Origin of the sequence: Brevundimonas huaxiensis, assembly GCF_014218725.1 — a bacterium.
Taxonomy (GTDB): Bacteria; Pseudomonadota; Alphaproteobacteria; order Caulobacterales; family Caulobacteraceae; genus Brevundimonas; species Brevundimonas huaxiensis.
The window spans coordinates 946,013-1,001,761 of sequence record NZ_JABBJE010000001.1; the positions used below are offsets into that span (position 1 = coordinate 946,013).

At 65.2% G+C, this 55,749-nt stretch carries 53 protein-coding genes and 3 tRNA genes (1 of these 56 running past the window's edge); 9 read left to right on the forward strand and 47 right to left on the reverse strand.

The annotated features are described in order from the left end of the window. From HF680_RS04790 to dnaE, 12 genes are all read right to left on the reverse strand, one after another. Positions 1-265: the beginning of an OmpH family outer membrane protein gene (locus HF680_RS04790; RefSeq protein WP_185224227.1), read on the reverse strand. Its footprint begins 341 nt before the window's first position; the window shows 265 of its 606 coding nt (coding positions 1-265); its start codon is at positions 263-265; the stop codon falls past the left edge of the window. Between the two features lie 32 nt (positions 266-297). After that, on the reverse strand, positions 298-2,754 hold the full coding sequence (gene bamA / locus HF680_RS04795; RefSeq protein WP_185224228.1) for an outer membrane protein assembly factor BamA: 2,457 nt from the start codon (positions 2,752-2,754) through the stop codon (positions 298-300). 29 nt (positions 2,755-2,783) lie between these two features. Beyond that, positions 2,784-4,001, reverse strand: a complete 1,218-nt coding sequence (locus tag HF680_RS04800; protein WP_185224229.1) for a M50 family metallopeptidase — start codon at positions 3,999-4,001, stop codon at positions 2,784-2,786. A 27-nt stretch (positions 4,002-4,028) separates the two neighbouring features. Then, the gene (dxr, locus tag HF680_RS04805; protein ID WP_185224230.1) at positions 4,029-5,225 is read right to left on the reverse strand and encodes a 1-deoxy-D-xylulose-5-phosphate reductoisomerase; all 1,197 of its coding nucleotides are present in this window, start codon (positions 5,223-5,225) and stop codon (positions 4,029-4,031) included. Beyond that, the gene (locus HF680_RS04810) at positions 5,222-6,040 is read right to left on the reverse strand and encodes a phosphatidate cytidylyltransferase (protein WP_055753509.1); all 819 of its coding nucleotides are present in this window, start codon (positions 6,038-6,040) and stop codon (positions 5,222-5,224) included. The genes dxr and HF680_RS04810 overlap by 4 nt, the downstream gene beginning before the upstream one ends. Beyond that, positions 6,040-6,813 (reverse strand): polyprenyl diphosphate synthase, encoded by a 774-nt coding sequence (gene uppS, locus HF680_RS04815; protein ID WP_165116627.1) that lies wholly within the window; start codon positions 6,811-6,813, stop codon positions 6,040-6,042. Before uppS ends, HF680_RS04810 begins: the two co-directional genes overlap by 1 nt. A 37-nt stretch (positions 6,814-6,850) precedes the next feature. Then, entirely contained in the window at positions 6,851-7,408 is a 558-nt protein-coding gene (gene frr, locus HF680_RS04820; RefSeq protein ID WP_017503964.1) for a ribosome recycling factor, read from the reverse strand. A gap of 38 nt (positions 7,409-7,446) precedes the next feature. Then, positions 7,447-8,181, reverse strand: coding sequence for a UMP kinase (gene pyrH / locus HF680_RS04825; protein ID WP_045811327.1), 735 nt, complete (start codon positions 8,179-8,181; stop codon positions 7,447-7,449). A 127-nt stretch (positions 8,182-8,308) separates the two neighbouring features. Next, a complete protein-coding gene (gene tsf, locus HF680_RS04830; RefSeq protein ID WP_039247421.1) occupies positions 8,309-9,250 on the reverse strand; it encodes a translation elongation factor Ts in 942 nt (313 codons plus the stop codon). A 111-nt stretch (positions 9,251-9,361) separates the two neighbouring features. After that, positions 9,362-10,225 (reverse strand): 30S ribosomal protein S2, encoded by an 864-nt coding sequence (gene rpsB / locus HF680_RS04835; protein ID WP_017503967.1) that lies wholly within the window; start codon positions 10,223-10,225, stop codon positions 9,362-9,364. A gap of 227 nt (positions 10,226-10,452) precedes the next feature. Continuing rightward, positions 10,453-11,055, reverse strand: coding sequence for a DUF4142 domain-containing protein (locus HF680_RS04840; protein ID WP_185224231.1), 603 nt, complete (start codon positions 11,053-11,055; stop codon positions 10,453-10,455). 87 nt (positions 11,056-11,142) lie between these two features. Next, positions 11,143-14,607: a DNA polymerase III subunit alpha gene (gene dnaE, locus HF680_RS04845; RefSeq protein ID WP_185224232.1), complete on the reverse strand. Its 3,465-nt coding sequence runs from the start codon at positions 14,605-14,607 to the stop codon at positions 11,143-11,145. 382 nt (positions 14,608-14,989) lie between these two features. Between dnaE and msrA the strand changes: the two genes are divergently transcribed. After that, positions 14,990-15,613: a peptide-methionine (S)-S-oxide reductase MsrA gene (msrA, locus tag HF680_RS04850; RefSeq protein WP_185224233.1), complete on the forward strand. Its 624-nt coding sequence runs from the start codon at positions 14,990-14,992 to the stop codon at positions 15,611-15,613. A gap of 15 nt (positions 15,614-15,628) precedes the next feature. Here the strand turns inward: msrA and HF680_RS04855 are convergent, their stop codons facing one another. The 26 genes from HF680_RS04855 to HF680_RS04980 form a co-directional block, all read right to left on the reverse strand. Beyond that, positions 15,629-16,333, reverse strand: a complete 705-nt coding sequence (locus HF680_RS04855; RefSeq protein ID WP_185224234.1) for an ABC transporter ATP-binding protein — start codon at positions 16,331-16,333, stop codon at positions 15,629-15,631. Continuing rightward, positions 16,326-17,612: a lipoprotein-releasing ABC transporter permease subunit gene (locus HF680_RS04860; protein ID WP_185224235.1), complete on the reverse strand. Its 1,287-nt coding sequence runs from the start codon at positions 17,610-17,612 to the stop codon at positions 16,326-16,328. The genes HF680_RS04855 and HF680_RS04860 overlap by 8 nt, the downstream gene beginning before the upstream one ends. After that, the gene (gene proS / locus HF680_RS04865; RefSeq protein WP_045811213.1) at positions 17,609-18,925 is read right to left on the reverse strand and encodes a proline--tRNA ligase; all 1,317 of its coding nucleotides are present in this window, start codon (positions 18,923-18,925) and stop codon (positions 17,609-17,611) included. Before proS ends, HF680_RS04860 begins: the two co-directional genes overlap by 4 nt. Positions 18,926-19,002: 77 nt before the next feature. Continuing rightward, positions 19,003-19,269, reverse strand: coding sequence for a DUF1467 family protein (locus HF680_RS04870; protein WP_017503976.1), 267 nt, complete (start codon positions 19,267-19,269; stop codon positions 19,003-19,005). A gap of 9 nt (positions 19,270-19,278) precedes the next feature. Next, a complete protein-coding gene (locus HF680_RS04875; RefSeq protein ID WP_045811214.1) occupies positions 19,279-19,617 on the reverse strand; it encodes a DUF3088 family protein in 339 nt (112 codons plus the stop codon). Between the two features lie 40 nt (positions 19,618-19,657). Next, positions 19,658-20,566 (reverse strand): hypothetical protein, encoded by a 909-nt coding sequence (locus HF680_RS04880; RefSeq protein WP_045811215.1) that lies wholly within the window; start codon positions 20,564-20,566, stop codon positions 19,658-19,660. A gap of 56 nt (positions 20,567-20,622) precedes the next feature. Next, entirely contained in the window at positions 20,623-22,296 is a 1,674-nt protein-coding gene (locus HF680_RS04885) for a ribonuclease J (protein WP_185224236.1), read from the reverse strand. Beyond that, a complete protein-coding gene (locus HF680_RS04890; protein ID WP_185224332.1) occupies positions 22,297-23,076 on the reverse strand; it encodes a type III pantothenate kinase in 780 nt (259 codons plus the stop codon). After that, positions 23,073-23,822: a biotin--[acetyl-CoA-carboxylase] ligase gene (locus tag HF680_RS04895; RefSeq protein ID WP_185224237.1), complete on the reverse strand. Its 750-nt coding sequence runs from the start codon at positions 23,820-23,822 to the stop codon at positions 23,073-23,075. The genes HF680_RS04890 and HF680_RS04895 overlap by 4 nt, the downstream gene beginning before the upstream one ends. A gap of 4 nt (positions 23,823-23,826) precedes the next feature. Then, complete coding sequence (nuoN, locus tag HF680_RS04900) at positions 23,827-25,269, reverse strand: NADH-quinone oxidoreductase subunit NuoN (RefSeq protein WP_161639056.1); 1,443 nt, start codon at positions 25,267-25,269, stop codon at positions 23,827-23,829. Positions 25,270-25,278: 9 nt separating this feature from the next. After that, the gene (locus HF680_RS04905; protein WP_185224238.1) at positions 25,279-26,763 is read right to left on the reverse strand and encodes an NADH-quinone oxidoreductase subunit M; all 1,485 of its coding nucleotides are present in this window, start codon (positions 26,761-26,763) and stop codon (positions 25,279-25,281) included. A gap of 4 nt (positions 26,764-26,767) precedes the next feature. Beyond that, positions 26,768-28,879, reverse strand: coding sequence for an NADH-quinone oxidoreductase subunit L (gene nuoL / locus HF680_RS04910; RefSeq protein WP_045811221.1), 2,112 nt, complete (start codon positions 28,877-28,879; stop codon positions 26,768-26,770). A 2-nt stretch (positions 28,880-28,881) separates the two neighbouring features. After that, positions 28,882-29,187, reverse strand: a complete 306-nt coding sequence (nuoK, locus tag HF680_RS04915; protein ID WP_045811222.1) for an NADH-quinone oxidoreductase subunit NuoK — start codon at positions 29,185-29,187, stop codon at positions 28,882-28,884. Continuing rightward, positions 29,187-29,813 (reverse strand): NADH-quinone oxidoreductase subunit J, encoded by a 627-nt coding sequence (locus tag HF680_RS04920; protein WP_185224239.1) that lies wholly within the window; start codon positions 29,811-29,813, stop codon positions 29,187-29,189. Before HF680_RS04920 ends, nuoK begins: the two co-directional genes overlap by 1 nt. Before the next feature lie 74 nt (positions 29,814-29,887). Next, positions 29,888-30,379, reverse strand: a complete 492-nt coding sequence (nuoI, locus tag HF680_RS04925) for an NADH-quinone oxidoreductase subunit NuoI (protein WP_017503987.1) — start codon at positions 30,377-30,379, stop codon at positions 29,888-29,890. After that, the gene (locus HF680_RS04930) at positions 30,379-30,558 is read right to left on the reverse strand and encodes a hypothetical protein (protein WP_045811223.1); all 180 of its coding nucleotides are present in this window, start codon (positions 30,556-30,558) and stop codon (positions 30,379-30,381) included. Before HF680_RS04930 ends, nuoI begins: the two co-directional genes overlap by 1 nt. Beyond that, positions 30,558-31,631 (reverse strand): NADH-quinone oxidoreductase subunit NuoH, encoded by a 1,074-nt coding sequence (nuoH, locus tag HF680_RS04935; protein WP_039247406.1) that lies wholly within the window; start codon positions 31,629-31,631, stop codon positions 30,558-30,560. The genes HF680_RS04930 and nuoH overlap by 1 nt, the downstream gene beginning before the upstream one ends. 3 nt (positions 31,632-31,634) lie before the next feature. After that, positions 31,635-33,680 carry an NADH-quinone oxidoreductase subunit NuoG gene (nuoG, locus tag HF680_RS04940; RefSeq protein WP_185224240.1) on the reverse strand — a complete coding sequence of 682 codons (2,046 nt, stop codon included), beginning with the start codon at positions 33,678-33,680 and terminating at the stop codon, positions 31,635-31,637. Beyond that, positions 33,680-34,069: a hypothetical protein gene (locus HF680_RS04945; RefSeq protein WP_185224241.1), complete on the reverse strand. Its 390-nt coding sequence runs from the start codon at positions 34,067-34,069 to the stop codon at positions 33,680-33,682. Before HF680_RS04945 ends, nuoG begins: the two co-directional genes overlap by 1 nt. A 2-nt stretch (positions 34,070-34,071) precedes the next feature. Continuing rightward, positions 34,072-35,385 carry an NADH-quinone oxidoreductase subunit NuoF gene (gene nuoF / locus HF680_RS04950; protein WP_185224242.1) on the reverse strand — a complete coding sequence of 438 codons (1,314 nt, stop codon included), beginning with the start codon at positions 35,383-35,385 and terminating at the stop codon, positions 34,072-34,074. A 5-nt stretch (positions 35,386-35,390) separates the two neighbouring features. Continuing rightward, positions 35,391-35,654, reverse strand: a complete 264-nt coding sequence (locus HF680_RS04955; RefSeq protein ID WP_017503994.1) for a hypothetical protein — start codon at positions 35,652-35,654, stop codon at positions 35,391-35,393. Beyond that, positions 35,654-36,331 (reverse strand): NADH-quinone oxidoreductase subunit NuoE, encoded by a 678-nt coding sequence (gene nuoE / locus HF680_RS04960; RefSeq protein ID WP_185224243.1) that lies wholly within the window; start codon positions 36,329-36,331, stop codon positions 35,654-35,656. The genes HF680_RS04955 and nuoE overlap by 1 nt, the downstream gene beginning before the upstream one ends. Continuing rightward, entirely contained in the window at positions 36,328-37,506 is a 1,179-nt protein-coding gene (locus tag HF680_RS04965) for an NADH-quinone oxidoreductase subunit D (protein WP_205196054.1), read from the reverse strand. Before HF680_RS04965 ends, nuoE begins: the two co-directional genes overlap by 4 nt. Before the next feature lie 86 nt (positions 37,507-37,592). Next, positions 37,593-38,222, reverse strand: a complete 630-nt coding sequence (locus HF680_RS04970) for an NADH-quinone oxidoreductase subunit C (RefSeq protein WP_017503997.1) — start codon at positions 38,220-38,222, stop codon at positions 37,593-37,595. Further along, complete coding sequence (locus HF680_RS04975; RefSeq protein ID WP_087119131.1) at positions 38,219-38,848, reverse strand: NuoB/complex I 20 kDa subunit family protein; 630 nt, start codon at positions 38,846-38,848, stop codon at positions 38,219-38,221. Before HF680_RS04975 ends, HF680_RS04970 begins: the two co-directional genes overlap by 4 nt. Then, positions 38,818-39,195 (reverse strand): NADH-quinone oxidoreductase subunit A, encoded by a 378-nt coding sequence (locus tag HF680_RS04980; RefSeq protein ID WP_017503999.1) that lies wholly within the window; start codon positions 39,193-39,195, stop codon positions 38,818-38,820. Before HF680_RS04980 ends, HF680_RS04975 begins: the two co-directional genes overlap by 31 nt. Before the next feature lie 205 nt (positions 39,196-39,400). Between HF680_RS04980 and HF680_RS04985 the strand changes: the two genes are divergently transcribed. From HF680_RS04985 to HF680_RS04995, 3 genes are all read left to right on the forward strand, one after another. After that, a complete protein-coding gene (locus HF680_RS04985) occupies positions 39,401-41,032 on the forward strand; it encodes an AbgT family transporter (RefSeq protein WP_185224245.1) in 1,632 nt (543 codons plus the stop codon). A 96-nt stretch (positions 41,033-41,128) separates the two neighbouring features. After that, positions 41,129-41,205 (forward strand) — tRNA-Asp (locus HF680_RS04990). An 80-nt stretch (positions 41,206-41,285) separates the two neighbouring features. Continuing rightward, positions 41,286-41,362 (forward strand) — tRNA-Asp (locus HF680_RS04995). Positions 41,363-41,449: 87 nt separating this feature from the next. Here the strand turns inward: HF680_RS04995 and HF680_RS05000 are convergent. Continuing rightward, the gene (locus tag HF680_RS05000; protein ID WP_185224246.1) at positions 41,450-42,700 is read right to left on the reverse strand and encodes a glycosyltransferase; all 1,251 of its coding nucleotides are present in this window, start codon (positions 42,698-42,700) and stop codon (positions 41,450-41,452) included. 311 nt (positions 42,701-43,011) lie between these two features. Here HF680_RS05000 and HF680_RS05005 point away from each other — a divergent pair, with 311 nt between their 5' ends. Continuing rightward, positions 43,012-46,305: an autotransporter outer membrane beta-barrel domain-containing protein gene (locus HF680_RS05005; RefSeq protein WP_185224247.1), complete on the forward strand. Its 3,294-nt coding sequence runs from the start codon at positions 43,012-43,014 to the stop codon at positions 46,303-46,305. Positions 46,306-46,363: 58 nt separating this feature from the next. On the opposite strand, the gene HF680_RS05010 is transcribed toward HF680_RS05005, so the two are convergent. From HF680_RS05010 to lon, 3 genes are all read right to left on the reverse strand, one after another. Then, positions 46,364-46,440: transfer RNA gene (locus HF680_RS05010), tRNA-Val, on the reverse strand. Positions 46,441-46,474: 34 nt separating this feature from the next. After that, complete coding sequence (locus tag HF680_RS05015) at positions 46,475-46,750, reverse strand: HU family DNA-binding protein (protein ID WP_017504003.1); 276 nt, start codon at positions 46,748-46,750, stop codon at positions 46,475-46,477. Between the two features lie 104 nt (positions 46,751-46,854). After that, positions 46,855-49,251 (reverse strand): endopeptidase La, encoded by a 2,397-nt coding sequence (gene lon / locus HF680_RS05020; RefSeq protein ID WP_045811232.1) that lies wholly within the window; start codon positions 49,249-49,251, stop codon positions 46,855-46,857. 281 nt (positions 49,252-49,532) lie between these two features. Between lon and HF680_RS16150 the strand changes: the two genes are divergently transcribed. From HF680_RS16150 to HF680_RS05030, 3 genes are read left to right on the forward strand one after another with little or no spacing between them, the layout of a single operon-like run. Beyond that, the gene (locus HF680_RS16150) at positions 49,533-49,661 is read left to right on the forward strand and encodes a hypothetical protein (protein ID WP_255353885.1); all 129 of its coding nucleotides are present in this window, start codon (positions 49,533-49,535) and stop codon (positions 49,659-49,661) included. Continuing rightward, positions 49,658-49,867, forward strand: coding sequence for a hypothetical protein (locus HF680_RS05025; protein WP_185224248.1), 210 nt, complete (start codon positions 49,658-49,660; stop codon positions 49,865-49,867). Before HF680_RS16150 ends, HF680_RS05025 begins: the two co-directional genes overlap by 4 nt. Then, positions 49,864-50,058 (forward strand): hypothetical protein, encoded by a 195-nt coding sequence (locus HF680_RS05030; protein ID WP_091747113.1) that lies wholly within the window; start codon positions 49,864-49,866, stop codon positions 50,056-50,058. Before HF680_RS05025 ends, HF680_RS05030 begins: the two co-directional genes overlap by 4 nt. Before the next feature lie 71 nt (positions 50,059-50,129). On the opposite strand, the gene clpX is transcribed toward HF680_RS05030, so the two are convergent. Then, complete coding sequence (gene clpX / locus HF680_RS05035; protein WP_039243616.1) at positions 50,130-51,398, reverse strand: ATP-dependent Clp protease ATP-binding subunit ClpX; 1,269 nt, start codon at positions 51,396-51,398, stop codon at positions 50,130-50,132. A gap of 203 nt (positions 51,399-51,601) precedes the next feature. Here clpX and HF680_RS05040 point away from each other — a divergent pair, with 203 nt between their 5' ends. Next, entirely contained in the window at positions 51,602-52,240 is a 639-nt protein-coding gene (locus tag HF680_RS05040; RefSeq protein WP_185224249.1) for an HAD-IB family hydrolase, read from the forward strand. Positions 52,241-52,243: 3 nt separating this feature from the next. Here the strand turns inward: HF680_RS05040 and HF680_RS05045 are convergent, their stop codons facing one another. The 4 genes from HF680_RS05045 to tig form a co-directional block, all read right to left on the reverse strand. Further along, positions 52,244-52,564 (reverse strand): hypothetical protein, encoded by a 321-nt coding sequence (locus HF680_RS05045; RefSeq protein WP_185224250.1) that lies wholly within the window; start codon positions 52,562-52,564, stop codon positions 52,244-52,246. Between the two features lie 72 nt (positions 52,565-52,636). Then, positions 52,637-53,284 carry an ATP-dependent Clp protease proteolytic subunit gene (locus tag HF680_RS05050; protein WP_091747119.1) on the reverse strand — a complete coding sequence of 216 codons (648 nt, stop codon included), beginning with the start codon at positions 53,282-53,284 and terminating at the stop codon, positions 52,637-52,639. A 93-nt stretch (positions 53,285-53,377) separates the two neighbouring features. Beyond that, complete coding sequence (locus tag HF680_RS05055) at positions 53,378-54,283, reverse strand: hypothetical protein (protein ID WP_185224251.1); 906 nt, start codon at positions 54,281-54,283, stop codon at positions 53,378-53,380. A gap of 104 nt (positions 54,284-54,387) precedes the next feature. Then, positions 54,388-55,734 (reverse strand): trigger factor, encoded by a 1,347-nt coding sequence (gene tig / locus HF680_RS05060; RefSeq protein WP_185224252.1) that lies wholly within the window; start codon positions 55,732-55,734, stop codon positions 54,388-54,390. Positions 55,735-55,749 lie beyond the last annotated feature (15 nt).

Consider the following 55,749-nt stretch of genomic DNA (forward strand, 5'->3'; position numbering starts at 1 on the left):
CGCCCGAGGTTTGAAGTTGCTGGGCCTCGCTCTGGATCGAGGTGGCGTAGGGCTGCAGTTCGCCCTGAACTTCCTGAGCCAGTTGCTGCATGCGGGCTTCGACGGCCTGACCGGCCGACGACTGGGCCAGCAGGCGTGCGTTGTAATAGACGCAGACGCCGGGAATGACCGGGCCGGGGTTGGCGGGCGCGCCGGCCTGTTGCGCCGAAGCGGCGGTGGCGATGAGCGAAGCAGCGGCGGCCGCCGCGATGATCAGAGCTTTCATGGTGTTTCCTCGTGCGGTCGAAAAAGCCGCGATTAGAACTGAGTGGAGGTCGAGAAGCGGAAGGATTCCGTCTTGTCGTAGTCTTCCTTGGACAGAACCTTGGAGATGTCGAAGCGGATCGGACCCATCGGCGACTTCCAGTGGATGCTGACACCCGCCGACGCGCGCAGCGACAGCTCATCGGCGATGTTGGTGTTCACCGTTCCGGTGGACGTCAGCTTGTAGCGGTCATCCAGCACGCCCAGCGTACCGACATCGGCGAACAGCGAGGTCTTGATGCCGTATTGCTCGGGCAGATAGTTCGGCAGGGTCAACTCGACCGTACCGATGGCGTAGAAGTTGCCGCCTAGGGCGTCGGTCGTATTCAGATCGCGCGGTCCCATACCGGCTGTCTCGAAGCCGCGGAAGCTGTTGCCGCCCTTGAAGAAGCGATCGTTGATGCGGATAGGATCGCCGTTCCAGCCGCTGACGTAGCCGGTGGAACCCTGAACGCTGACGATCCAGTTCGGCGTAAAGCCGTAGTACCAGCTCGCATCGGCCTCGGTCTTCACATAGTTCACGTCGCCGCCCAGACCCGCGAGGTCCTGACGCAACGACCCGGCCCAGCCGCGCGTCGGACGGATCGGATCGTTGGTGTAGTTGACCTGCAGCGTATAGCCGGCCGACGAGTTGATGAAGCTGCCGATCTGGTCGCACAGGGCCGAAGATCCCTGCCCCACGCCCGAGCAGAAGCCCGTCGGCACGATGATCTCGTCGGACTTCAGGAAGTAGCGCGTGCTGAGCAGCATATTGCCGTTCAGCGGATAGGACAGACGCAGGCCCGCGCCGGTCGAGCGATAGTCGTACGACGAATATTGGCTCAGGTCGTAGCGCGAGTGGAACAGGTCGAAGCCGGCGCGCAGATCGCGGCCGAGGAACTTCGGCTCGGTAAAGCGGAAGTCGACCTGCTGGCGCAGCGAGCCCCACTCCAGACGGGCGACCACGTTCTGGCCGCGTCCACGGAAGTTCCGCTCCGAGATGCCCAGGTTGACCGTGAAGGAATCGACGGAGCTGAAGCCCGCGCCGACGGACAGTTCGCCGGTCGGCTGTTCCTGGACGTTGACGTTGATGACCGAGCGGTCCGGCGCGCTGCCGCGCGTTTCCTCGACCGTCACGTCCTTGAAAAAGCCCAGGGCGCGCAGATTGTTGCGCGAGCGCTCCATAAGAGCGCGGTTGAAGGCGTCGCCCTCGGTCAGCAGCAGTTCGCGACGAATGACCGGGTCGATCGTGCGCGTGTTGCCGACCACATTGATGCGATCGATATAGACGCGCTGGCCCTCGGACACGTTGAAGGTCACATCGACCGTGTCGGTTTCGGGATTGGCCTTGTAGGTCGGATTGATCTCGACGAAGGCGTAACCTGCGGAACCCGCTGCGAACGTCAGGGCGTCAACCGCCTGCTCGATCTTGTCGCTTTCGTACAGCTGGCCTTCCCGGATCGGCACCAGAGCTTTCAGGAAGTCGGCGTTCAGCCGGTCGTTCTGGGTGACGACCTTGATCTCACCGAAGTTGTACTTGTCGCCTTCGTTAAGGGTCAGCGTCAGCTGGAACGCCTGATCGTCCGGCTGCAGCTCGGCGACCGAGGACACTACGCGGAAGTCGTAATAGCCGCGGTTGGTGTAGAACTTCCGCAGCTGCTCCTGATCGTATTCCAGGCGGTTGGGATCGTAGTTGTCGTTGTTGGAGAAGAACTTCCACCAGGTCGACTTCTCGGTGACCATCACGCCGCGCACGTCGCGATCCGAAAACGCCTCGTTGCCCAGCACGTTGATGGCGCTGATTCCGGTCTGCGGGCCTTCGTTGATCTCGAAGATCACATCGACGCGGTTCTGTTCCAACTGGACCAGTTTGGGCGTGACGGTCGCAGAGATGCGGCCCTGCAAGCGATACAGTTCGACGATCGCGCCGACGTCCTCCTGAACCTTGGCGCGGGTATAGATGCCGCGCGGCGCCAGGGTCACTTCCTTGGTCAGCTTGTCCTTCGACAGCGCCTTGTTTCCCTCGAACACCACTTGGTTGATGATCGGGTTCTCGACGATCTGGACGATCAGGTCGCCGTTCTGGATGCCCAGTTGCACATCGGCGAACAGGCCCGTGCGCGACAGGGTGCGCACCGCGACGTCCAGCACCGAGGCGTCGACAGCGTCACCGGGGCGGATCGGCAGATAGGAAAGGACCGTCGTCTGGTCGATCCGCTGTGCGCCCTGCACGATGATGCGATTGATCGTGATCGTCTGCGGCGCAGCGATCTCGACACGCGGTTCGGCGGCGCTCGCCGGGGCCTGCGACGTGGCCGTTTGAGCCTGAGCAGCAGGCGTCGTCGTCGGCGCAGTTTGGGCCGGCGCGGTCTGCGCCAGCGCGGGTGCGCCCAGACCGGCGGCGACCGCCAGAGCCAGCAGGCTGGAGCGGGCGCTCAGTCGAACGGCGGCGCGAGAGGTCATGTCATTCATTCGGGAAACCGTCGGGGGCTGGCGTCGGCTCACGAGACGAGCCCGCCGAGGAATTGGAAGATATTGAGCTTCTGTAGGTCGTTCCACGTTGCGAACAACATAAATCCCGCCAAAAGCGCAAGGCCTGCACGATAGCCCATCTCCTGGAACCGCGCCGACACAGGCTGTTTCGCCACAGCCTCATAGCCGTAGAAAAGCAGATGCCCGCCGTCGAGGACCGGAATGGGAAGCAGATTTAGAAAGCCGATTCCGATCGAAAGTATGGCGGCCAAGGTTGTCAGCGTCAGGAGCAGGTTGATCGCCATGGCGCTCGGCGCTGGATTAGCTTCGACCGCAGCCGTGGTCAGGGAGCCTGTCGCCTTGGCCATGCCCAGCGGGCCGCTGAACTGATCGCCCGACTCGCGCCCCGTCGCCAGACGTCCAAGGTAGGTCAGGGTCGAGCCGATCACGTCGCCCGTCTGGCGCGCACCCTCCACCACGGCGTCGATAGGGCCGTAACGCACGTGGCGCACATCGCCGGCCGACGAGCCCAGCCCCAGGCCGATACGGCCGACCTTGACCCGTCCGGCGATGGGATCGTTTTCCTCGCGGCGTTCCGGCGTCGCGACCAGTACGACCGGACGACCGGCGCGCTCGACCGTGAAACGCACGGGATCGCCGGTCGAGAGCATGACGGTGCGGGTGACCGCGCTGCCGTCCTTGATAGCCTTGCCGTTCACCTCGGTGATCAGGTCGCCGACCTGGAATCCGGCGGCGGCGGCGGGCGATCCCGCCTGGACCTGCGCGACGCGCGCGGGGCGCAAGGACACGCCGACGGCCATGAAGACGACGGCGAAGATGGTGATGGCCAGGATGAAGTTGGCCATGGGTCCGGCCGCGACGATCAGGGCGCGTTGCCATACCGGCTTGAAGTGGAAATAATCGCGCTCGGCGCCCGGTCCACGTTCGGCGACCACGCGGCGGCGCAGTTCGTCCAATCCGGCCCGATCAGGCACGCTGGACGCATCCAGATCGCCCGAGAACTTCACATAGCCGCCCAGCGGCAGCCAGCCGAGACGCCACTCGATGCCGTGACGGTCGGTGCGGCTGGCCACGGCCTTGCCGAAGCCGACCGCGAACCGGTCCACCTTCACGCCAAAGGCGCGCGCGACAAGGAAGTGACCCAGTTCGTGGATGGTGACGATGAAGGTCAGCACCAGCAGGAACGAGGCGATGGAGATCAGGACCTGACCCAGGACGCCCAGCATTCGAAATTCGTCTCCCCTGGCCTGCTGTCAGGCCGCATTCGCAAGGCCGGCGATGACGCTTTCGGCCATTCGACGCGTCTCGGCGTCGACCGAGAGGGCCGCGCCGCAGGCGTCTCCAGAACCGAAAGCCATCCCCGCTTTCGTCGCACGCTCAAGGGTTTCGGCGACGACTGCGGCAATATTGAGAAACGCCAGCTTGCGGTCAAGGAAGGCGAAGGCGGCGACCTCGTTGGCGGCGTTGAACACAGCCGGCGTCGCGCCCCCCGCCTTCAGGGCCTGACGCGCCAGATCGAGGGCGGGAAAGCGCGTCAGATCGGGCGCTTCGAACGTCAGCCGACCCAACGCAGCCAGATCCAGCTTTTGCGCCGGCCACGCGATCCGATCCGGCCAGGCCAGAGCGCAGGCGATCGGCGTGCGCATATCCGGCGGTCCCATCTGGGCCAGGGTCGAACCATCCACATACTCCACAAGGCTGTGGATGATCGATTCGGGGTGCACCACGACGTCGATACGATCCTGCGGCATATCGAACAGATAGGCCGCCTCGATCATCTCCAGGCCCTTGTTGGCCATGGTGGCGCTGTCGACCGAAATCTTGGCGCCCATGCTCCAGTTGGGGTGGGCCACGGCCTGTTCGGGCGTGATGGCGACCATCTGCTCGCGCGGAGTCTGGCGGAACGGTCCGCCCGATGCGGTCAGGATCAACTTCGCCACGCGCTCAGGCGCTTCGGCCGGAAACACCTGGAAGATGGCGGAGTGTTCGGAATCGACGGGGATCAAGCGCCCCCCTGCCCGCTTGACCCGTTCGATCAGGGCGGGGCCGCAGCAGACCAGACTTTCCTTGTTGGCCAGCGCCAGGGTCGCGCCCGTTCCCGCCGCCGCCCAGGCGGACTTCAAACCCGCCGCTCCGACGATGGACGCCATGATCCAGTCGACAGGTCGCGTCGCCGCCTCGACGATGGCCGCGTCGCCGGCGGCGACAGCGACGTCCGTGCCGGACAAGGCGTCGCGCAGATCATTCAAACGCGCCGGATCGGCGGTCACGGCCAGCTTGGGCCGCCAGCGCCTGGCCTGCTCTGCCAGTTTGGCGATATTGGCGCCGCCTGTCAGCGCCTCGACCTCGAACGCGCCCGTGCCCGTCGCCTCGGCTTGAGCCATCAAGTCCAGTGTGGAGGCGCCGACCGATCCGGTCGCGCCAAGCACGGTGATGCGACGCCGGATCACGCCCCACGCTCCAGCATCAGGACGATCAATCGGCCAGCCGCGACGACAACGACCGCGAACATCAGGCCATCGACGCGGTCCAGCAGGCCGCCGTGGCCAGGAATGGTGTTCCCCGCATCCTTGACCCCGAACCGCCGCTTGAGCGCCGATTCCCACAGGTCCCCCGCCATGGTCGCCAAGGCCGCGGCAAAGCCCAGCACCGCCCCCCAGACGACGCTCAAGGCGCCCATATTGACCCAGGCCGTCATGACGGCGCCCGCAACCGCGCCGGCCGCAACGCCGCCGATGAACCCGGACCAGGTCTTGTTCGGCGAGAAGCGCGGCCACAGCTTGGGTCCGCCAAAGGTGGATCCCGCCAGATAGGCCACGATGTCGGCCGACCAGGCGACGGCGAAGACCAGCACGGTCCAGTGCAGCCCGATCAAACTGTCGACGTCGCGCAGCCACATCAGCAGGACCGAAGGCCAGCCGAGATAGAGCACGCCATAGGCGGCATCCAGCGCCTCCTGCCCTCGGCTGCGGGCATAGACCCCGGCCGCGACCGCGCCGAACACCAGCATGATGAAGGCCACGGACATGGCCCCGAAATGGGCGCTGATCACCGCCGCCACGACGCCGAAGCTGACCGCGCCGCCCATGACGCGGCGTGCATGCGGCGCACTCATCGCCGCCCATTCGAACGCCAGGACGACGCTGGCGACGATCATCAGCGCCAGGAACCACACGCCTCCGCCCCACGTCGCAGCGACGGCGGCGGGCGCCAGCACGACGGCGGACGCAGCCCTGAGGGCGATATCCCGACCCTTGACCGCCATCAGGCCGTCGCGCGTTCAGGCGCGATCACGCGTCCGCCGAAACGGCGGTCGCGCTGACCAAAGGCCGAAATCGCCTCGGCCAAGGCCTTTGGGCCGTAGTCGGGCCACAGAATGTCCTGGAAGACGAGCTCGGCGTAGGCGGCCTCCCACAACAGGAAGTTCGAAAGCCGCTGCTCCCCCGACGTGCGCACGATCAGGTCCAGCGGCGGCGAGCCCGCCGTGGCCAGCCCGGCCGTCAGGATCGCCTCGTTGAAAGGCTCGACCGTCTCGCCCGCCAGCACCCGCTCCATATGGCGACGCGCCGCGTCCACCAGATCCGCACGACCGCCGTAGTTGAAGGCGACCTGCAACAGGAAGCGATCGTTATGGGCGGTCTGAGCCTCGGCTCGTTCGATGATGGCGGCGATGTCGGCCGGCAATCCCTGGCGTCGCCCCAGGATTTTCAGCCGGACGCCGGCCTTGGTCAGCCGGGCCAGATCGCTGGCGACGTAGGACCGCACCAACCCCATCAGGTCCGACACCTCGTCCTCGGGACGGCTCCAGTTTTCGGTTGAGAAGCCGAACACCGTCAGACAATCGATGCCGAGATCCGGCGCCGCCTGGATAGTGCGCTTCAGCGCCTGAACGCCTTCGCGGTGACCAAGAGCGCGCGGCAGACCGCGCGCCTTCGCCCAGCGTCCATTGCCGTCCATGATGATGGCGACGTGGCGCGGGCCGTCCTGACCCTGCTTGTCTGGGCTTTGGCCTGAAGGCGCGGCGCGGTCTGCCGTCATCTGTCGTGCGATCCCTTCCGGACCCAGCCGTTTCGCCTCAGACCTGCATGATCTCTTGTTCCTTGGTCTTCAAGGTCTCGTCGATGCGCTTGATGGCCGCGTCGGTGTCCTTCTGGACCTCGGTCTCCATCTTCTTTTGTTCGTCCTGGCTGATCTCGCCGGCCTTCTCGGCCTTCTTGAGGTCGTCGTTGGCGTCGCGGCGGACGTTGCGAACCGAGATCTTCTGCTGCTCGGCGTATTTGCCGGCCAGCTTGACCAGGTCCTTGCGGCGTTCCTCGGTCAGGGGCGGCACCGGAATGCGCAGGGTCTGGCCGTCCACGATCGGGTTCAGGCCCAGATTGGCGTTGCGGATCGCCTTTTCGACGGCGACCACCATGCCCTTGTCCCAAACGTTGACGCTCAGCATCCGGGGCTCAGGCACGCTGATGGCGGCGACGGCGGTCAGGGGCGAGGCCGAGCCGTAGGCTTCGACCCGCACGGGCTCCAGCAGGCCGGCGTTGGCCCGGCCAGTGCGCAGACCGCTGAACTCTTCCTTCAGGGCGGCGACGGAGCGATCCATGCGGTCGCGATAGGTCTTGAGGTCAGGCTTTGCCATGGTCTTGGTCTCTCTTGTCTTTCCAGGTCAGGCGAACGTCAGGCGACGTCCTGAATGACCGTGAACGTGCCTTCGCCGGTCAGGGTCCGGCGCAGCGAATTGTCTTCCCGAATGGAGAAGACCACGATCGGTATGCCCGTGTCGCGCATCATGGCGATGGCCGAGGCGTCCATGACCCGCAGATCCTTGGCCAGCACGTCCTGATAGGACAGCGTCTCGTACCGCGTCGCGTCAGGATCCTTCTTCGGGTCGGCGGTGTAGACCCCGTCCACGCTGGTGCCCTTCAGCAGGGCGTCGCAGCCCATTTCCGCCGCACGCAGCGCCGCGCCCGAGTCCGTGGTGAAGAACGGTGCGCCCACGCCGGCGGCGAAGATCACGACCCGCCCTTTTTCCAGATGCCGCAGGGCGCGCCGGCGGATGTAGGGTTCGGCGATGGCCGCCATCGGAATGGCGCTCTGCACGCGGGTCGAGACGCCGATCTTCTCCAGCGCCGATTGCATGGCCAGGGCGTTCATGATCGTCGCCAGCATGCCCATATAGTCGGCCTGGGCGCGCTCCATGCCGGCCGCCGCCTTGGACAGACCGCGGAAGATGTTGCCGCCGCCGATGACCAGGCAGATTTCCACGCCCTCGGCCGCAACGTCCGCGACGGCCTTGGCCACCGCATCGACGGTCTTCATGTCGACGCCGAACGACTGGTCGCCCATCAGCACCTCGCCCGACACCTTCAGCAGGACGCGTTTGTAGCGGAAGGTCGAGGGGGCGTCGGGCATGCGGGAAGGTCCGTTTGACTGCGGCGCCATTGAATCAGGCGGCTTCTTATAGACGAAAGGCGCGCCGGCCATCAAAGCCGAACGCGCCCTTCTGATACAAAACCCTCACGAATGAGGGGAATGTTTTTTAGTTGCCGCCCATCATGGAGGCGACTTCCGACGCGAAGTCGGGGCCTTCGACCTTCTCGACGCCTTCACCCAGCGCCAGGCGGACGAAGCCGGCCAGGTGCAGGTTGGAGGAGCCCAGTTCCTTGGCCGAGTTGGCGACCAGTTGTTCGATGGTCACGTCCGGATCCATGACGAACGGCTGCTTGGACAGCACCACGTCCTTCTGGAACTTGTTGATCTGACCTTCCACGATCTTTTCGATCATGGCTTCAGGGCGGCCTTCTTCCTTGGCTTTTTCGATCAGAACGGCGCGTTCCTTCTCGATGGCGGCGGGGTCCAGGTCGTCGGTGTTCAGCGACAGCGGCGCGGTGGCGGCGACGTGCATGGCGATCTTGCGGCCCAGTTCGCGAAGCGCGGTCTTGTCGCCCTCGCCTTCCAGAGCCACCAGCACGCCGATGCGACCGACGCCCGGCGAAACCGCGTTGTGGACGTAGGTCGAGACGACGCCTTCCGACACCGACAAGCGGGCGGCGCGGCGCAGTTGCATGTTCTCGCCGATGGTGGCGATCATGTTGGTCACTTCGTCCTGGACCGTCTTGCCGGCTTCCAGTTCGGCGCCGTGCAGGGCCTCGACCGAGTGGTGCTCCAGACCCAATTGGGCGAACGACTTGGCGGCGTTCTGGAACAGCTCGTTACGGGCCACGAAGTCGGTTTCGGCGTTGAACTCGATGGCGGCGGCGACTTCGCCCTTGCCGTCTTCCTTCGACGCGACGGCGACCAGACCTTCAGCGGCGACGCGGTCGGCCTTCTTGGCGGCCTTGGACAGGCCCTTGGCGCGCAGCCAGTCGATTGCTGCTTCGATGTTGCCGTCGTTTTCGACCAGCGCCTTCTTGCAGTCCATCATGCCGACGCCCGAACGCTCGCGAAGCTCCTTCACGAGGGCGGCAGTGATCTCGGCCATGTTCTTCTCCTTGGGGGATTTCGTATGTGGGAACGGCCGGACTGATTTAGCCCGGCCGTGTGTCAGTTCGTCAGGCGGCGCTCAAGAACGCGAACGCCGCCCGGCGGGCGATCAGCCCTCGGCCTTCTCGGTTTCGGCAGCCGGCTCAGCAGCGGCTTCCAGTTCGGCGGCGGCGCCTTCCGTGCCGGCCGGCGCGGCTTCGGCTTCAGCCTTGGGGGCCGAGGCTTCACGCAGCATCGGCTCGACCGGAGCTTCCGAAGCGCCCAGGTCGATGCCCGAGGCCGAAGCGCCGGCGGCCAGACCGTCCAGGACGGCGTCGGCGATCAGGTCGCAGTAGGTCTGGATGGCGCGGGCGGCGTCGTCGTTGCCGGGGACCGGATAGGTGATGCCGTCCGGGTCCGAGTTGGTATCCAGGATGGCGATGATCGGGATGTTCAGCTTGCGGGCTTCCTGGATTGCGATCGCTTCCTTGTTGGTGTCGATCACGAACATGATGTCCGGGATCGAACCCATGTCCTTGATGCCGCCCAGCGACAGCTCAAGCTTGTCCTTCTCGCGCTGCAGGTTCAGCAGCTCTTTCTTGACGCGGCCTTCGCCGCCGTTTTCCAGAATGCCTTCCAGCTCACGCAGACGAGCGATCGAGCCCGAAACGGTGCGCCAGTTGGTCAGCGTGCCGCCGAGCCAACGGTTGTTCATGTAATACTGGGCGCAGCGCTTGGCGGCTTCGGCGACCGGCTCTGCGGCCTGGCGCTTGGTGCCGACGAACAGAACGCGACCGCCCTTGGCGGCGACTTCGCGCACGGCCACCAGAGCCTGGTGGAACAGCGGCATCGTCTGCGACAGGTCGATGATGTGGATGTTCGAGCGCGAGCCGAAGATGTAGCGGTCCATCTTCGGGTTCCAGCGGTGCGTCTGGTGGCCGAAGTGAGCGCCGGCTTCAAGCAGGGTGCGCATCGAGAATTCAGGCAGAGCCATGATCGTTCAGTCCTTTTTCCGATCAAACGTGGCGCGGGGGATTAAAGGTCCGAAAGACCCTCGGAATGGTGCGGATCGGGATGTCTCCCCGAAGCGCGCCTCACCCGCGTTGCGAAATGCGGGGGCCATGTAGGCCGGATGCGCCGCAATAGCAAGCGCAGCCCTGCAAATGCGGAAAAGGCGACCCCTTTCGGGACCGCCTTTGGTCAGTAACGCGACGGCTGCTTTTACTTCATCGCGTCAAGCAGGGTCCGGGCGCGGTCGCGGTGAGCGGTGACGGGCGTCACCAGCTCGCGCGCCAGGGTGGCCAGGGCGGGCGCTTCGGTGTTGTCGGCAAAGCCGTTCAGCAGCGTCAGCGTCTCGTTGTGGGCGGCGACCTGCTGGTCCAGATAGACCTTGTCGAAGTCGTCCGGCGTCGCGGCGTTCAGATTGTCGATCAAGCCCTTGCGGCGTTCGTCCAGCGTCGTGGGGATGGCGACGTTCGGCGCGGCGGTCGCTTGGGCGGCGGCCAGCTTTTCGCCGGCTGCGGTGTGATCCTTGGTGATCATGGCGGCCAGGGCCTTCACGTCGGCATTCTTGGACTTGGCGGCGGCGATCTTGGCGGCTTCCAGCTCATACATGTTGCCGGTGCCCAGACCGGTGACGAAACCGTCGACGGTGTTGGCGCCCATGGTCATGGCCGACGTCTGGCCGACGACGCCGGACGTGGCGTCCTGGGTGGCGTTGACCGCTTCGCTGGTGTTCTGGGCGGCGCTGTCGCCACCCTGGTTGCAGGCGGCGAGAAGGGCCAGCGAGGCGACGCTGGCGATGGCGATGGCGAGATATTTCATTGGAACAGTCTCCCTATGGACTGACCAAACCCATCACACGTCCGTGAGGTTCCGAAAAATCAAAAGCTTAACCATATCCAACAGGGCTCAAGCGTCCTCCAGCATGACGACGCCCGGCGCCGATTTCAGCGCGCCGCGCAAGGCGCCGTCCAGGCGATAACGACCGGGAATCTTGACCTCGACCTCGCGCCCCTGATCGAGGCCCGCAATCATCAGCGACACCTCGCCCCCCTTGCCGATCGCGCCTGATCGCGCGCGCTCAAGCCGCGCCTTCAGGGCCTCGGCGTCCGCGCTGCGGGCCGAGACGTGGATGCGAAGGCCGATGTTGGCGTCGTCCAGCAGATTGTCCATCTGGGAGGCGTCGTCGCCGAAAAAGCGCACCTCCCCTTCCGACGACTTGGCGCGCACCCGCACCATGACCGAGGCGCCGGGCTCCAGCACCTCGCGACATTTGCGCAGTTGTTCGGGCGGGAACAGGCATTCGAACTCGCCGGTCGGATCGGAGAAGGTCACGAAGGCGAACTTCTCGCCCGTCCGCGCGCTGGCCCGCTCCTGCTTGCGACGCACGACGCCGGCCATCTGGAACGCTTCGTGGCCGGACTCCGCCAGCGGGATCGCTTCGGCGACGAAGGTGACGCGCTTGCGCTTCAGGGCTGAGGTCATCTCGTCCAGCGGGTGGCCCGACAGATAGAAGCCGACCGCCGACAGTTCGTGATCCAGCCGCTCCGGCCCGACCCAGGGCTCGACGCTTTTCAGGCGCGGGCGCGCGGCATGCGCCTGATCGCCGCCGAACAAAGACACCTGCGACGAGGCGCGTTCGGCCGCCACGCTCTGGCAATAGGCCATCAGAACGTCGGCCTGTTCCAGCAACTGACGCCGGTTGGGGTGGATGCTGTCGAAGGCGCCGGCCTTGGCCAGACCTTCCAGCGCGCGCTTGTTGACGCTGCGCGGATCGACGCGCTCAAGGAAGTCAAAGATGTCGGCGAACCGCCCGCCCGTCTCGCGTACCTCGATGACGTGTTTCATCGCCTCGAGACCCACGTTTCGGATCGCGCCGAGGGCATAGAGCACCGCCCCCTTGTCGTCGTCCCAGGCCACGTCGAAGTCGGCCGAGGAGCGATTGATGTCGGGCGCCAGGACCGGCACGTCGAACCGTTTGGCGTCCTGATAGAAGACCGCCAGCTTGTCGGTGTTCGACAAGTCCAGGCTCATGGACGCCGCGAAGAACTCGACCGGCTGATTGGCCTTCAGCCACCCCGTCTGGAACGAGATCAGGGCGTAGGCGGCGGCGTGAGACTTGTTGAAGCCGTATCCGGCGAATTTGGCGACCAGATCGAAGATGGAGCCGGACTGCGCCTCCGGCACGGCCTTTTCGGCGGCGCCCTTGACGAAGCGAAGGCGCTGGAAATCCATCTCCTCCTTCTTCTTCTTGCCCATGGCCCGGCGCAGCAGGTCGGCCTCGCCCAGGCTGTAGCCCGCCAGGATCTGGGCGATCTTCATCACCTGTTCCTGGTAGATGATGACGCCGTAAGTTTCGGTCAGCACCTCTTTCAGGCTGGGGTGCAGATAATCGACCTCGGCGCGCCCGAACTTGCGGTCGATATAGGTGTCGATCATCTCCATCGGCCCCGGCCGATAAAGCGAAATCAGGGCGGTGATCTCTTCGATGGAGCCGCAGCGCATCTTGCGCAGGGTGTCGCGCATGCCCTGGGATTCCAGCTGGAACACTCCGACCGTCTGGCCAGAGGCCATCAGCTCATAGGTGCGCGCATCGTCCAGCGGCAGTTGGTTCCATTCCGGCGCCGCGCCGCGCCGCTCCAGATAGCCCCGCGCCCGATCCAGCACCGTCAGCGTCTTCAGGCCCAGGAAGTCGAACTTCACCAGGCCTGCCGGCTCGACCCATTTCATGTTGAACTGGGACGCCGGAATGGTGGAGCGCGGATCCTGATACAGCGGCACCAGTTCCGTCAGCGGCCGGTCGCCGATGACAATGCCGGCGGCGTGGGTGGAGGCATTGCGGTATAGCCCTTCCAACTCCAGCGCGGTTTCCAGCAGGGTCTTCACCGCCGGGTCGGCGTCCCTCGCCTCCTTCAGGCGCGGCTCGATATCGATGGCCTGGGCCAAGGTGACGGGCGCAGCCGGGTTGTTCGGCACCATCTTGCAGAGCCGGTCGACCTGACCCAGCGGCATCTGCAGCACCCGGCCCACGTCGCGCAGCACGGCCCGCGCCTGCAAGGTGCCGAAGGTGATGATCTGGGCCACCCGGTCCTTGCCGTAGCGGTCCTGAACATAGTCGATCACCTCCTCGCGCCGCTCCTGGCAGAAGTCGATGTCGAAGTCGGGCATGGAGACGCGTTCGGGGTTCAGGAACCGCTCGAACAGCAGGCCGAAGCGCAAGGGATCCAGATCGGTGATGGTCAGGGACCAGGCGACCAGCGAACCGGCGCCGGAACCACGCCCCGGCCCCACCGGAATACCGTGGGTCTTGGCCCATTTGATGAAGTCCGACACGATGAGGAAGTAGCCGGGGAAGCCCATCTGCTGGATGATCCCGACCTCCCATTCCAGGCGGGTCCAGTATTCCTCTTCGGGCACGGCCGGCGTGACCTCGGTCAGGCGGACCTTCAGCCCCTCGCGCGCCTGGTGGGCCAGTTCATCGGCCTCGGAGCGCCCGGCCCCGGTATCGAAACGCGGCAGGATGGGCGCGTGCGTATTGACCAGAAAGGCGCAGCGCCGCGCGATGTCGATGGTGTTGTCGCAAGCCTCGGGCAGGTCGGCGAACAGCTCGCGCATGACGGCGGCGGGCTTGAACCAGTGTTCGCCGGTGATGCGACGGCGATCCTCCTGGCCGGTGAAGGCGCCGTCGGCGATGCACAGCAGGGCGTCGTGAGACTTCGCCTGCGCCGCCTTGGCGTAATAGACGTCGTTGGTGGCGACCAGCGGCACGTCATTGGCGTAGGCCCATTCGACCAGCCCCGGCTCGGCGCGCTTTTCGTCCTCAAGCCCGTGGCGTTGCAGTTCGACGTAGAAGCGGTCGCCGAACGCCGCCTTCATGGCCGCCAGCGCCGCAGCGGCTTCGGCCTTCTTGCCCTGGGCGAACAGCGGATCGATCGGTCCGTCCGGGCCGCCGGACAGCAGGATCAGGCCTTCGGAGCGGGCGACCACCTGCTCCCAGCCCACGCCCGGCTCGGCCATTTCTCCGGCGTCCAGATAGGCCGATGACGACAGGGCGCACAAGTTCAGCCACCCGGCCGTATCCTGGGCCAGCAAAACCACGGTCGGAACCTTGGCCCAGCGGGCGTTGATCTGGCCGCCGATTCCGAAGACCGGCAGGGCGCAGGCCACGAGCGGCTGAACGCCTGCATCCTTCGCTGTCTGGCTGAACTCCAGCGCGCCGAACAGATTGGCCCGGTCCGCCACCCCGACCGCCGGCATTCCGGCGTCGGCCGCCAGCTTGCCGACCTTGGCCGCCTTGATCGCGCCTTCCAGCAGCGAATAGGCCGAGCGGACCCGAAGATGGACAAAACCCTGACTGTTCACCGGCTCGTTCACGCCTTCTTCGACCCTGGCCCGCTACCGAGTACCCTATCTTGAGTCTCATATCGGGCGTCGCGCGGCCATCGCAAACCGGTCGCCCGACAGATCGGCTGTGGATCGCTGGCTTCAGACGGTTCTCGAAAAAACACCGTCTAAAGTGTCTAATTCGTCTGATCTCAGGCGGAGACGCTGATCGCCACGGTCCAGACCATCCATACGAAACCGCCGCACGACGCCAGCGACAGCATATCCCTCATCAAACGCGGCATGACCTTGGCTCCGAGACATCCGATATGTTCTGCGAATGTTCTATGTTGGCGTTTTGTTCCGGTCAAGACGTTCTTGGTGAAACCGTTTGCGCGTCGCCGTCGTAGTCAATGCAACAGGAGATGAGACCATGTCCCTTCGCACGACCGCCCTCGCCGCCGTTGCATCCTTGACCGTCGTTGCCCTGTCGATCGGCGCGCCCCTGGCCCGTCAAGCCGAGGCGCAGACGGCGCTTCAGACCGCAATCTTCGCCGGCGGCTGCTTCTGGTCGGAGGAGAAGGCCTTCGACGACGTGCCGGGGGTGCGCTCGGCCGTGTCCGGCTTCGTCGGGGGCCATACCGCCAACCCGACTTATGAGCAGGTGGTGCGCGGCGGCACGGGCCATATGGAGGCGGTGCAGGTGATCTTCGATCCGCGCGTGGTCAGCTATCGTACTCTGGTCGATCGCTATTGGCGCACCATCGACCCGACCGATCCGAACGGTCAGTTCTGTGACCAGGGGCCGTCCTATCGATCGGCCGTCTTCGCGACAGCAGCCCAGCGCGCGGACGCCGTCGCCTCACGCGATGCGGCGATGCGTGTGTTGAGAAAAAGCTTCACCACGCCGGTCGTCGGCGCTCAGCGGTTCTGGCCAGCGGGCGAGGAACACCAGAACTACGCCAAGCGCCACGCCGCCAGCTACCAGGCCTACCGGATCGGATGCCGCCGCCCCGAACGCCTGAGAGCGATCTGGGGCGACGCCGCCGTCAGTTGATCGACAGGCATTGGCTCAGTAGGCTTGGCTCTGGGCCTCGCGATGTTCCAGATGACCGTCCTTCAGGGCGAAGACGCGGTCCATATGGCCGGCCAACTCCATATTGTGGGTGGCGATCAGGGCGGCCACCCCCGTGGTCTTGGCCAGGTTTCGCAGGGACTCGAACACCGACTGGCTGGTGGTCGGATCCAGATTGCCGGTCGGCTCGTCGGCCAGCAGCAGCCGCGGGCCATTGGCGAGGGCCCGTGCGATCGCGACGCGCTGCTGTTCGCCGCCGGACAGCTGGGCCGGCTGGTGCGTCAGGCGTTCGCCTAGCCCCAGGGCCGTCAGCGTGACCTCGGCGCGTTTGCGCGCCTCGTCCTGGGACACCCCGGCGATCCGCATCGGCAGGGCGACATTGTCGCGCGCGTCGAACTCAGGCAGCAGGTGGTGGAACTGATAGACGAAGCCGATCCCGCCCAGTCGCAGTCGCGTGCGGGCGCGCTCGTCCAGATCGCCGACCTGTTCGCCGTCGATGGCGACCGTGCCGCTGGTGGGCTTCTCCAACAGGCCGGCGGCGTGCAGCAGCGACGACTTGCCCGAGCCCGACGGTCCGATCAGCCCGACCAGTTCGCCGGGATAAACGTCCAGATCCACGCCCTTCAACACGGTCAGGCCGCCCTGGGCGGTGTCATAGGTGCGGGTCAGGCCGCGCACCGAAAGGATGGGAGCCTTACTCATAGCGCAGCGCCTCCACGGGATCGATGCGAGACGCGTTCCAGGACGGCGGCAGGCTGGCGATACAGCTCATCAACAGGGACCAGAAGGCCACCCAGGTCACGTCCACCGGATCGACCAGGGCCGGGATGGCGTCCAGCATATAGACGTCGGAATCGAACAGCTTGGTCTGCAGCACGAACTCCAGGAAATGCTGGATCGAGCCGATGTTCCAGCAGAACAGCAGACCCAGAATCAGGCCCGCGATGGTGCCCGCGACCCCGATCATGGCGCCGGCCATGAAGAAGACGCGCAGGATCGCCGAGGGGCTGGCGCCGATGGTGCGCAGGATGGCGATGTCGCGGCCCTTGTTCTTCACCAGCATGACGATGCCGGAGATGATGTTCATGGCGGCGATGGCGACGACGAGGCCCAGGATGATGCTCATGGCCACGCGTTCGACCTTCAGCGCGCCGTAGAAGGCGGCGAGGCGCTCGCGCCAGTCGCTGACGACCGAGCCGGGACCGGCGGCGTCGCGGATGGCTGCGGTCAGGGCGCCGACCTGATCGGGATCGTCCACTTTGATCTCGATCGCGTCCCAGACGCCTTCCTTGCCGAAGAAGAGCTGCTGCTGCTCGAGAGGCATGAAGATGAAGGCGCGATCGTAATCGGCGGCGCCCGAGCGGAACAAGCCGCCGACGAAATAGGTCTTCTCAAGTCCGCCGAGGTTGCCGAAGGCGCTGTCGGCTCCGGTCGGCGAAAACAGGGTCACAGGATCGCCGACGCGCAGCCCCATGGAGTTAGCCAGGGCCGCGCCGACCAGAATGCGGTCGCCGCCATAGGGGCCCTTGCCGAAGCTGGCGCGCTCCTGCGGGCTCAGACTGTCGAAGACGTACTGGGTCTTGGCCAGATCCTCAGGGCGGATGCCCTTGGCGATGGCGCCGGTCGTATAGCTGCCGACGCGGATCAGGCTCTGCGCCTCGTTCAGCGGGCTGGCGCTGGCGACGCCCGGCACGGCCTGGATGCGCTTCAGCGCGGCGTCTCGATCAGGCGACGTCAAAACCGGGCCCTGCACATACATATGGCCGTTGAAGGCCAGCATGCGGCCCAGCAATTCGCTGCGGAAGCCGGACATGATGCTCATCACGCTGATCAGCACGGCGACGGCCAGCATGATGCCGATGAAGCTGATGACGGCGATGGTGGCGACGCCGCCTTCCTTGCGCTTGGCGCGCAGGTAGCGCAGGGCCAGGCCGATCTCCCACGAGGAGAAGGCGCCGGACGGACGAGACGGCAGGCTCAAGCGGTCAGCCTTTCGATAGCTTCGGCCAGCGGCACGGAGACCTTCTCGCCGGTGGCGCGACGTTTCAGTTCCACCACGCCGTCCGCCAGACCCTTGGGACCGATGGTCAGCTGCCACGGCACGCCGATCAGATCGGCGGTGGCGAACTTGCCGCCGGGACGTTCGTCGGTATCGTCGTAAAGGACATCCTTGCCGCGTTTTTCAAGCTGGGCCACCGCGTCCTCGCAGGCGGCCGAGACGGCCTCGTCATTGGCGCGCAGATTGATCACGACCACGTCGAACGGCGCGACCGCGTCGGGCCAGATGATGCCGCCGGCGTCGTGGCTCGCTTCGATGATGGCGCCCAGCAGGCGCGACACGCCGACGCCATAGCTGCCCATGTGCACCTCGGCGTCCTGACCGTCGGGCCCGGCGACCTTGGCCTTCATCGGGGCGGAGTATTTGGTGCCGAAGTAGAAGATGTGGCCGACCTCGATGCCGCGCGCCGACAGGCGGTCGCCCTCGGCGGTCTTGGCCTCGAACTGCGCCGGATCGTGCATCTCTTCGGTGGCGGCGTAGAGGGCGGTGCGCTCGTCGAAGACGGCCTGGACGGCTTCGGGGCTGAAGTCGTCGCCGGGCGCGGGCATCTCGACCAGTTTGCGATCGCAGAAGACCTCGCTCTCTCCGGTTTCGGCCAGGACGATGAACTCGTGGCTCAGATCGCCGCCGATGGGGCCGGTGTCGGCACGCATCGGCACCGCCTTCAGGCCCATGCGGGCGAAGGTGTTCAGATAGGCGACGAACATGCGGTTGTAGGCGACCCGGGCTGCGGCCTCGTCCACGTCGAAGGAATAGGCGTCCTTCATCAGAAACTCGCGCCCGCGCATCACGCCAAAGCGCGGACGGCGCTCGTCACGGAACTTCCACTGGATGTGAAACAGGTTCAGCGGCAGCGACTTGTAGGACTTCACATAGGCCCGGAAGATGTCGGTGATCATCTCCTCGTTGGTTGGTCCGTACAGCAGTTCGCGCTCATGGCGGTCGGTGATGCGCAGCATCTCGGGGCCGTAGGCGTCATAGCGGCCGCTCTCGCGCCACAGATCGGCCAGTTGCAGCGTCGGCATCAGCAGTTCGACGGCCCCGGCCCGCATCTGCTCCTCGCGCACGATCTGCTCGATCTTGCGCAGCACCTTCAGACCCAGCGGCAGCCAGGCGTAGATGCCGGCGGCCTCCTGCTTGATCATTCCGGCGCGCAGCATCAGCTGGTGCGAGACGATCTGGGCGTCCGAAGGAGCTTCCTTCAACGTGGGCAGGAAAAAGCGCGACAGGCGCATGGTCGGGAATCCTAGGCGTAGAGACGGAACAAGGCTTTAGCCGCTCGGACGGGGCGAAAGCTAGGCCGATGCGTCGTTTAGACGGCCGGGCCGCTGGCGAAGTTCGGCAGGGGCAGCCAGCCCGTGAAGATCAGCACCATGACAAACGCCCAGACCAGGGCCGAGACCCAGGTGGTCGTCAGGAACTTCTTCTTCAGATTGGGCGTCTTGGGCGCGCCCCATTGTGAGCCGTCGGTCGGCGGCTCGTGCGTCTCGCTCGCCGTGCCCAGCGGCAACACGGCGAACAGCACCGTCCACCAGGCGATGATGTAGATGCCGACCATGGTGAAGACGCCGATGGGCATGACGAACCTCTAGGGATGCGGCCGGCCGACGCCGTAGCGGGCCGCCAGATAGGGAGCGATGGCATGATCCTGAAGAAACCGCCGGCCGGTCGTTTCACTGACCTCGGCCTCGGGCCAATCCAGCGCGCCGTCCAGGATCAGGATGGGGCAGCTCTGATGCGCCTCGCCGACCTGGTCGATGACCGGCTGGCGCGGGCGCGGATGATCCAGATAGACGACGTCGAGCGCATCGCGAAGCTGGGGATAGAGCGCCAGCACGCCCTCGATATAGGCGCCGGGCGGGCAGAACCACGGACCGCCCTGATCGTCGTGCCAGTCGGAGTTCAGCAGGAAGAGTCGCTCGGTCATCGGCGTGGATATATCCGAGTTGAGGCCGTCGGCGCGACCGCTATTCGCACGATGCGCCAAACCCCGGCGCTCTTAGCGCCAGAAGGATCGAAGAGCGCGCCTGCTGCGTGATCGCCCCGGCGCCTTGCAGCACACAGCCAACGGCGGTGTTGGAGTTGGGCGCCAGAAGGCCGTAGGTCAGACCTTCCTGCGCGAGCCGCGCCTGGGCCCCCTTCAACGTCTCAACCGCCGTCGCGACGCGCGCCGGGTCGTTGGTGATGCGGGTCATCTCGTGCAGCGCCTCGCCCGAACTGGGAAAGTCATAGGCGTTCGGATCGAACGGCGCGATCTCGGCCGACAGCCGCTCGGGATGAATGTCGATGCCGAACTTGGCGTTCTGGCTGGCGGAGAAGGCGATGGCCGGCCCGCTTTCGGGAACGACCAGAATATATGCGTGGCGCGGAAACAGCAGATATTGCGCCATGAACTTGGTCACTGGCACCAGCGGCATCCCGTCCGGTCCCAGGGCATGGGCGCCGACATAGACGCCCGACGGCACGCTGCGCGCATCGATCCGGCCGTTCAGCTTCAGGATGCGATCGACCATGACGTGGTCGAGCAGAAAGACACCGTCCTCCGCCTCGCGCTCCAGATAGGCGTGGATGGCGACGGTGTCGGGCGCCGGCCCCAGGTCGCGACCATAGACGGTCGGAAAGGCGGTCGGCGACATCGGCTGGCCGTCAGGCGGGCTGAACCACAGCACGCGCAGTTCGTGAACCGTCCGCGCCAGGGGATCTTCGCCCCGGAACGTCGACAGGCTGAGCACCAGATTGACGACGGCGAACAGGGCGACGAAGCCGACCAGCCCCTGCCCCGCAATCACCGCCCATTGTCGCCAACCGCGCAGCGGATGGCGGGCGTGCCGGATCCGCTCCAGCAGGCGGCGCGCTCGGGCGGGCTTTTTCGACATGCGTTTCCCCGAGCGTTCAGGCGCACGACCAATGCGCCCGAACGGTCAAGGTTGCATCAGACGCGCAGGACGACCGTCTCGACGATGGGACGACGATCCCAGATCTGTTGGCTGGCCTTTTTCAGCACGCGGGCGACAGCCTGTTCGATAACCATTTCGTCGTCCAGCGCATCGCCTTTCAGGCCTTTGACCACCTGCTCGACGCGCTCGGCCAGCTTGTCCAGCGCATCGCCGAGCGGCGTGGCGGTGTCGCCGGGCAGGCCGACGCTGCGGATGTCGATGTCGCTGGCGATGCGGCCGCGCTTGTCCAGGGCGAAGCTGACGATCAGCACGCCGTTGGTCGAGGCGTGACGACGTTCCTTCAGGGCCTCGCCCTGCTCGGTCACCAGCATGCCGCCGTCGACGTACAGGCGACCGTTCGGCACCTCGTCGATGATCTTGGCCGGCCCAGGGGCCAGGCGGACCATGTCGCCGTTGCGTGGCGTCACCGTTTCAGGAACGCCCATGTCCTTGGCCAGGTTGGCGTGTTCCAACAGGAACCGACGCACGCCGTGGGTCGGCACCGCGATCTGCGGCCGGGCCCATTCGTACATCTGCTTCAGCTCGTCACGGCACGGGTGGCCCGAGACGTGGATGCCGGGGTGATCCTTCTCGGTGTAGAGGCGCACGCCGCGGTCCGCGAGCCGGTCCTGCAGAGTGCCGATCGCCAATTCGTTGCCGGGGATCTGGCGCGACGAGAAGATGCAGTGATCGCCCACACCCAGTTTCACGACCGGGTGGGTGCCATCGGCGACGCGCGACAGGGCCGCCCTCGCCTCACCCTGGCTGCCGGTGCAGAGATAAAGGATCTGATCGGCGGGCCAGACGCGGGCCTCCTCGTCCGACAGGAAGGGCTTCACGTCCTTCAGCATGCCGACGTGTTTCGCCGCCGCCGTGATCCGGTGCATCGAACGGCCGGCCAGAGCCACGCGACGCCCGCAGGCCTCGGCCGCGCGGATCACGCTGTCCATCCGGGCGACGTTGGAGGCGAAACAGCCGACCGCAACACGCCCCTTCAGGCTGGCGATCAGCTTAGAGATGGCGACGGCCACATCGCCTTCGGACCCAGCGACGCCCGGCACGAAGACATTGGTCGAATCGCAGACCATGGCCAGCACGCCTTCGTCGCCCAGGGCGCGGATGACGGGGGCGTCGGTCTTGGTCCCGATCACCTGCTGGTCGTCGATCTTCCAGTCGCCGGTGTGGAACACCATGCCCAGCGGCGTATCGATGGCCAGGCCGCTGGGCTCGGCGATCGAGTGGGTCATGTTGACGAAGGTCACGCCGAACGTGCCGATGTCGACGGTCCCGCCAAGCGGCACCTCGATGAGTTCGACCTCGTCCAGAATGCCGCGCTCACGCAGCTTGTCGCGGATCAGATAGGCGGTGAAGGGCGTGGCGTAGATCGGCGCCTTGATGCGCGGCCACAGCCAGCCCAGGGCGCCGATGTGATCTTCGTGCGCGTGGGTCAGCACGATGCCCTTGATGTTTTCACCCTCCAGGAAGGTGGGATCGGGCACAATCACGTCCACGCCGGGCGTGGACAGGTCGCCGAAGGTGACGCCGACATCGACGATCAGCCATTCACGGTTCGCCTCAGGGCCGAAGCCATAGGCGTTCAGGTTCATACCGACCTCGTCCGAGCCGCCCAGCGGCAGGAAAACGAGTTCGTTTTGGGTTTGCTTTTTCATTCAATCAGTCAAATGGGCGTTACGACGCCAGATTTCGAGGAGGCCGCGAATAGTCAGGTCGGGATCGAAGTGATCGATGCTGTCGGTCGCGCCTTCGAACAGGCTGGCGACCCCGCCGGTGCCGACGACGGTCATGGGCTTGCCCCACTCCGCCTTGATGCGTCCAATCAGGCCTTCGATCAACGAGATATAGCCCCAGAAGACGCCGGACTGCATGGCCTCGACCGTGCCCTTGCCGATGACGTTCTCGGGTTTCTGGATGGCGATCCGCGGCAGTTTGGCCGCCGCCTCGTGCAAGGCCTGAAGCGACAGATTGATGCCGGGCGCGATCAGACCGCCCTCGAAAGCACCGTCACCCGAGACGATGTCAAAAGTCGTCGCCGTGCCGCTGTCGATCAACAGAAGGTCGCCGGGATACATCAGCGAGGCGCCCACGGCGTTCACGAGACGATCGGCGCCCGCCTCGCTGGGTTTGGCGATCCGCACCTCGATGCCCAGTTCGGCGTTCTCGCCGATGACCAGGGGTTCGATGTTCAGATAGCGCCGCGCCAGATTGCGCAGGTTGAAGATCGACTGCGGCACGACGCTGGAGATAATGCAGCCGCTCAGCGCCCCGAAGGCCAACCCCTTCATCACCATCAATTGGTTCAGCCAGACGGCGTATTCGTCGGCCGTGCGACTGGCCTCGGTCGCGGCGCGCCATTGGGCGATCCAGTCCGTGCCGTCGTGGACCGCGAACAGCGTATTGGTGTTCCCCTGCTCGATGGCGAGAAGCATCAGGCGGCTTTCCCGAAGAAGACATCGCCGGCGGAGATCAACCGCACCGAGCCGTCGGCCAGACGCAGGCGTAAGGCGCCGTCCGCCTCCACGCCCTCGGCCAAACCTTCCAGCGTCTCATTGTCCAGACGCGCGACGCATGGTCCGTTTAGGCCCGTCAAACGACTGGTCCAGGCGTCGAGCACGGGCTCGAAGCCCATCGTCTGCCAGCGCCCCCACCAGACGGCGAAAGTCTCGGCCAGGATTTCGGCGGCGGCCTCGATCGGCGGGACATAGGCCAGGTCGGCGCGCAGACGTTCGGCGACCGAGGTCGCCCCCCGCTCGGTGCCCTCGGGCGCATGGGCCAGATTCACGCCGATGCCGACCGCAAGCCAGAGGTCGCCGTTCGCATGCCGGCCGGATTCGACCAGGATGCCGGACACCTTGACCCCGTCCAGCAGGACGTCGTTGGGCCATTTGATCGACACGAGCGCGGGCGAGACGAAGACGTCCAGCAGGTCCGCGACCGCCAGGGCGGCGATGAAGGTGGCCTGGGCCGCCTCCGCCGCCGACTTGGGCGTGGTGATCAGAAGGGTCGCGGCCAGATTGCCCTGATCGGTGTCCCACTTGCGACCCCGCCGACCGCGACCGGCGGTCTGGCGGCGCGCCACGATCCAGCACGGTCCCGCCTCTCCGGCCTCGGCGAGGCGGCGCGCCTCGGCGTTGGTCGAGTCGATCTCGTCGAGGATGACCAGTGGGACGGGCGCCAACGCCCTACCCGTTCCCGAAGCCGGCGCTCGCAGCCTTGGTCAGCGGCTCCAGCCAGGTCAGACCAACGATCACCAAGGGGAAGGCGAAGGCGGCGCACGCCCAGCCGATCCACTTCGCCTCGACCGGCGCGGCGTCGGTCGCAATGTCGTCCACCGGCGCATCGAACCACATCAGCTTGAGGATGCGCAGATAGTAGAAGGCGGCGACGACCGAGGCGACCAGACCGGCGGCCGCGACGGGCCACAGTCCTGCATCGGCAGCAGCGCCGAACACATAGTATTTGCCCCAGAAACCCGAGAACGGCGGCATGCCCAGGACCGACAGCGACAGGATGGTCAGGGCCACGGCCGTCAGCGGCCGATCCTTCTTCAAGCCAGCCAGATCGGCGATGCGGCGGATCGGACGGCCCGACTTGGACAGGCTGAGCAGGATAGCGAAGAAGCCCAGCTGGTCGATGACATACAGCGTCATGAACATCAGCATGGCCTGCAGGCCTTCGGCCGTGCCCGCCGCAATGCCCAGCAGGGCGTAACCGATGTTGGCGATCGAAGAATAGGCCAAGAGGCGCTGGATGTCCTTCTGCGCCAGGCCGCCAAAGGCGCCGACGACGAAGCTGATCAGCGAGATGGCGATCAGGACCTGCGACCACTGGGCGTGGGCGTCACCGAAACCGTTTTCCAGCGCGCGGGCGATCAGCACCATGGCCGCGACCTTGGGCGCCGTGGCGAACAGGGCCACGACCGGCGTCGGCGCGCCCTCATAGACGTCGGGCGTCCACATGTGGAACGGCGCGGCCGAAACCTTGAACGCCAGGCCGCAGATCAGGAAGACCAGGCCGAAGACCAGGCCCGGGCCGGGATTGTCGGCGGCGACGGCGGCGATGTCCTCGAACCGCATCGAACCGGCGAAGCCGTAGATCAGGCTGGCGCCATACAGCAGCAGACCCGACGACAGGGCGCCCAGGACGAAATACTTCAGACCCGCTTCCGACGCCTTGACGTCGTTGCGGTGGAAGGCGGCCAGCACATACAGGGCCAGCGAGTGCAGCTCGATCCCGACATACATGGAGATCAGGTCGCCCGAGGACGCCATCATCCCCATGCCGGCCGAGGCCAGCACGATCAGGACTGGATATTCGAACTTGGCGATGCGCGTGCGCTTCATCCAGCCGTCGCCCAGCACGACCGCCACGGCGGCAGACAGATAGATCAGGCTCTTGGCGTAGATGGCCAGCGGATCGGCGACATAGGCGCCGTTGAAGGCGACTCCCCACGGTCCGACGATCGAGATGACCGATGCGGCGATCAGCAGCAGCACCGACAGGATCGAGACCAGACGGGCGCTCTTGTCGCCGATGAAGGCGCCGACCATCAGCAGGACCAGAGCGCCGACCGCGAGGGTGACTTCCGAGGCGGCGAGATGCAGGGCGGAGGATAGATCAGGCATCTGTAAGTCTCACCCGCCGATCGCGGCGCGATACGCGCTGGTCAGGGCCTCGACGGCAGGCCCGGTGTAATCGAGGACGGAGGCCGGATGGACCCCCAGCCAGATGGTGCCGACGATCAGGGGCACGAACAGCAGCAGTTCGCGCTTGTCGATGTCGGTGATGGTCTCGAGCTTCGGATTGGTGATCTCGCCGAACATGACCGCGCGGTACAGGGTCAGGGCATAGACCGCCGAGAAGATGACGCCCGAGGCCGCGACCAGCGCCGCCCAGGTCGAGGCGTTGTAGGCGCCCGTCATGGTCAGAACTTCGCCGATGAAGCCCGAGGTGCCCGGCAGACCGACGTTGGCCATGGTGAACATCAGGAAGATGGCGGCGTACCACGGCATCTTGGAGGTCAGGCCGCCGTAGAAGGCGATCTCGCGGGTGTGCATCCGGTCGTAAACGACGCCGACGCACAGGAACAGCGCGCCCGAGATCAGGCCGTGGCTGATCATCTGGAAGATGGCGCCCTGCATGCCGATGTCGTTGCCGGCGAAGATGCCCAGGGTCACAAAGCCCATGTGGGCCACCGACGAATAGGCGATCAGCTTCTTGATGTCCGTCTGACGCCAGGCGACCAGCGACGTGTAGACGATGGCGATCACCGACAGGGTGAAGACCAGCGGCCGGAACATCTCCGACGCCACCGGGAACATCGGCACGTTGAACAGGATGAAGCCGTATCCGCCCAGCTTCAGCAGAATACCCGCCAGGATCACCGAACCAGCCGTCGGCGCCTGAACGTGGGCGTCGGGCAGCCAGGTGTGGACCGGCCACATCGGCATCTTGACCGCGAACGAGGCGAAGAAGGCCAGCCACAGGATCGGCTGGACGGCCGGATCGAAGGCGAAACGCTTCAGCTCGGGAATGCTGGTGGTACCCGCCTCATGCGCCATCCACAGCATGGCCAGCAGCATCAGAACGGACCCCAGCAGGGTGTAGAGGAAGAACTTGTAGGCCGCGTAAATGCGGTTCTGACCGCCCCAGATGCCGATGATCAGGAACATCGGGACCAGGGTGCCTTCGAAGAAGATGTAGAAGAGGAACAGGTCCAGCGAGGTGAACACCCCGATGACCAGCGTCTCCAGCACCAGGAAGGCGATCATATATTCAACGACGCGCGTCTCGACAGACTTCCAGCTGGCCAGAATGCAGATCGGCATCAGGAAGGCCGTCAGCAGCACGAACAGGATCGAGATCCCGTCGACGCCCAGGTGATAGCTGGCGCCCGCGAACCACGGGACCATCTCCACGAACTGATAGCCGGTGTTAGCCGGATCGAAGCCGGCGACCAGCACGACCGACACCGCCAGGGTCACCAGGGTGGTGATCAAGGCGATCCAGCGCGCGGCCGGCGCGGTCGCATCGGCCGACTTTGACGTCATCCGGGCGACGAAGATCGCCAAGGCCCCGACCAGGGGCAGGAATGTAACGAGGCTCAGGATGTAGGGCACGAGATCAGGCTCCCCACGCGAGGATGGCGAAGGTGAGCAGACCAGCCACCCCGAGCAACATCACGAAGGCGTAGTGATAGACATAGCCGGACTGGATCTTGCCCAGTCGAGCGGCGGATTTCAGCGACACCCAGGCGGCGCCGTTCGGGCCCAGGCCGTCGATGATCTTCACGTCGCAGATCTTCCAGAAGAAGTTCCCGATGGCGCGGAAGCCGCGCACGAACACGAAGTCGTACAGCTCATCGAAATACCACTTGTTGTAGAGGAAGCGGTAGATGACGCCGTTCCGCTCGGCCATGCGACGGCCCATGCCCTCGCGAGCGACGTAGATCCAATAGGCGAAGGCGGTGCCGATCAGCGTCAGGATCAGCGGCGACCATTTCACCCAGGTCGGAACGTCGTGGCTTTCGTGCAGGACGTGGTTGTTCGCGCCGGTGAAGATCGCGCCGCGCCAGAACTCGCCCTCGTGGTGGCCGATGAAGTGCGGCGCGAAGACGAAGCCGGCCGCGACGGCGCCGACCGACAGCAGGATCAGCGGAACCAGCATGACCAGCGGGCTCTCGTGCGGCTTCAGCGGGCCATGATGACCGTGGTCGTCGTGAGCGTGGTCGTCATGCGCGGCGTGCGCAACGGCGTGGCCGTGATCGTCCGGTAGCGGCTCGGAGTGCGTCTCCAGTTGAGCGGCCGAGGCGTGATCGTCCCCATGATGCGCGCCCTCTTCCTTCCACACCGGCTTGTTGTGGAAGGTCATGAAGACCAGGCGCCACGAATAGTAGGCCGTCAGACCGGCGGCGATGATGCCGACGAAGAAGGCGAACAGGCCGATGGCCGAGTGACCCGAGGCCGCCGAGGCATAGGCGCTCTCGATGATCGAGTCCTTGGAGTAGAAGCCGGCGAAGCCGCCGACGCCAGGGATGCCCAGGCCGGTGATGGCGATGGTGCCGATGGTCATCACCGCATAGGTGACCGGCAGCAGCTTCCACAGGCCGCCCATCTTCCGCATGTCCTGCTCGTGGTGCATGCCGTGGATCACCGAGCCAGCGCCCAGGAACAGCAGCGCCTTGAAGAAGGCGTGCGTGAACAGGTGGAACATGGCCGCCTGATAGGCGCCGACGCCCGCCGCGAAGAACATATAGCCCAGCTGCGAACAGGTCGAATAGGCGATGACCCGCTTGATGTCGTTCTGGGTCAGGCCGACCGTGGCGGCGAACAGGGCCGTGATCGCGCCGATGATGGCGATGATCTGCGACGCGCCCGGCGCATACTCATAGATCGGGCTCAGCAGGCAGACCATATAGACGCCGGCGGTGACCATGGTCGCGGCGTGGATCAGCGCCGACACCGGGGTCGGGCCTTCCATCGCGTCCGGCAACCAGGTGTGCAGGAAGAACTGGGCCGACTTGCCCATGGCGCCGATGAACAGCAGGAAGCCGGCCAGATCCAGCGCGGACCACTGGACGCCCAGGAACTCCCACGTCGTGCCGGCCTTTGTGGCGATCAGCGGGAACAGCTCGGCGAAGTTGATGGTGCCGTACATCCAGAAGACCGTCATGATCCCCAGCACGAAACCGAAGTCGCCGACGCGGTTGACGACGAAGGCCTTGATGGCGGCGGCGCTGGCCGTCGGCTTCTTGAACCAGAAGCCGATCAGCAGATAGGACGCCAGGCCGACGCCTTCCCAGCCGAAGAAGATCTGCATGAAGTCCGCCGCCGTCACCAGCGCCAGCATCATAAAGGTGAACAGCGACAGATAGGCGAAGAAGCGCGGCCGGCTGTCGTCCTCGGCCATATAGCCCCAGGAATACAGGTGAACCAGCGACGACACGCTGGTGACCACGATCAGCATGGTCGCCGACAGGGCGTCGATGCGGATCGACCAGGCCGACTGGAAGTCGCCGACGTTGATGAAGGGCGCCAGGCGGATGGTGAAGGGCTCCATATGGCCCCAGGTCCATTGGCCGAACACCGTCCAGGCGACGGCGCACGAGAAGAACAGCAGGCCGGTCGTAACGGCCTGCGACGGGATGTTGCCGATCCGGCGTCCGAAGAAGCCGGCGATGGCCGCGCCCAGCAGCGGGGCAAAGATCCCGAGAATGACGAGGGTATGGAAGGTCACGCTCAGCCCTTCATCACGGAGGCGTCGTCCACGGCGATGTTGCCGCGGTTACGGAAGAAGGTCACCAGGATCGCCAGGCCGACGGCGGCCTCGGCTGCGGCGACGGTCAGGACGAACATAGCCATGATCTGCCCGCTGATCTCGTTCAGATAGGCCGAGAAGGCGACGAAGTTGATGTTCACCGCCAGCAGGATCAGCTCGATCGACATCAAGATGATGATGACGTTCTTGCGGTTCACGAAGATGCCGAACACCCCGATGGTGAACAGGATTGCAGCGACCGTCAGATAGTGGGTCAGACCGATCATCAGAGAAGCTCCTCGGCGCTGACGCCTTCGCCCGTGGCGGCGGACTTGATCTCGACCGACTTGCGACGGTCGCGGTTCACCTGGTCGCCGGGGTTCTGGCGTTTGATGTGCGGCTTGTGGCGCAGGGTCAGGGTGATGGCGCCGATCATCGCGATCAGCAGCACGATCCCGGCCGCCTGGAAGAAATAGACATAGTCCGTGTAGAGCACGCGGCCGATGGCCTCGACATTCGTCACGCTGGCGTCCGGCGCGCCCGGCGCCGGCAGGCCCGCAGCGGCGCCGCCCTGAACCACGGCGACCGAGACGATGATCATCTCGACCAGCAGCACGGCGGCGACGATGGCGCCCAGCGGCAGATAGCGTGCGTAGCCTTCGCGCAGCTTCAGGAAGTCCACGTCCAGCATCATGACGACGAACAGGAACAGCACCGCGACCGCGCCCACATAGACGACGACCAGCAGCATCGCCAGGAACTCGGCGCCCAGCAGGACGAACAGACCCGCCGACGAGAAGAAGGCCAGGATCAACCACAGCACGCTGTGCACCGGGTTGCGCGCGGTCACGACCAGAAGGCCGGAAACCGTGGCGACCGCCGCCAGCAGATAGAAGGCTATGCCTTGCAGCATGTCGGGACGAAGCCCCTTTCGTATCGGCCGCGACCCCCATTCAGGAATCGCCGACCCGTTTAGCGAGATGCGCCTTAGCGGTAAGGCGCGTCGAGTTCCAGATTCTTGGCGATCTGCCGTTCCCAGCGGTCGCCGTTATCGAGCAGGCGTTGCTTGTCGTAGAGCAGCTCTTCGCGCGTCTCGACGGCGAACTCCGAGTTCGGCCCTTCCACGATGGCGTCCACCGGGCAGGCCTCCTGGCACAGGCCACAATAGATGCACTTGACCATGTCGATGTCGTAGCGGGTCGTGCGGCGGCTGCCATCGGCACGCGGCTCGGCCTCGATGGTGATGGCCTGGGCGGGGCAGATGGCTTCGCACAGCTTGCAGGCGATGCAGCGTTCCTCGCCGTTCGCATAGCGACGCAACGCGTGCTCGCCACGGAAGCGCGGCGACTGCGGATTGCGCTCGAAGGGATAGTTCACCGTCATCTTGGGACGGGCCATATATTTCAGCGACAGACCGATGGCGCCGATGACGTCCAGCATCATCGCGCCCTTGGTCGCTTGGACGATACGGGTGAACATCAGGGCTTATCCTTGGGGGCGGGCGTCGTCTTGGGGGCGGTCTGGCTGGCGCGCCAGTCCTGTTCAATGCGATCCTGGCGCTGCTGCCATTGATAGCTCGACTCGGGCATGCGCGACGGGTCGGGCGCGCAGGCGGCGGTCATCGCCACAAGACCGAGGCCGATGATAGGGCCGCGCATCACGACCCCACCACGAAGACGCGCCAAGCGGAAACGATCACGACCGCGACCAGCGACGTCGGCAGGAAAATCTTCCAGCCCAGACGCATCAGTTGGTCATAGCGATAGCGCGGCACGAAGGCCTTCACCATCGAGATCATGATGAACCAGAAGACCGTCTTGGCCATGAATGTCAGCAGATAGATCGTATAGGCGATCCAGGCCGGCAGCCCATCCATCCACGCCTGCGGCACGCCGGGGTTCCAGCCGCCGAAGAACAGCAGGCTGATCATCGCGGACATGAAGACGATGTTGACGTACTCGCCCATCATGAACAGCAGATACGGCGTCGAGCTGTATTCGACCTGATAACCGGCGACCAGTTCGGACTCGGCCTCGGGCAGGTCGAACGGCGGGCGGTTGGTTTCGGCCAGGGCCGAGATGAAGAAGATGATCGACATCGGGAACAGGATCACCACCAGCGGCCAGGTGTCGGCGCCGCCGCCGAAGCCGTACCAGTTCCAGAACATGCCCTTCTGGCTGTCGACGATCGCCGACAGGTTCATGGTGCCGGCCAGCAGGATCACATTGATGATGATCAGGCCGAGCGAGACTTCATACGACACCATCTGCGCCGCGGAACGCAGCGAACCTAGGAACGGATACTTCGAGTTCGAAGCCCAGCCGCCCATGATGATGCCGTAAACGCCCAGCGACGACACGGCGAAGATGTACAGGATGCCGACATTCAGGTCCGACACGACCCAACCGGGCGCGAACGGAATGACCGCCCAGGCCATGAAGGCCAGGATCACGGTGATGATCGGGGCGATGATGAAGACCGCCTTGTCCGCGCCGGCCGGGATCACGACCTCCTTCAGCACGAACTTGATCATGTCGGCGAAGGATTGAAGCAGGCCGAAGGGACCGACGACGTTCGGACCCTTGCGCATCTGCACCCCGGCCCAGACCTTGCGGTCGGCCAGCAGCAGGAAAGCGACGGCGATCAGCACGCCGACCGTGATCAGCAGGACCTGGCCGACCGTGATCAGCGTCCAGCCCAGAGGCGTGGCCCAGAAGGAAACGGGGTCCATGGCTTACTCCGCCGCCATTGCGACCGGCTGGGTCCGCAGGGCGGACAGCTCGGCCATCGTCGCGCTGGCGCGCGCTATCGGATTGGAAAGATACGGGTCGGTCACGACCGAGACGAAGGCGCGGTCGCCCAGATCACCCTTGGCGCCCAGGGCCGCCACGTCGAACGTCGCCGGCGCGGGCAGATAATCGATCCGGCCGAAGGTCGGATGATCGCCCATCAGCTTGGCGCGCAGTTGCTCCAGCGTGTCGTAAGGCAGGGTCTGATCGACGCGCGCCGACAGGGCGCGGATGATGGCCCAGTCTTCCTTGGCCTCGCCCTTGGGGAAGACGACGCGTTCGGCCATCTGCACCCGGCCCTCGGTGTTGACGTACAGGCCGGACTTCTCGGTATAGGCCGCGCCCGGCAGGATGACGTCGGCGCCGTGCGCGCCGCGGTCGCCGTGGCTGCCGAGATAGACGCGGAAGGCGTTCGAACCGGTCGGATCGACCTCGTCGGCGCCCAGCAGGAACAGCACGTCAAGCGCATCCGGCTTCAGCATTTCGGCGACGGTCAGGCCGCCCTCAGCCGGCACGAAGCCCATGTCCAGACCGGCGACGCGCGAGGCGGCGTGGTGCAGGACGTTGAAGCCGTTCCAGCCTTCGGCGACGACGCCGACCTTCTTGGCTAGGGCGCCGAGCGCGTTCAGGACTGCCGGGCCGCCCTCCCCGCCCAGCGCGCCCGAGCCGACGATGATCGCCGGACGCTCGGCCTTGGTCAGGAAGTCCAGCGCCGACTTCGGCAGCTTGGCCAGGGTCTGCGTGCCTGCGCCCAGATAGGCGTAGTCGAACGTCAGGTCAGTCTGTTCGCCGATCAGACCGATCTCCATGTCGCCCTTCAGCCAGGCCTTGCGCAGGCGGGCGTTCAGCAGCGGCGCCTCGGTGCGCGGATTGGCGCCGACGATCAGAACAGCGTCAGCCTTTTCAATGCCTTCCAGGCCGGAGTTGAACAGCCATCCCTCACGTGGGCCATACCCAACGGCGGCGCCGTCCTGGCGGCAGTCGGTGTTGTTAGAGCCCAAGGCGCGGAACAGATCCAGCGTCGCCTTCATCGACTCGGCATCCTGCAGATCGCCGGCGATCACGCCTATGCGGTCGGCCGGCGCGGCCTTCAGCTTGGCGGCCACGGCGTCTAGCGCCTCGTTCCACGAGGCGGCGCGCAGCTTGCCGTTCTCACGGATCCACGGACGGTCCAAACGGCGCGCGGTCAGGCCGTCAACGACGTAGCGGCTCTTGTCCGACAGCCACTCCTCGTTGATGCCCTCATTGACGCGCGGCAGCACACGCATGACCTCGGACCCGCGGTAGTCGGCGCGGATGTTAGAGCCCAGGGCGTCCATGACGTCGATGGTCTCAGTCTTCTTCAGTTCCCACGGACGATAGTGGTACTGCCACGGGCGGTGCGTCAGGGCGCCGACCGGGCACAGGTCGTTGACATTGCCCGACAGTTCCGAGGCGACCGACTTCTCCAGATAGGTCGTGATCTCGGCGTCCTCGCCGCGCGAGATCATGCCGATGTCCGGCACGCCGGCGACTTCGGTGATGAAGCGGACGCAGCGCGTGCATTGGATGCAGCGCGTCATGAAGGTCTTGATGGTCGGACCCATCGCCTTTTCTTCGACCGCGCGCTTGTTCTCCGAATAGCGCGAACCGTCGCGGCCGTAGCCGACCGACTGGTCCTGCAGGTCGCACTCGCCGCCCTGGTCGCAGATCGGGCAATCCAGCGGGTGGTTGATGAGCAGGAACTCCATCACCCCTTCGCGGGCCTTCTTGACCATCGGAGTGTCGGTGAAGATCTCCTGCCCTTCGGCGGCCGGAAGCGCGCACGAAGCCTGCGGCTTCGGCGGTCCAGGCTTCACCTCGACCAGGCACATGCGGCAGTTGCCGGCGATGGACAGGCGCTCGTGATAGCAGAAGCGCGGAATCTCTTGTCCGGCGCGTTCGGCGACCTGGAGCACGGTCATGCCGGGCTCGAACTCGGTTTCGACGCCGTTGACCTTGGCGATAGGCATCAGCGGGCCTCTTGCTTGGCGGCGGGAGCCGCCATTTGTACATCCACGGACATCGGCTGACCGTCGCGGAACAGGCCCGCGCCGTCGGCTTGCGCCCGGCATTCGAATTCCAGCCTGCCGCCATCGACTGGCGCGCGCCACGACACCTGGGCCGTGCGTTCGCCAGTGGCGGTGAAGGCGACCGCGTCGCCTTCCTGGCCATACATGCGGTTCACCACGTCGCGGCACGCCGCTTCGAGGTTCGCCGGAGCCGCCGCCGTCGCGACAGGCGCTACTTCAGCAGGAGCCGCCGTCGCGGGCGCGGTCGACGCTTCAGGCGCAGCCTTTTGCCGCTCGCCGCAAGCGGCGAGGATCGGAAGCGTCAGCAACAGGGCGACGGCGAGGCGCATCTCTACTCCGCCGCGATCGCGTGGCCGGCGAAGTTCGCGCGGCGGCTGCGATAGTTGGCGATCCGCTCTTCGATCTCGTGACGGAAGTGACGGATCAGGCCCTGAACCGGCCAGGCGGCGGCGTCGCCCAGGGCGCAGATAGTGTGGCCCTCGACCTGTCCGGCGACGTCCAGCAGCAGGTCGATTTCCGACGGATCGGCCTCGCCCACGGCCATCCGCTCCAGCACGCGCCACATCCAGCCGGTGCCTTCGCGGCACGGCGTGCACTGGCCGCAGCTCTCATGCTTGAAGAAGTAGCTGATGCGGGCGATCGCCTTCACGATGTCGGTGGATTCGTCCATCACCGTCACGCCGGCGGTGCCCAGCGACGAGCGAACCTCGCGCATGGAATCGAAGTCCATCAGGACCGTCTCGGCCTGTTCGCGCGTGATCACCGGGCAGGAGGCGCCGCCGGGGATGATGGCCTTCAGATTGCTCCAGCCGCCGCGCACGCCGCCGCCGTGATCCTCGATCAGCTGACGCAGCGGGATCGACATGGCTTCTTCGACCACGCAGGGGGCGTTCACGTGGCCGGACAGGGACATCAGCTTGGTGCCGGTGTTGTTCGGACGGCCGAAGCTGGCGAACCAGTCGGCGCCGCGACGCAGGATCGTGCCGACGACGGCGATCGACTCGACGTTGTTCACCGTGGTCGGGCAGCCGTACAGGCCCGCGCCGGCCGGGAACGGCGGCTTCAGGCGGGGCTGACCCTTTTTGCCCTCCAGCGATTCCAGCAGGGCCGTCTCTTCGCCGCAGATGTAGGCGCCGGCGCCGTGGTGGATATAGACGTGGAAGTCCCAGCCGTGGACGTTGCCGTCGCCGATCAGCTTGGCCTCATAGGCCTGCTTGACGGCGGCTTCCATCCGCTCGCGCTCCAGCACGTATTCGCCGCGCAGATAGATGTAGCAGGCATGGGCCTGCATCGCGAAGCTGGCGATCAGCGCGCCTTCGATCAGCAGGTGCGGATCATGACGCATGATCTCGCGGTCCTTGCAGGTCGCGGGCTCGGATTCGTCGGCGTTGATGACCAGGTAGTGAGGACGATCCTTCACCTCCTTGGGCATGAACGACCATTTCAGGCCGGTCGAGAAGCCCGCGCCGCCCCGGCCGCGCAGACCCGAGGCCTTGACATTGTTGATGATCCAGTCGCGGCCAAGGTCCAGCATGTCCTTGGTGGCGTTCCAGGCGCCGCGGTTCTTCGCCCCGTCCAGCGTCCAGTCGTGGAAGCCGTACAGGTTGGTGAAGATGCGATCCTTGTCTTCGAGAATGCCGACCATGGCCCTCAGAGTCCTTCCGCCAGACGGCGCTTGTGGTGGCGCGTGCGCATCCAGATGGCCGCGATGACCATCACCCAGCCCGCCGCCAGCATGAAGTAGGAGAGATTGACCGCCCACGGCCCAACTGCGCCCTGACGCGAGATCAGGATCAGAACGGCCGCGCCGACGACCATGGCCAGGCCGCCCGCGCGCAGCGGACGCCCGACGTTGCGCAGTTCCTTGCGGTAGGCTGCGCGGCCCTCCTCGGTGTTCAGATCCGGCGGCGACATCAGGCCGGCGCCTTCTCGACCGGCGCGGGGTCGCTGTTCGGCAGCTTCTTGATCGGCTTGGCGGCCCGGCCGTCATATAGCGTCGCATCGAGCAGGGTCTTGGGCCCGCCCTCCGGCGCCGCATTGGTGCGACCGATGTATGAGCCCGGCTCGGGCGTCTTGCCGGCGGCGAAGTCGTCGATGATCCGGCCGATCGTATCGGGCGTCAGATCCTCGAAGTAGTAGTCGTTGATCTGGGCCATCGGCGCGTTGGAGCAGGCGCCCAGGCATTCGACTTCCTGCCATGTAAAGCGGCCGTCGGCGGACAGATGATCCTTGGGACCGATCTTCTCCTTGCAGACGCGCATCAGCTCATTGGCGCCGCGCAGCATGCACGGCGTGGTGCCGCACACCTGGATCAGCGCCGTCTTGCCGACCGGCTCCAGCATGAACATGGTGTAGAAGGTCGCGACCTCCAGCACCCGGATATAGGCCATGTCCAGCAGCTCGGCGATGGCGCGGATGGCGGGTTCGGACACCCAGCCTTCCTGCTTCTGCACCAGCCACAGAATCGGGATCACCGCCGACTGACGACGGCCTTCCGGATACTTCTTGATCCACCATTCGGCCTTGGCCGTCGTATCGGCCGAGAAGGCGAACGAGGCCGGCTGTTCCTTGGCGAGACGACGAACGCTCATCGGTCCACTTCTCCGAAAACGATGTCGAGCGAGCCCAGGATGGCGGACACGTCGGCCAGTTGGTGGCCGCGGTTCATCCAGTCCATCGCCTGCAGCGAGCGATAGCCCGGCGCCGAGATCTTCACGCGGTAGGGTTTGTTGGTGCCGTCCGACACCAGATAGATGCCGAACTCGCCCTTGGGCGCCTCGACCGCGGCATAGACCTCGCCCTCGGGCGTCTTGAAGCCTTCGGTGTAGAGCTTGAAGTGGTGGATCAGCGACTCCATCGAGCGCTTCATCTCGCCACGGCGCGGCGGAACGATCTTGTTGTCCTCGACCATCACCGGCTCGCCGGGGCAGTTGCGCAGCTTGTGGATGCACTGCTCCATGATCCGCACCGACTGCTTCATCTCCTCGATGCGCACCAGATAGCGGTCCCAGCAGTCGCCGTTCTTGCCGACGACCACGTCGAAGTCGAGCTCGGCATAGCACTCATAGGGCTGCGACTTACGCAGGTCCCAGGCGATGTTCGAGCCGCGCAGCATAACGCCGGTGAAGCCCCATTCCAGGGCCTGCTGCTTGGACACCACGCCGATGTCGACGTTGCGCTGCTTGAAGATGCGGTTCTCGGTGACCAGGCTTTCGATGTCTTTCAGCGCCGGCGGGAACTCGTGGCACCAGCGGCCGATGTCGTCGATCAGGTCCATCGGAAGGTCCTGGTGGACGCCGCCGGGACGGAAATAGTTGGCGTGCAGACGGGCGCCGCAGGCGCGCTCGTAGAACACCATCAGCTTTTCGCGTTCCTCGAAGCCCCAGAGCGGCGGCGTCAGGGCGCCGACGTCCATGGCCTGGGTCGTCACGTTCAGCATGTGCGACAGGATGCGGCCGATCTCGGAGTACAGGACGCGGATCAGCTGCGCCCGATACGGAACCTCGATCCCCAGCAGCTTCTCGATGGCCAGGCAGAAGGCGTGCTCCTGGTTCATCGGCGAGACGTAGTCCAACCGGTCCAGATACGGCACGTTCTGAAGGTAGGTGCGGGCCTCCATCAGCTTTTCGGTGCCGCGGTGCAGCAGGCCGATGTGCGGATCGACGCGCTCGACGATCTCGCCGTCCAGCTCCAGCACCAAGCGCAGCACGCCGTGCGCGGCCGGGTGTTGCGGACCGAAGTTGATGGTGAACTTGCGGTCTTCCATCTCGCGCGCATGGGCGGTGCGGGTGTCGAGGTCGTCCTCGAACACATCGACGCCCAGCGGCGGCAGGGTGGGGTTTCCGTCAGCCATTACGCCTGGCCTCCCGCCTTCTCGTCGCCGGGCAGGACCGGCGCGGGGTATTCGGCGCCCTCCCAGGGCGACAGGAAATCGAAGGTGCGGAACTCTTGGGTCAGCTTGACCGGCTCGTAGACCACGCGGCGCTGTTCCTCGTCGTAGCGGACCTCGACATAGCCCGTCATCGGGAAGTCCTTGCGCAGCGGATGGCCTTCGAAACCATAGTCCGTCAGCAGGCGACGCATGTCCGGGTGGCCCGAGAACAGCATGCCGTACATGTCGTAGGCTTCACGCTCGAACCAGTTGGCGGCCGGATAGGCCGAAATGACCGACGGCACCGGCTGGGTCTCGTCGGTCGAGACCTTGACGCGCAGGCGTGCGTTCCGCGTCATCGACAGCAGGTGATAGACGACCTCGAACCGCTCCTTGCGATCCGGATAGTCCACGCCGCACAGGTCGAGCAGCTGCTGGAAGCCGAATTGATCGCGCAGCGTCGTCAGCACCTCGACGATCCGCTCGCGCGGCGCGACCAGCGTCAGTTCGCCGAACGCCACCTGGGCCTCGACGCCCAGGGCCCCGACCATCTCTGCGCCCAGCGGAGTCAGGGCGGCTTCGTGTTGCGCTTGAACAGCCAGAGAGGTCATCGGTCGATGGTCCCCGTGCGACGGATCTTCTTCTGCAGTTGCAGCAGGCCGTAGAGCAGCGCCTCGGCCGTCGGCGGGCAGCCGGGCACATAGACGTCGACCGGCACCACGCGGTCGCAACCGCGCACGACGCTGTAACTATAGTGGTAGTAGCCGCCGCCGTTGGCGCAGCTGCCCATCGACACGACATAGCGCGGATCGGGCATCTGGTCGTAGACCTTGCGGATGGCCGGGGCCATCTTGTTGGTCAGGGTGCCCGCGACGATCATCAGGTCCGACTGGCGCGGGCTGGCGCGCGGCGCCATGCCGAAGCGTTCGACGTCGAAGCGCGGCATCGACATCTGGATCATCTCGACCGCGCAGCAGGCTAGGCCGAACGTCATCCACATCAGTGAGCCGGTGCGGGCCCAGTTGATGACGTCGTCGGCGGCGGCGACCAGATAGCCGCGCTCGCCGAGCTCCATATTCACGGCCTCGAAGAACTTGTCGTGGACCTTGGGGTCATAACCCTCGACGGTCGAACGCGCGCCAGCGCCGGCCGGAACCAGCGGCGCGCCCGATGCGGACACCAGGCCCGCGGGCTTGGAAGCGGCGACTACTCCCATTCCAGGGCTCCCTTCTTCCATTCGTAGATGAAGCCGATGGTCAGCACGCCCAGGAAGACCATCATCGACCAGAAGGCGAAGACCATGCCGGCGTGCGACAGATCGAACATCGACACCGCCCACGGGAACAGGAAGGCGACTTCCAAGTCGAAGATGATGAACAGGATCGACACCAGATAGAAGCGGATGTCGAACTTCATCCGGGCATCGTCGAAGGCGTTGAAGCCGCACTCATAGGCCGACAGCTTCTCGCTATCGGGGCTTTTCGGCGCCAGCAGCAGCGGCAGGACGATGAAAAGAATGCCGATGAAGGCGGCTACGCCGGCGAAGACCAGGACCGGAAGATATTCGAGAAGGAATGCGTTCATTCGAAGAACCTCGTCCGCCGGGGAGAGGCGGGATTCGGCGCTTCTTAGACCCAAGACCGCCGCCGTTCAAACCCCTGCGACCATTGGATTTTCATTGAGAATGGCTCGCAACTTTGCGCGCCATATGTCGCAGGGCCGACGCTTGCGCGGCGCAGGGCTGCAAAGGCCTATTGGCGGCCCGATCGCGTAACCGAAAGTCATCCGAATGAGCCTAGCCAGCCGCGCCCTGAACGCTGTCGAACGGATCGGCAATCGGCTGCCCGATCCCGTCTTCCTGTTCCTGTGGCTGATCGGCGGTCTGATCGTCCTCAGCATGGTCGGCGCCGGCCTGGGCTGGTCCGCCGTCAATCCAGTCACCGGCGATCAACTGGTCGCCAAGAGCCTGCTGTCGGCCGAGAATCTGGAACAGTTGATCATCGGCATGCCGCGCACCCTGGCGGACTTCCCGCCTCTCGGCATCGTCATCACCATCATCTATGGTGCTTCGGTCGCCGAACGCACGGGGATGTTCGCGACCGCCATTCGCGGCGCCCTGCTGAACGCCCCGCGTTCCATACTGACGCCCGTCGTCGTGATCACCGGCATGGTGTCCCATCACGCGTCGGACGCCTCCTATGTCGTGGTCATCCCGCTAGCGGCCGTCATTTTCGCCGCAGCGGGCCGACATCCGCTGGCGGGTCTGGCCGCAGGCTTCGCCGCCGTGTCGGGCGGATACGCCGGCAACCTGTTTCCCGGCGCCAGCGACGCCCTGATCCTTGGCATCACCGAGCCGGCCGCCCGCCTGATCGATCCGTCCTATTCCGTGAACATCGCGGGCAACTGGTTCTTCATCGTCGGCGTCGTCTTCGTCTTCACCCCCATCGTCTGGTTCCTGACCGACCGGGTGATCGAGCCGCGCCTCGGCGTCTGGAAGCCGTCAGAAGGGGTCGCCGCCCCGAACGCTTCGGAAAAACAGCCCCTGACCGCCGCCGAAAAGCGCGGCCTGAAGTTCGCCGGCCTGGCGCTTCTAGGCATGATCGCGCTCTGGGCCCTGCTGACCTTCATACCGGGCTCGCCCTTCGTCGATCCCGAGGTGGACCCGGAGCAGAAGTTCAATCCGCTCTACAAGTCCCTGGTCGCCTTCTTCGCCATCACCTTCTTCGTCACCGGCGGGGCCTATGGGGCCGGAGCCGGCACGATTCAGTCGCACCGCGACATGGTCACGATGATGCGCGACGGCATCGCCCAGTTGGCGCCCTATATCGTGCTGGCCTTTTTCGCCGCGCACTTCGTGGCCATGTTCAACTGGTCGGGGCTGGGGCCGATCCTGGCGGTCAATGCGGCGGCGGGTCTGAAGACCCTGGCCCTACCCGCCCCTCTGCTGTTGATCTGCGTCGTCTTCGTCTCGTGCTTCTTCGATCTGTTCATCGGTTCGGCCTCGGCCAAGTGGTCGGCCCTGGCGCCCATCGTGGTGCCGATGTTCATGCTGCTGGGCATTTCGCCCGAGATGACGACCGCCGCCTATCGCATGGGTGATTCCGTCACCAACATCGCCACGCCGTTGATGAGCTACTTCCCCCTGATCCTGACCTTCGCCCAGCGCTGGGATCCGCGATTCGGCCTCGGTTCCTTGATGGCGACCATGCTGCCGTATGCCGGAGCCTTCCTGGTCGCCGGTCTGGCCATGGTGGCGGCCTGGGTGGCCTTCGACCTGCCGCTGGGGCCGGGCGTCGGCGTCCACTATGAGCCGCCGCCTCCCGCCGTGGCGGCCCATGAGCCTGCCGACGGCGGCGTAGCGGGCCCGCACAGCCCGCCCCAGGCGGCGATCGTGACACCGTCCACAGCCCCGTCGCGTTGAGGGGCGCGTTTCTCCGAAAAGGTCGCTTGACGCGATGTGTCAGCCCGCCTAAACGACGCCCCTCGCCGGGGCGCACAGCCGCTTCGGCCGGGAAACGCGGGTGTAGCTCAGTTGGTTAGAGTGCCGGCCTGTCACGCCGGAGGTCGCGGGTTCGAGCCCCGTCACTCGCGCCACTCTCTCTAGAAATAGAAGAGTGGCGCACACCGCCTTCCCAAAAAGCTTTCGAAACAGCTCAAAAGTTTCGACCTGATACGCGGGTGTAGCTCAGTTGGTTAGAGTGCCGGCCTGTCACGCCGGAGGTCGCGGGTTCGAGCCCCGTCACTCGCGCCACTTCTTTTCAAGACATCGATATAAAAGAAGTGGCGCACTCCCGTTTTCGGAAACGCGCCATTCTAACGCGTCGTGGCCTTGGCCGCCTCAGTGCAGCGGCAGTGCCATATCCGGGTTCACGAACGCCGCTTCGCCCGTCAGCTCGCCATAGACCATGCAGAGGTCTTCGAAGACGCGGTTCCAGGCGAACTGGCTGACCGCCTTCTCGCGCGCCGCCCGGCCGATCGCTTCGATATCGCGCGCGAACAGGGCCTCGACCGCCTGGGCATAGTCGTCGGCATCCGCGCTGGCGGCCAGTTGCCCCACGCTCTCGTCGACCGTCTCGGCGACGCCGCCCGCATTGACCCCGACCACGGGCCGACCGCAGGCCATGGCCTCCAAAACGATCAGCCCGAACGGCTCTTTATCATTGGCGTGAACGAAGGCGTCGCAGCTGGCGATGATCTTTGCGACCGCCTTGGGATCGCTTTCATAGGGCATGGAGATGACGCGATCTTCCTCGGGCATCCCCGCGCCTGCGCCGACCAGCACCAAGTGATACGGGGCGCCCAGCTTCTGGACCGCCTCGATCAGCACGTCGACGTTCTTTTCCTTGGCCGGACGACCGGCGAAGCACAGCAGGCGCGCGTCCTCGCCCAGACCCAGCTGTTTCAGCAGCCACTGCCGGTCACGACGGTCCGGACGGAAGGTGTCGATCTCCACGCCCAGAGGCCGGATGACGATGTTGTTCACACCGGCCTCTTCCAGGCGCCGCGCGATAAAGCGACTGGGCGAAACGACCCGATCAAACTGCGAGAAAAGCTTCGCCCAACGTTTCTCAACCGGCTTCTTGGCCCATTCGCCGAAATGCAGCGCCGCCAGCCCGGCCGGATCGGAGTGGCAGAAACCGACGACCGGGCATCCGACCCGCTGCCCGGCCTCCAAAGCCCCCTGCCCGGGCGTGTAAGGATCTCCGGCCTCGATGATCGACGGCTTCATGGCCGCCACCCAGGCGCTCCAGCGCTTCACCGAACTGGGCCAGCGATAGCCGTCGCCGAACGGCAGCTTGGTGGCCCGAAGTTGCACGATGCCGTCGGCGCGCGCCTTGTGCCGCGCACCCGGCACGATCAGCGAGTGACTGATCCCCGGCCGATTGGCCTCGATCCACGCCTTCTTGGACAGGATATATCGCTTCACCCCGCCCGAGCGCGGCGCATAGAGCATTGTGGTGTCCACTAGGCGGGGCCGCTCGTCCATCGCCGCCGCCTTTAAGGCCCGCAGCGTATCGGCGACTTCCACGTCCAGCCCCGGAATCAGTCGGAGTTCGCTTTCTTGGACGTCGAGGTCTGTCATGCTCATGGAGTGTTCTCGCCTGGTCTGGGCTGTCGAACGCCGGAGGTGTTCGATGGATGCGTCCACGGGACGCGGCCTTTGGACCGTTCGACGCCCGTAAACCTGGGCGCGGCAAAGCTCAAGTGCGCGCCGTAGCGATTCCCTCCGCATTCGTCCTATCAGGCATCGACGAACGAACGCGGGTCGCCTTACAGCATCGCCTCACGACCATCACGGCCTTGCATTCGCCTCAAATTCGATAAACTTGGAACGCTGGCGCGGACCCTGCTAAGGGGTCTCCCGTAACGTGACGCGTGACCACCAGGGGTTTCTACCGAATGCGTATTTTGCTCGCGACCGCCGTGGCGATCGCCCCCTTGATGGTCGCCACAGGATCCCAGGCCGAGATCGTGATCTCGAACGCCCGGACCACGCCGATCCAGACGTCCAATGCGACGGGCACGGCCGCCGACAATATCCGCATCGCCAGCGGCGGCAGCGTCGCCGTCGCTTCCGGTGCGGCCGTGACCCTGAACAGCAACAACATGGTCGATCTGGATAGCGGCAGCTCGATCACGATGGACAAGTCGGCCGATGGCTCGACGGGTCTTCTGGTCAACGGCGGCAACACCGGTTCGGTGATCGTCGGCGGCTCGATCACCGTCAACGACACGCTGGAAGCTGCCGACATCAAGGACACCGACGGCGACGGCGATCTTGACGGCCCGTTCGCCACCGGAACCGGCCGCTACGGCGTGCGGGTCACCGGCGCCTCGCCCTTCACCGGCAACATCCTGGTCGAGGGCACGGGCGCAATCGCTGTGGAGGGCAACAATTCCTACGGCCTGTCCGTCGAATCCGCCCTAAACGGCAAGCTTCAGAGCCTGGGCACCGTCCGTGTGACCGGCAACGACAGCGCCGCCATACGCACCACGGGGCCGATTTCGGGCAATGTCGATCTTGCCGGCTCCATTTCGGCGCTGGGCGCCAATGCGACGGGCGTTTCCATCGAAGGCGATGTCGGCGGGGCGCTCAAGATCCATTCCTCCGTAGTGGCCACCGGCTATCGCTACACCACCCCGCCGCCCGCCCGTCCGACGACCGGCACCTTCGACAACGCGACGACCCTGTTCCTGGACGAACTCGACGCCGACGATCTGCTGCAAGGCGGACCGGCCGTGCGCGTCGGCGCCAATGTCGCCGGCGGCGTGCTGCTGGACAAGGCGCTCGCCTATTCCGAGGCTGGCATCGAGGGCGACGACGACAAGGACGGCGTCAAGAACGGCGACGAGGACGATGACGGCGACGGCATCAAGAACCGCGACGATCCGGACCGTGACGGCGACGGCATCCCGGACGCCAGCGAGACAGCCGCCTCCATCACGTCGCTGGGCGGCGCGCCTGCGCTGCTGATCGGCTCGACGACGAACACCGTGACCCTCGGCGCTGTCGGAACAGGCGATGCGGCCTATGGTCTGATCAACCGCGGCACCATTGTCGGCTCCGGCCTTTACTCCGGCGTGGAGTCGCGCGCCGTGCAACTCGGCGTGACCGGCGGCCAGGCCGTCAACGTTGTCGGCGGCGTGCGCAACGAGGGCGGCATCTCGTCGACCGCCGTCGATGCGAACGCCACCGGTCTGTGGATCGGCTCGGGCGTGACCGCTCCGACGATCAACAATTCGGGCGCCATTCAGGCCGTCGCTTCGGGCAAGCAGACCCAGAGCGCGACCGGCATTCTGATTGGTGCAGGCGCAAACGTCGGCTCCCTGACCAACACCGGCAACCTCGTCGCCTCTTTCGGCGGCAATCAGGGTTCGGCCACCGTTATTCGTGACCAGTCCGGCAGCCTGACCCAGCTGAACAACGCCGGTTCGATCATCGGCTCGCTCACCCCTAACACCGACGATACAAATCCTGTCACCGGCAAGGTGACCGCCATCGACGTCTCGGCCAATACGACCGGCGTCACCCTGCGGCAATACGGCATTGCCGCCGCTGCAGGCAGCACGGCGACGGACACGGACAAGGACGGCGTGCCGGACGCGGCCGAACCGGCCATCGTCGGCGCGATCAAGCTGGGCTCTGGCGCCGACACGCTCAATATCGAGAACGGCGTCGTGAACGGCGACATCGATTTCGGCGCCGGCGCGGACCGGCTGAACATCAGCGGCGGCGCGGTTGTGACCGGCGCCATCGCCAACAGCGACGGCCTGCTGGACATCAATGTGTCCAAGGGCACACTGGCCGCGACCCAGACCGGCGCCACGGCGATCTCCAACCTGAATATCGGCGCCGAAGGGACATTGCTGGTCAATCTTGACCCCGCCAACGACCGTGCCGGCGGCTTCAACGTCAGCGGCAATGCGACCCTGGCGACAGGCTCCACCCTGGGCGTCCGCTTCTCGTCGCTGATCGATCAGCCCGAGCGGTTCAACGTCATCACGGCCGGCACGCTGAATGTGGGTCAGATCAACCAGACCCTGCTGTCGGACAACTCGCCCTATCTTTACGTCGTGCAGGGCGGCGTCGCCGGCAACACCGTCTATGTCGACGCGCGTCGCCGCACGGCTTCGGAGGCCGGTCTGATCCCGGTCGAGGCGTCCGCCTACGACGCCGTCTATGGCGCGCTGGGATCCAATGAGGCCCTGCGCAACCTGTTCCTGTCGCAGACGTCGCGCGACGGCTTCATCGACGCCTACGAGCAGATGCTGCCCGACCACTCCGGCGGACCGCTGATGTCGCTGTCGGCCGGCGTCGATGCGGTCACCCGCGCGCTGACCGGCCGCAACGCCGCCGCCGCGCCGGGTGAAACCAGCGCCTGGGTGCAGGAGATCAACTTCTACGCCGACAAGGACAAGACCGACTCCTACGGTTTCCGCTCGGAAGGCTTCGGCGTCGCCGGCGGCGTCGAAAAGGGCACCAGCCTGGGCGCCGTCGGCATCTCGGCCGCCTTCACCTCGTCCGACATCAAGGATCCCGAGGCCGAGGCCGAAGAGGTTCTGTCCGCCAACCTGCTTGAGCTGGGCCTGTACTGGCGCGCTCAGGGTCAGTATTGGACGACCTGGGCCCGTGCGGCGGGGGGCTACGCCTCCTTCAGCGCCGATCGCTCGCTGGTCGCGACCGGCGTCTATCTGAACAACAAGTCCGACTGGCATGGCTGGACGGCGGCGGTCGCCGGCGGCGCCTCGTATGAGCGCAACTTCGGCCGTCTGAACATCCGCCCCGAAATCTACGGCGAGTATTTCAGCCTGTCGGAAGGCTCGCGCAGCGAGAAGGGCGGCGGCGACGGCTTCGATCTCGACATCGATTCGCGCGACAGCCACATCTTCTCGGCGGTGGCGGCGATGAACGTCGGCTACGGCTTCGGCCGCAACGGCTGGATCCGTCCGGAACTGCGCGTCGGCTATCGTCAGAACATCTCGGTCGACGCCGGCGAAACCATCGCCCGCTTCGCCAGCGGCGGCCCGGACTTCATCCTGTCGCCGGACGCCATCGAAGGCGGCGGGCCGATCCTGGGCTTCCGCCTGAACTTCGGCAACGAACTGGGCATGCTGTCGCTGACCGGCGACGCCGAGCTGCTGGAAGACTACGTCCGCTACTCGCTGCTGCTGCGGGCCAGCTTCCGCTTCTGATCGCAGCCCGATCCAGACAAACGAAAGGCCGCCGGAGCGATCCGGCGGCCTTTTTGTTTGGTAGGCGGCGACGGGTTCGAACCGCCGACCCTCTCGGTGTAAACGAGATGCTCTGACCAGCTGAGCTAGCCGCCCCCAAGGGCAGAGACGGGCTTATGCCCGTCGCGCCTCAACCGTTCAAGGCGCTTTTCAAACCTTCGCCCGGGCGAAAGCGCGCGGTGCGCGAGGCCGGGCGCGCGACCGCCGCACCGGTCTGCGGATTGCGCGCGACGCCGGCCTTGCGATCCACGGCGACGAAACTGCCGAAACCGATCAGCTTCACATCCGCGCCCCGCGTCAGCGACTCGGTCACGCCGTCCGTAAACGCCTCCAGCGCCGTCTTCGCCTGGTCGCGGCTGATGTTCGCCGCGCTGGCCATCCGGCCGATCAGTTCCGCCTTGGTCATTCGTCCCCTCCAGAACGAATCACTAAAGGACAGATCGGCGGTTGCGTCAAAAACGAAAACGCCGCCGGTGGGATCACCGGCGGCGCTCGCTGTTCAACTCGGCGTTAGTGGCTGACTGCCGCCGCCGGTCCTTCCGGAGCCGCGACCGGGGCCGGCAGCGGTTCGGCCGCCTCGTCCCACTCCACCGGCGTCAGGGTGCCGACAAGCGCCCACTTCAGCGCCTCGTCCGCCGTGGAGATCGGCACGATCTCCAGCGCCGACTTCACATTGTCCGGCACGTCGGCGAGATCCTTCTCGTTCTCCTGCGGGATCAGCACCGTCTTGACGCCGGAGCGCAGGGCCGCGAGCAGCTTCTCCTTCAGACCGCCGATAGCAGTGACCCGGCCGCGCAGGGTGATCTCGCCGGTCATGGCGATATCCTTGCGGATCGGAATGCCGGTGAGAACCGAGACCATCGCCACGGTCATGGCCACGCCGGCGGACGGGCCATCCTTGGGCGTCGCGCCGTCCGGCACGTGGACGTGGATGTCGGTCTTCTCGAACACCGGGGGCTTGACGCCGAAGGCCAGGGCGCGCGACCGCACATAGGACGCCGCAGCCGAGATCGACTCCTTCATCACGTCCTTCAGATTGCCGGTCACGGTCATGCGCCCGCGACCCGGCATCTTGATCGCCTCGATGGTCAGGATGTCGCCGCCGAACTCGGTCCAGGCCAGACCGGTGACGATGCCGACCTGATCCTCCTCATCCGTCTCGCCGTAGCGGAACTTCTTCACCCCCGCATAGTCGGACAGCTTAGCCTCATCGACCGTGATCGACTTGGCGCCCGTCTTGGCCATCTCGCGCACGGCCTTGCGCGCCAGACCGCCCAACGCCCGCTCCAGTGAGCGCACGCCAGCCTCGCGGGTGTAATAGCGGATCAGGTCGCGGATCGTGTCTTCCGGCACGATCAGTTCGCCGTCCTTCAGGCCGTGGTCCGCCAACTGCTTGGGCAGGACGTGGCGCTTGGCGATCTCGACCTTCTCATCCTCGGTATAGCCCGAGACCCGGATGATCTCCATCCGGTCCATCAGCGGCTGCGGCATGTTCAGGCTGTTCGCGGTCGTCACGAACATCACCTGGGACAGGTCGTAGTCCACCTCCAGATAGTGGTCGCCAAAGGTCGAGTTCTGGGCCGGATCCAGCACCTCCAGCAGGGCCGACGACGGATCGCCGCGCCAGTCCGATCCCAGCTTGTCGATCTCGTCCAGCAGGACGAAGGCGTTGGTCGTCTTGGCCTTCTTCATCGACTGAATGATCTTGCCGGGCATGGAGCCGATATAGGTCCGGCGGTGGCCGCGGATCTCGCTCTCGTCGCGCACGCCGCCCAGCGACATGCGGACGTATTCACGCCCCGTCGCCTTGGCGATGGATTTGGCCAGCGAGGTCTTGCCGACGCCAGGAGGGCCGACCAGGCACAGGATCGGGCCTTTCAGGCTGCCGGTGCGGGCCTGGACCGCCAGATACTCGATGATCCGCTCCTTGACCTTCTCCAGACCGAAGTGATCCTCTTCCAGGATGTCCTCGGCCTTGACCAGGTCGATCGGCTTCTGCTTGGCCTTGCCCCACGGCACGGACAGCAGCCAGTCGAGATAGTTGCGCACGACGGTCGATTCCGCCGACATGGGGCTCATGTTGCGCAGCTTTTTGACCTCGGCCTCGGCCTTGGTCCGCGCTTCCTTGGACAGGCGCGTCTTACGAATGCGCTTCTCCAGGTCCATGATCTCGTCGCGCGCGTCGTCGGTCTCGCCCAGCTCGCGCTGGATCGCCTTCATCTGCTCGTTCAGATAATACTCGCGCTGGGTCTTCTCCATCTGGCGCTTCACGCGCGAGCGGATCTTCTTCTCGACCTGAAGGACCGAAATCTCGCCTTCCATCAGCCCATAGACCTTCTCCAGCCGCTTGGGCACATCGAAGGTTTCCAGCAGGCCCTGCTTGTCGGCGATCTTGACCGACAGATGAGCGGCGACCGAGTCCGCCAGCTTGGAGGCGTCGGTGATTTGGGGGATGGAGCTAAGGGCCTCGGGCGGGACCTTCTTGTTCAGCTTCACATAGTTTTCGAACTGCTCGACCACGGCGCGCAGCATGGCCTCGGCTTGCGAGGCATCGCCGGCTTCGTCCTCGATCTCGACGGCCTCGGCCTCGAAATACTCCTCACGGTCGGTGAAGCGGGTCAGGCGCGCGCGGCCCTTGCCCTCGACCAGCACCTTGACCGTGCCGTCGGGCAGTTTCAGCAGTTGCAGCACCGAGGCCAGCACGCCGACGGGATAGATGGCGTCCGGCGACGGATCGTCGTCGACGCTGTTCTTCTGGGTCGCCAGCAGGATCTGCTTTTCGCCCTTCATGATCTCGTCCAGCGCCTTCACCGACTTCTCGCGTCCGACGAAGAGCGGCACGACCATGTGCGGGAAGACGACGATGTCTCTCAGCGGCAGGACGGGCAGGATTTTTGGTTCAGTCATGATGCGTACTCCTGGGCCATTGATCATCTCCGGCCCGCCGCCAGGGTCCGCCGGGCAAGAGGCCCGACCGGCGCATGACGGCCCGTCGATTCCGACGGCGTTCGGATGAGTATGTGGTTTGAAAGACCCGCGGTTCAAGCGTGACCGCGGAACGGCCCACATCTGCGTGGCCACAAGCCCTTCCGATCGCGTCGCTTTAGGTCCGCATTACGCCCGGCGAGGCTTTCGACATGGCGACTTTACGGGGATCGGGCGTCTTCTGCCGCTCCAAGGAGATGACCATGAGCCGTTCCCACCTGCTGGCCGAGACCCTGAAACGTCCCGCCCCGGCGCCGACAACCCTTCAGATGGCGATGACCTTCATCGGCGCCCTGTTCGGAGCCCCGATCCGCAAGGGCCGCGCGCGATGATGCAAGGCCATGTCGAGGGCGGCGTGACCCGCGCCGCCCCTCTGCGACGATACAGGGTCGTGCCTCGCGCCAGCGGTTGGGCGGTGGCGCTCAACAACGCCTGCATCCGCCCCCTGCCCGATCGCATCTCGGCCGAACGTCTCGCCGCCCGACTTCAGGCCGAGGCCGACCGCCTGAACCGCGACCAACATCGCCTGACACAATGATAACGCCCCTAGCCTCGCCACCCGCCGTCGAAATCCTGACGATCCAGCCTGTCGGCGATCGCTGGCGCATCACCTCAAGCGACGGCCTGTTCGAAGGCGTCTTCACCGACGCCAAAAGCGCCGTCCGATGCGCCAGAGCGGAGGCCGAGGCGCACCCAGGCCATGTCCTGATGTTGGCCGAACCCGCCTGATCGCCTCAGATCAAGAAAAAGGCCGGAGCGATCTCGCTCCGGCCTTCGTCATTTCAGGACTTTTCGCCAATTCAGGCGGCGCCGTCGGCCTTCTTCTTGGAGGCTTCCGAATAGATCAGCAGGGGCTGGGCCTTGCCGTCGATGACCTCGGCGTTGACCACCACCTCTTCGACGCCTTCGAAGGTCGGCAGTTCGAACATGGTCTCCAGCAGAATGCCTTCCAGGATCGAGCGCAGGCCGCGTGCCCCGGTCTTGCGGGTGATGGCCTTCTTGGCGACGGCGATCAGCGCGTCGTCGGTGAAGGTCAGTTCGACATTCTCCATCTCGAACAGACGCTTGTACTGTTTGACCAGGGCGTTCTTCGGCTCGGTCAGAATGGTGACGAGCGCCGTCTCGTCCAAGTCTTCCAGCGTCGCCAGAACAGGCAGGCGGCCGATGAACTCGGGGATCAGACCGAACCGCATCAGGTCGTCAGGCTCGACACCTTTCAGGATATCGCCCGTGCGGCGTTCGTCGATCTCCTTGACCTTGGCGCCGAAGCCGATCGATGCGCCGGATCCACGCGCCGAAATCACCTTTTCCAGGCCCGCGAAGGCGCCGCCGACGATGAACAGGATGTTGGCGGTGTCCACCTGCAGGAACTCCTGCTGCGGATGCTTGCGACCGCCTTGCGGCGGCACGGAGGCGACGGTGCCTTCCATGATCTTCAGCAGGGCCTGCTGCACGCCTTCGCCCGACACGTCGCGGGTGATCGACGGGTTGTCCGACTTGCGCGAAATCTTATCGATCTCGTCGATGTAGACGATGCCGCGCTGGGCCCGCTCGACGTTGTAGTCCGACGCCTGCAGCAGCTTCAGGATGATGTTCTCGACATCCTCACCCACATAGCCGGCTTCGGTCAGGGTCGTGGCGTCGGCCATGGTGAAGGGCACGTCGATTATGCGCGCCAGCGTCTGGGCCAGCAGCGTCTTGCCCGAGCCGGTCGGCCCGATCAACATGATGTTCGACTTGGCCAGTTCGACGTCGTTGTTCTTCGTCGCGTGATTCAGGCGCTTGTAGTGGTTGTGGACGGCGACCGAGAGCACCTTCTTGGCGTGCGCCTGGCCGATGACATAGTCGTCCAGCACGTCGCGGATTTCCTTGGGCGTAGGCACGCCGTCGGTCGTCTTCTTGAAGCCGATCTTGTGCTCTTCGCGGATGATGTCCATGCACAGTTCGACGCATTCATCGCAGATGAAGACGGTCGGGCCCGCGATGAGCTTGCGGACCTCGTGCTGGCTCTTTCCGCAGAACGAGCAGTAGAGGGTGCTTTTGGCGTCGGTGCCGGCTGCTTTGGTCATAGACCCTTATCTCACTCCCGCGGGGCGGACCGAAATGGCCCGAAACGCGCTTCCCTCACATTGATTCCAGCACTCTGGATGCGAAGGTCTTCAAAAAATGACAATCACCCATCACACGTTCCGGAACAACCCCGAAGGCGGCAGGGGATTGTTGCAGTGCGTGGATGGATCAGTGTCGACGGGGATCAAGGCGAATGTCTGACATGGGTATTGTGCACGATTTACGCCAGTCCACGGCAAATGGACGTGTCATCGTCGCTTTCGATTTCGACGGCACGCTGACGATTCGCGACAGTTTCACCGAGTTCCTGCGCTGGCGCGCCGGGCCGGGGGCCTGGGCGCTGGGGCTGGTCAAGCTGGCCCCCGCGCTGGCCGCCTACGCCAAGGATCGCGACCGGGGCCGGATTAAGGCGGCCTCCGTAAAGGAGTTTTTGCTTGGCGTGAGCCGCCAGACGCTGGAAGCGGAAGCCGCAGCCTTCGCCGAAGAGATCTGGCCCCGCTTCATGCGCCCCGATGCGCTTGAGGTGTGGAACGACTGGGGCCGACGCGGCGCGCATCGCGTCATCGTGACCGCGTCGCCGACGACGACCGTCGCGCCATTCGCCCGAAAGCTGGGGGCCGAGGCCCTGCTGGGCACCGAGTTCGTCTTCGACGCCGATGACCGGATAACCGGCGACTTCGCCGGTCCGAATTGTCGGGATCAGGAAAAGGTGCGGCGGCTGAAGGCGGCCTATGGCGAAGACATGAACCTGACGGCCGCCTATGGCGACACCTCGGGCGATACTGAAATGCTGGCGATGGCCCAGCAGCCGGGTTTCCGGGTTTTCCGTCAGAAGCCCTGAAGCTCAGTTCCCGTCGGCGTCCACGTCGAACACCATCGCCTTGCCGCGTGACGTCGGGTCCCACCCCGCCTCAATCGCCGACGAGACGGCGGTGCGGACGGCGTCGACATTGACGCGCTGCTTTTCCACGTCCGGCCGGCCGTTGGGCCGAAGCGGCGGCGGAAACTGGACGATGGCTTCGCGCTTGAAGTCCGCGTGGCGAAGGGAAACGGCCATGCCCTCCCAGACGTTGCCGCCCTTGGGCTGAGGTTGGCGACGAAGCTCCCAGACGTAGCTTTCACCATCGACATCGACCGTGCCGCTTTGATCTCGTTTGAACTGCATGACGGCTCCGATAGCACAAAATGAAAAGGGCGCGCCGCAGTGGGCGCGCCCTCACGTCTTTCGACAGCCGTCTTAGTTGCCGGGCGTCTTCACGCCGTCGGCGTCGGCCTGTTCGCGGCGATCGTAGACGTGATCCACGATGCCCCAGGCCTTGGCTTCCTCGGCCGACATGAAGTGGTCGCGGTCCAGCGTCTTTTCGACCTCCTCATACGTGCGGCCGGTGTGGTGGACGTAGATCTCGTTCAGACGACGCTTGGTGTAGCGGATGTCGGCGGCGTGCAGCTCGATGTCCGACGCCTGGCCGCGGAAACCACCCGACGGCTGGTGCACCATGACCCGCGCATTCGGCAGGGCGATGCGCTGGCCTGCCTCACCGGCCGTCAGGATCAGCGATCCGGCCGAGGCCGCCATGCCCATCACCACGGTCGAAACCGGGCTCTTGATGTATTGCATGGTGTCGTAGATCGCGAGCGCCGAGGTCACCTGACCCCCGGGGCTGTTGATATACATGCTGATTTCCTTCTTCGGATTCTCCGATTCAAGGAACAGCAGCTGGGCGCAGATCAGCGACGCCATACCGTCCTCAAACGGCCCCGTCAGGAAGATGATCCGCTCGCGCAGCAGACGCGAGAAGATGTCGAAGGAGCGCTCGCCGCGGCTGGATTGCTCCACCACCATCGGCACAAGGTTCATGTTCATCAGTTCGATCGGATCGCGCATTTAGCCTTCTCGGATGCAGTGGCGACGATTCAGCGTCGTCAGCCGGTTATGCTGCATATCGCGTTCGATGACACCCTTCGCAAGACGCCCGGCTCATTCGAACTGCGCGTCTTGCTGGTTCGCCGCTGCACGCCGGCCTTTCTGCAGCCGTTCCGCGACCGCCGCCTCCTGCGCAGCGGCGGATGCGCGATCGGGCTCCGCCTCATACAAGGCTTGCAGATAGGCGCGGTCCCAGTCCGTGAGGCCGGTCACGTTCTGAGGATCACCAAATAGATTCAGCACTGTGGGCTGATCGGAGTAGTCGGCGCGGGGATCGACCTGGGCCAGGACGACCATCGCGGCGTAGTCCATCAAAGCCGGCAAAAGCACGCCAGTGGCCTTGGTCATATCAATAACGACGGTCGCAGAGCTCAGGTCATACCGCAGCGGCGACCTCATACGGCTGATGTTGCGCGATGCAATCGAAGGCGGCTCTCCACCGGCGACACGAGCCGCCAGTTGGCCTGTGTCTGCTGAGACCGGCAGGGAAATGTGCCACCATCGCACTGGCGCATCACTGGTTTTGAACCGCTCCAGCGCCGCCAAACCCATGTTGGTGTTGTCGATTGGAGGACGGAAGCGACGACGCCAACCTTCCACCAGTGCTGATGCGACGCTGGGACCATCCTCTGTGGCGATTATCAGCACATTGGCGGTGCAGCCAGGCTCTCCCACTCGAATTTCAAGGTCATGAGCGATTTCGCCGATGCGATCGGCAAGCATCTGACCGTAGGGTGCCTTCAATCCGGCGACGCTGACGCACAGCGGCGTATTCCACCGTCCAAGCCGCGCACCGGCGGGCGCGGTTGCAACACGCTGGACAAACTGGCGCGCAGCCTGTCGCGGCGACTGACCCTCGACCGTGATCTCCTCCAGATCTGCCGGAGGCGGCTGTCCCGGATCCTGCGCCTGCGCGCCTGCGGTGATGAGGGCGGCCAGAGCGACGGCGGAAAAGGACATTGAAGACATACCTGAAAAGCAAAATGGGCCCGCACTGCGGACCCATTCGACTTACAATTCAGACACCACAACCGCCAGTTACGGTCGTGTAATCGAGCGAAAAATCAGCCCTCGTCTTCGTCTTCCTTAAGCAGCTCTTCCTTGGTGATCGGCTTGTCGGTCACGTCGGCGACGCCCACGATCAGGTCGACGACCTTCTCTTCGTAGATGGGCGCGCGCATCTGGGCGGCGGCATTGGGGTTCTGGCGGTAGAAGTTCAGGACGGCCTGTTCTTGGCCCGGATAGTTGCGCGCTTCCTGCAGGATGGCGGCGTTCAATTCCTGATCCGTGACCTGGACGTTGTTGGCGCGACCGATTTCGGCCAGCACCAGGCCCAGACGAACGCGGCGTTCAGCGATCTTGCGGTATTCGGCCTTCAGGTCTTCGTCCGACTTGGCGGCGTCTTCTTCCGGCAGACGACCAGCGGTCTTGTCAGCTTCGACCTGCTGCCAGATGCCGTCGAACTCGGCGTCAACCATCTTCGGCGGCAGCGGGAAGTCGTGAGCCTCGTCCAGTTGGTCCAGCAGGGCGCGCTTCAGCTTGAAACGGGCCGCGCCGGCGTACTGCTGGTCCAGGTTGGACTTCAGCAGTTCCTTCAGCTTGTCCAGCGACTCCAGACCGATGCGGGTGGCGAAATCGTCGTCGATCTTGGATTCGGCTTCCGCCTTGATGGCCTTCACCTTGATGTCGAAGGTGGCCTTCTTGCCGGCCAGATGGGCGGCTTGATAGTTCTCGGGGAAGGTGACCTCGATAGTCTTCTCTTCGCCGACCTTGGCGCCCGTCAGTTGCTCTTCGAAACCGGGGATGAAGCGGCCCGAGCCGATCACCAGGTCCGCGTCCTCGGCGGCGCCGCCTTCGAAGGGCTCGCCGTCCAGCTTGCCCAGGAAATCGATCGTCAGCTGGTCGCCCTCGGCGGCCTTGATGGTCTTGCCCTTCTTGTCTTCGTAGGTCTTGGCCTGACCAGCCAGTTCCGTCAGGGCCTCGTCCAGATCGGCGTCCGACGCTTCATAGGTCGGGCGTTCCAGCTTCAGGGTCTTGGGATCGACCGGCTCGAAGTCCGGCATGATTTCCAGCGACATTTCGTAGGCCAGGTCTTCCTGACCGGCGATGACCTTGTCCATGTCAGACGTCAGCTTCATCTCGGCCGGCGCGGCCGGGCGGATCTTGGCCTCGTCGAGCGCCTTCTGGCTGGTTTCGTTCAGCTCGGCGTTGATGATCTCGCCCATGAACTCACGGCCGAAGGTCTTCTTGACGTGGGCGACCGGCACCTTGCCCGGACGGAAGCCCTTCAGCTTCACCTGCGGGGCGACTTCCTTGACGCGGGCTTCGAGCTTTTCGTTCAGCTCCGCGACGGGAATGGTGACCGCGATCACGCGGCTGAGGCCTTCGTTCGACTTTTCGACGACTTGCATGGTCGGGATTCTGAC

What these genes read in the sequence shown, in the direction of transcription:
- HF680_RS05050 (WP_091747119.1), bottom strand. Translation starts at nt 53,284, where the DNA reads ATGCGCGATCCGATCGAACTGATGAACATGAACCTTGTGCCGATGGTG.
- tsf (WP_039247421.1), bottom strand. Translation starts at nt 9,250, where the DNA reads ATGGCCGAGATCACTGCCGCCCTCGTGAAGGAGCTTCGCGAGCGTTCG.
- HF680_RS04980 (WP_017503999.1), bottom strand. Translation starts at nt 39,195, where the DNA reads ATGAACGCATTCCTTCTCGAATATCTTCCGGTCCTGGTCTTCGCCGGC.
- HF680_RS04975 (WP_087119131.1), bottom strand. Translation starts at nt 38,848, where the DNA reads ATGGAAGAAGGGAGCCCTGGAATGGGAGTAGTCGCCGCTTCCAAGCCC.
- nuoK (WP_045811222.1), bottom strand. Translation starts at nt 29,187, where the DNA reads ATGATCGGTCTGACCCACTATCTGACGGTCGCTGCAATCCTGTTCACC.
- HF680_RS05025 (WP_185224248.1), top strand. Translation starts at nt 49,658, where the DNA reads ATGATGCAAGGCCATGTCGAGGGCGGCGTGACCCGCGCCGCCCCTCTG.
- HF680_RS05040 (WP_185224249.1), top strand. Translation starts at nt 51,602, where the DNA reads ATGGGTATTGTGCACGATTTACGCCAGTCCACGGCAAATGGACGTGTC.
- nuoF (WP_185224242.1), bottom strand. Translation starts at nt 35,385, where the DNA reads ATGGTCGGCATTCTCGAAGACAAGGATCGCATCTTCACCAACCTGTAC.
- HF680_RS04800 (WP_185224229.1), bottom strand. Translation starts at nt 4,001, where the DNA reads ATGCTGGGCGTCCTGGGTCAGGTCCTGATCTCCATCGCCTCGTTCCTG.
- pyrH (WP_045811327.1), bottom strand. Translation starts at nt 8,181, where the DNA reads ATGCCCGACGCCCCCTCGACCTTCCGCTACAAACGCGTCCTGCTGAAG.
- HF680_RS04880 (WP_045811215.1), bottom strand. Translation starts at nt 20,566, where the DNA reads ATGTCGAAAAAGCCCGCCCGAGCGCGCCGCCTGCTGGAGCGGATCCGG.
- tig (WP_185224252.1), bottom strand. Translation starts at nt 55,734, where the DNA reads ATGCAAGTCGTCGAAAAGTCGAACGAAGGCCTCAGCCGCGTGATCGCG.
- uppS (WP_165116627.1), bottom strand. Translation starts at nt 6,813, where the DNA reads ATGACGGCAGACCGCGCCGCGCCTTCAGGCCAAAGCCCAGACAAGCAG.
- proS (WP_045811213.1), bottom strand. Translation starts at nt 18,925, where the DNA reads ATGCGCCTGTCGCGCTTTTTCCTGCCCACGTTGAAGGAAGCTCCTTCG.
- nuoI (WP_017503987.1), bottom strand. Translation starts at nt 30,379, where the DNA reads ATGTTCACCCGTATCGTCCAAGCGACCAAGGGCGCGATGATGCTGGAC.
- HF680_RS04920 (WP_185224239.1), bottom strand. Translation starts at nt 29,813, where the DNA reads ATGCTGCAAGGCATAGCCTTCTATCTGCTGGCGGCGGTCGCCACGGTT.
- frr (WP_017503964.1), bottom strand. Translation starts at nt 7,408, where the DNA reads ATGGCAAAGCCTGACCTCAAGACCTATCGCGACCGCATGGATCGCTCC.
- clpX (WP_039243616.1), bottom strand. Translation starts at nt 51,398, where the DNA reads ATGACCAAAGCAGCCGGCACCGACGCCAAAAGCACCCTCTACTGCTCG.
- rpsB (WP_017503967.1), bottom strand. Translation starts at nt 10,225, where the DNA reads ATGGCTCTGCCTGAATTCTCGATGCGCACCCTGCTTGAAGCCGGCGCT.
- HF680_RS04855 (WP_185224234.1), bottom strand. Translation starts at nt 16,333, where the DNA reads ATGAGTAAGGCTCCCATCCTTTCGGTGCGCGGCCTGACCCGCACCTAT.
- HF680_RS04970 (WP_017503997.1), bottom strand. Translation starts at nt 38,222, where the DNA reads ATGACCTCTCTGGCTGTTCAAGCGCAACACGAAGCCGCCCTGACTCCG.
- HF680_RS05045 (WP_185224250.1), bottom strand. Translation starts at nt 52,564, where the DNA reads ATGCAGTTCAAACGAGATCAAAGCGGCACGGTCGATGTCGATGGTGAA.
- HF680_RS05015 (WP_017504003.1), bottom strand. Translation starts at nt 46,750, where the DNA reads ATGACCAAGGCGGAACTGATCGGCCGGATGGCCAGCGCGGCGAACATC.
- nuoH (WP_039247406.1), bottom strand. Translation starts at nt 31,631, where the DNA reads ATGGACCCCGTTTCCTTCTGGGCCACGCCTCTGGGCTGGACGCTGATC.
- HF680_RS16150 (WP_255353885.1), top strand. Translation starts at nt 49,533, where the DNA reads ATGAGCCGTTCCCACCTGCTGGCCGAGACCCTGAAACGTCCCGCCCCG.
- HF680_RS05005 (WP_185224247.1), top strand. Translation starts at nt 43,012, where the DNA reads ATGCGTATTTTGCTCGCGACCGCCGTGGCGATCGCCCCCTTGATGGTC.
- bamA (WP_185224228.1), bottom strand. Translation starts at nt 2,754, where the DNA reads ATGAATGACATGACCTCTCGCGCCGCCGTTCGACTGAGCGCCCGCTCC.
- HF680_RS04875 (WP_045811214.1), bottom strand. Translation starts at nt 19,617, where the DNA reads ATGACCGAGCGACTCTTCCTGCTGAACTCCGACTGGCACGACGATCAG.
- HF680_RS05055 (WP_185224251.1), bottom strand. Translation starts at nt 54,283, where the DNA reads ATGTCCTTTTCCGCCGTCGCTCTGGCCGCCCTCATCACCGCAGGCGCG.
- HF680_RS04965 (WP_205196054.1), bottom strand. Translation starts at nt 37,506, where the DNA reads ATGGAAGACCGCAAGTTCACCATCAACTTCGGTCCGCAACACCCGGCC.
- msrA (WP_185224233.1), top strand. Translation starts at nt 14,990, where the DNA reads ATGTCCCTTCGCACGACCGCCCTCGCCGCCGTTGCATCCTTGACCGTC.
- HF680_RS04985 (WP_185224245.1), top strand. Translation starts at nt 39,401, where the DNA reads ATGAGCCTAGCCAGCCGCGCCCTGAACGCTGTCGAACGGATCGGCAAT.
- HF680_RS05000 (WP_185224246.1), bottom strand. Translation starts at nt 42,700, where the DNA reads ATGAGCATGACAGACCTCGACGTCCAAGAAAGCGAACTCCGACTGATT.
- HF680_RS04885 (WP_185224236.1), bottom strand. Translation starts at nt 22,296, where the DNA reads ATGAAAAAGCAAACCCAAAACGAACTCGTTTTCCTGCCGCTGGGCGGC.
- lon (WP_045811232.1), bottom strand. Translation starts at nt 49,251, where the DNA reads ATGACTGAACCAAAAATCCTGCCCGTCCTGCCGCTGAGAGACATCGTC.
- nuoE (WP_185224243.1), bottom strand. Translation starts at nt 36,331, where the DNA reads ATGAGCGTTCGTCGTCTCGCCAAGGAACAGCCGGCCTCGTTCGCCTTC.
- HF680_RS04810 (WP_055753509.1), bottom strand. Translation starts at nt 6,040, where the DNA reads ATGGCGGTCAAGGGTCGGGATATCGCCCTCAGGGCTGCGTCCGCCGTC.
- HF680_RS04870 (WP_017503976.1), bottom strand. Translation starts at nt 19,269, where the DNA reads ATGCCCATCGGCGTCTTCACCATGGTCGGCATCTACATCATCGCCTGG.
- HF680_RS04955 (WP_017503994.1), bottom strand. Translation starts at nt 35,654, where the DNA reads ATGTCGCCGCCGGATCTGAACACCGAGGAGGGCCGCGCAGCCTACCGC.
- HF680_RS04930 (WP_045811223.1), bottom strand. Translation starts at nt 30,558, where the DNA reads ATGCGCGGCCCTATCATCGGCCTCGGTCTTGTGGCGATGACCGCCGCC.
- HF680_RS04945 (WP_185224241.1), bottom strand. Translation starts at nt 34,069, where the DNA reads ATGCGCCTCGCCGTCGCCCTGTTGCTGACGCTTCCGATCCTCGCCGCT.
- nuoN (WP_161639056.1), bottom strand. Translation starts at nt 25,269, where the DNA reads ATGCCTGATCTATCCTCCGCCCTGCATCTCGCCGCCTCGGAAGTCACC.
- HF680_RS05030 (WP_091747113.1), top strand. Translation starts at nt 49,864, where the DNA reads ATGATAACGCCCCTAGCCTCGCCACCCGCCGTCGAAATCCTGACGATC.
- HF680_RS04840 (WP_185224231.1), bottom strand. Translation starts at nt 11,055, where the DNA reads ATGAAATATCTCGCCATCGCCATCGCCAGCGTCGCCTCGCTGGCCCTT.
- nuoG (WP_185224240.1), bottom strand. Translation starts at nt 33,680, where the DNA reads ATGCCTATCGCCAAGGTCAACGGCGTCGAAACCGAGTTCGAGCCCGGC.